This window comes from Streptomyces sp. NRRL WC-3742 (assembly GCF_000720635.1).
Lineage (GTDB): Bacteria > Actinomycetota > Actinomycetes > Streptomycetales > Streptomycetaceae > Kitasatospora.
On sequence record NZ_JOCF01000004.1, the window covers coordinates 1 to 57671 of the forward strand.

Sequence of the window (57671 nt, forward strand, 5' to 3'; positions counted from 1 at the left end):
CCACCCGCCCCTGAGCCAGCCGCACCACCCCCGCCACGGCGTGCAGCACACTCGTCCGCCCCGCCCCGTTCCGCCCCACCAACACCGTCACCGCCCCCGCAGGAAACGCGAGGTCCACCCCGTGCAGCGCCTCCAACGCCCCGTACCGCACCCGCGCGGAGCGAACCTCCACCTCGACCGCCATCCCGGGCTCCACCTCCTCCCTCCCACCCTCGTGCCGCGCCTCCGGCGGTGCCACTTCGGCGGCCACGGAGCCTGCTTGGCGGACCACCGAGATCGCTGCTACCTTTCCGGAGGCCGTGCAGTAGAACGAGGAGGTGGTACCCGTGAACGCAGTATCGACATGGGTGCTCCCCTCCGGGGTCACGGTCGGGCGGTAGGTCGTCGTCCGGGAGCGCCATCCGAGCACTCCCGAAAGGCACGACCGTGCACATCACCTCTGAGCAGCGTTTCGACGACGACGTCATCGAGCGCGAGTTCACCCTCGGCGAGATCCCCGGCATCCTGTGGACGCCCGCCTCCGCCACCCCATCCGCACCGGTGCCGCTGATCCTGCTCGGCCCCCCGCCGCTCGGACTGGGCAGGGTGTACCCCCGACTGCTGGCGCGGGCCCGGCAGGCTGCGGCGGACGGCTTCGCCACGGCCACCATCGAGCTCCCCGGCAACGGCGACCGACCCCGTTGGCCCGCCGCCGAGCAGGCCCGCGCCGAGCTGCGCCGGGCGATGGAGGCCGGCGAGCCGGTCACCGACGAGATCATCGACGCCGTCACCCTCCCGCTTGTCGACAAGGCGGTCCCGGAATGGCGGGCCGCCCTGGACGCCCTCCTCGCGCTGCACGGGATCGGCGGCCCGGTCGGGTACTCGGGGGGAGTGATCTCCATCGGGGTCCGGCTGGCGGTGGTCGAACCGCGCATCGTGGCCGCCGGCCTCTTCGCCGGGAGTTTCATACCTCGCACCACGTTCGAGGAGGCCCGCCAGGTCACCATTCCGCTGCACGTCCTGCTGCAGTGGGACGACGAGGGGAACGACCGGCAGGCGGCCCTGGACCTGTTCGACGCCTTCGGCTCCAAGGAGAAGTCCCTGCACGCCAACATGGGCGGGCACACCGGCGTCCCGCAGTCCGCTGGAGACGCCGCGGCCCAGTTCTTCGCCCGGCACCTGAAGTGAGCCGGCACCTGAACTGAGGCAGGGCAGGCGGACCGGGGCCGGGCCTCCGCCACCCGGGCAGGGGCCGGTTCCTCCCGAGGTCCGGTTCCCGCCGGGGCCCGCTGCTTCGCCCGGCGCCTGAGGTGGGGTCGGGTAGGCGGGCCCGCGCGGGGCGGTAGCCGGCGTCGGTCGGGCTGCCGCTGACCGGTCCCGAGGCGGCGGGAGGTCGACCCGTTCACCCTGCTGCGCCCGCACGAGCAGTGCGGGCGCAGCAGGCGAGCAGGCCCAACCGCCCGCCGCCTCGGGGTCGGGCGGGTGCGGTACGGCCGACCGCCGGAGCCGCGTCGCGCTGCGGCCTCCGTGGGGGAGTCTCGTCCGCCCGCTGGCCCGGTGGTGGTCGCGGGTCAGGGCGGGGCGCCCCAGGACCGGGCGACGCGGGGGTCGGTGAGGACGGTGCGGGTGGTGCCGGAGGTGAGGAGGTGGCCCTGGGACATGGCGTAGACGGTGTCGGCCAGTTCGGCGACCAGGTCGGGGTCGTGTTCGACGAGGAGGAGGGCGAGGCCGCGGGCGGCGAGGTCGTGGAGGACGGTGACGAGGCGGGTGGTCTGGGCGGTGTCGAGGCCGGCGGCGGGTTCGTCGAGGAGGAGGACACGGGGGTCGCCGGCGAGGGCGCGGGCGAGTTCGACCAGGCGGAGGACGCCGGTGGGCTGGGCGTCCGCGGGTTCGGCGGCGAGGTCGGAGAGGCCGAGGAGGGCGAGGGCGCGGGCCGTCCACTCGGTGACGGTCCGGGGGTCGGCGCGGCCGTGGCGGTGTTCGGCGGCGACGCGGACGTTGTCGGCGACGGAGAGGGTGGGGAAGACGGCGATCTGCTGGAAGGTGCGGGCCAGGCCGAGCCGGACGCGGCGGTGGGTGGGGAGGCGGGTGATGTCGCGGCCGCCGAGGAGTACCCGGCCGGCGTCGGGGCGGGCGGTGCCGGCGAGGCAGTCGAAGAGGGTGCTCTTCCCAGCCCCGTTCGGCCCGATGAGCGCGGTGATCCGGCCGGGCGGCGCGACGAGGTCGATCCCGCCGACCGCCTCGATACCGCCGTAGCGCCGGACAATGCCCCGCGCGGTCAGGCGCGCGGTGCTCACGGTCGGCGCTCCTGGGCGAGTCGCCCCGCCACGGCGTCCCGCAGCCGCCGCCCCACCGGGGTGAGGTGCACGGCGGGCACGGCCGCAGCCAGGGGCGGGGGCCGCGTGCGGCGGAGGGCGGCCAGGCCGCCGGGGAGGCGGCCGATGGCCGCGGCCAGCACGCCCACCGCGACGGCGGAGACGCCCGGGACGGTCCCGGCGTCGAGGCCGATGAGGAGGGCGGCGGCGAGGACGGCGCCGAGCGCGCTGTCGGCGCCGAAGACGACCACGGCCGCGAACCAGAGCAGGCCGCGGACGGGGTCGAAGGAGGCGGAGTCGAAGGCGCGTCCGGCGAGCCCCATCAGCCCGCCGCCGAGCGCGGCGAGGGCCGCGCCGACGACGAAGGCGAAGAGCTTCAGCCCCGGCACGTCCACCCCCGCCGCGAGGGCCCCGGCCTCGTGGTCGCGCATGGCGGTCAGGGCGCGGCCGAGCCGGCCGCGGTGCAGGCCGCGCACGGCGAGGAGTCCGAGGCCCAGGAGCAGCAGTTCGGCGAGGTAGAAGGCGCGGTCGCCGTCGAGGAAGGAGGGACGTTCGAGGGTGAGCCCGGTGGTGGCGTACGGCTGCTCGAAGACGAAGCGGCTCATGGCCGTGCCGACGGCGAAGGTGACCAGGGCCAGGGCGAGTCCGCGCCGGCGGATGGCGGGCCGTCCGGTGAGCAGTCCGAGCGGGGCGGTGGCGAGCACGGAGAGGAGCAGCGCGGGCGCGGCCGGCAGCGCGGGGACGCCGGGGATGCGGCCGGACATCAGCAGCGCGGTGCCGAGCGCGCCGAGGCCCGCGTACCCGGCCTGCCCGAGGGAGATCTGCCCGCCGTAGCCGGTCACCACGACGATGGAGAGCAGCACGAGCGCCAGCGCGGGCACCAGCAGCGCGCTGCGCAGGTCGTTGCCCCGGAACCCCAAGGGGAGGAGGAGCAGCACCAGGCAGACCACACCGCCGACCTTCCCGCCGCCCCGGCCCTCACCCCGGCCGCCGCCCAGACCACCACCGCGCCGCACGGCGAGCGGCGCGCCCCGCTCCTCCCCGGTGATGCGCGGCCCGGCCAGCAGCGCGGTGGCCAGCAGCGCGACCACGAACAGGTTGGACTGCACCGCCTCGACCAGCGGCAGCAGCTGACCGGACGGGCGCAGCCGGGTGAGCTCGGCCTGGGCGACACCGAGCCCGAGGCCCGTCGCGACGGCGACCGGGATGCTGCGCAGCCGGGCCGCGACGGCCACGGCGATGGTCTCCATCACCAGCAGCGGCAGCCCGTACGGGTCGAGCAGCAGGTACGGGGCGAGGGCGACGCCGACCAGCCCGGCGGTGAAGGTGCCGAAGGCCCAGCCGGCGGCGGAGACGCGGTCCGCGTCGACCCCGGAGAGGGCGGCGAGGCGGCGGTCGTCGACGACCGCGCGCAGCCGCAGCCCGAAGGCGGTCCAGCGGGTGACGGCGGCGACGGTCAGGCCGAGGACGAGGACGGCGGCGAGCTGGGCGACGGTGTCGGGCCGCAGGGTGTGCCCGCCGGGCAGCCGGAACGGGGCGCCGCCCAGCGGCGAGGGGGCGCCCGCCAGCGGCGCCGCGCCCCACAGCAGTACGGCCACGCCGATCAGCAGCACGAACACCCCGAGCCCGGCGACCATGGTCTCGGCCGGTCCGGCGCCGCGCCGTTGCAGCGGCCGGTACACCAGCACGTCCAGCAGCACGCCCAGCGCCGGGGCGACGAGGAGCAGGCACACCGCCACCGCCGGCCAGACCGGCCAGTGCCGCACCACCACGAGGTCGCGCAGCAGGTAGGCGACGGCCATCGCCTGGGCGCCCTGGGCGATGTTGAGCACGCCGGTGGCGCGGTGGCACACCACCAGGCCGATGCCGCTGAGGGCCGCTGCGCTGCCGACGGTGAGCCCGGCGAGCGCGAGGTCGACGGTGAGGGGGAGGGTGCTCATCGGGTGTCCGTCCGTTCCACCGCTCAGCCGTCCGCCGGATCGGATTCGCCCGGGCGGCGGCCGGGCCCCTCCCCGGGTCCTTCACCGCGCCCCACCCCGGGCTCCTCGCCACGCTCCCCGGGCCCATTCCCGGGCCCATTCCCGGGCCCATTCCCGGGCCGGTCCTTGGGCCGGTCCTTGGCCCCGTCCTCGGGCCCGCACAGCGGGCAGGGCGTCAGCCCCCGCTCCTGTACGGCCCGCTCGTCCACGGGGACGGCCCGGGTCTTGCCGCCGATCAGCGGGCAGTCCGGCCGGTGGTAGCGGGTGGCCTCCGGCAGGGCGAGCCGGCCCGTTCCCACGGCGGCCGCGACGGGGTCCGGCCCGCCGGAGGCGTCCACCGGTTCGACGAGCAGGTCGTACAGCCGCTCCACCCGCCGGTCGGTCGCATCGCGACCCCCGCCCCCGTCCCCCACGCCCCCGGACGGACGCAGGGCGAGCAGCAGCGTCCCGGAGACGATCAGCGCCGCCCCCGGCACGGTGGAGGAGGCCAGGTAGGGCACCTGCTGCTCGACGAACCGCTCGCCGGAGACCCCGTACCAGCCGAGGACGCACAGCACCGCACCGACCGCGAGCAACACCCACCCGGCCCACTCCCGCCCGCCCCGAACCCCGGCCCCGAATCGGCCTCCACCCCGACCCCCGCCCCGCCCGTCGCCCCGGGAGGGGGAAGTCTTCGCCGCATTCGGGGGGATTCCTCCGCCGGATTGCGATTCATCCATGTATCCGCCTTCATGGTGTCACCTGAGACGTTTCCAGGATCGGCCCGGAACAGCATCCGGGACGCGCAGCCGAGAGGGCACAGACACCATGCACGTGACGCGAAGCGGCACCCCGAAAGGCGCCCGCGCCCTGCGGACGGCGAGCGCACTGCTCGCCCTGATGCTGGCGGGCACGGCGGCCGCGTGCAGCAGCAGCAAGTCCACCTCCTCGGCGTCCTCCTCCCCGGCGGCCCCGAGCACCACCGCGAGCACCACCGCGACCGCGAGCGCGACCGCGAGTGGCACCGCCCCCGCCGACCCGGCCGCCGCGAAGGCCGAGATCACCGCCAACTGGGAGAAGTTCTTCGACCCCGCCACCCCCATCCCCGACAAGGCCAAGCTGCTCCAGGGCGGCGACGTGCTGCTCCCCGTCCTCCAGGGCTTCTCCCAGGACCCGAGGGTCGGTCAGGTGCAGGCCAAGGTCTCGGACGTGGCGTTCACCGACGCCACCGACGCCACGGTCACCTACGCGCTCTCCCTCCAGGGCCAGGTCGTCCAGCCGAGCGCGACCGGTCAGTCCGTCCTCGAGAACGGCACCTGGAAGGTCTCCCGCTCCACCCTCTGCGGCCTGCTCACCCAGGCCGGCGGCGCCAGCGCCACCCCGATCCCCGGATGCAGCTGACCGGCTCCCGGAACCCCCGGGCCGCCGACGCCCCCGCGCGTCGGCGGCCCGCGCGGGTCCCCGTCCCGCTGGCGCTGGCGCTGGCGCTGGCGATGACACTGGCCCTCACCGGCTGCGGCACCCGGCTGCCGGACACCGCCTTCACCGCCCGCGCCCGCCCCACCGAGTCGCCGACGGCGGGCGGCAACCCCGCCTCCGACACCGGCGTCACCCCCGGCGAGATCCGCATCGGCATCGTCACCTCCCTCACCAGCCCGGTCGGCAGCGAGGTGTTCAGCGGCCCGCGCTACGGCGCGCAGGCGTTCTTCCAGGCCCTCAACGACCGCGGTGGCCTGCACGGGCGCACCGTCAGGCTCGTCACCTGCGACGACGGTGGCAGCGGCATCGGCAACCAGGACTGCGTGCACCGCCTGATCGACCAGGCGCACGTCTTCGCCTTCGCGAGCGGCAGCGTCCTCGACTACGCGGGAGCGGCGTACGTGAGCGCGAAGGCGGTGCCGGACGTCGGCGGCCAGCCGATCGGCACGGCGTACGACCGCTGGCCGCACCTCTACGGGATCTACGGCAGCGCCGCCCCGCGCGACGGACGGGCGGTCGGCTGGAACGGCACGCTGTACCAGAGCACCGAGGTGTTCCGCTTCCTCAAGCAGCGCTTGGGAGCGACCAGCGCCGCCGTGGTCGCCTACAACCAGGCCGACTCGGCCCGTTACGCCGGGCAGGTGAAGGCCGGCCTGGAGGCGGAGGGCTACCGGGTGCTGCTCCAGACGGTGGACTTCGCGCTGCCGAACTTCCAGGCGGTGGCCGCCGCCGTCCGGGCGGACGGCTCGCAGCTGCTGTTCGACGCGATGGACACCCGGGGCAACGCCGCGCTGTGCCGGGCGCTGGACGAGTCGGGGGTGCGGGTGGCGGCGAAGGTGACCAACGTGCAGAACTGGTCGGAGTCGGTGCGCACCGACTACGCCGCCTCGCCGGACTGCCGCAACGCGCTCTGGGCGACCTCCGCCAGCCTGAACTACGAGGACGAGCGGTACCCGGCCGTGCACGAGTTCCGCACCGCGATGTCCCGCTACTTCCCGGACCGCGCGGGCCGCTTGTCCGCCTGGGCGCTGGAGGGCTGGGCGGGCGCCCAGTGGCTCACCGACGCCATGGACTCCTGCGGCGCCGCGCTCACCCGCGCCTGCGTCGAGGGCTTCATGAACCGCGCCGAGCCCTACGACGCGCACGGCCTGATCCTGCCCGCCTCCTTCACCCCGCAGCCCCCGCCCACCGGCCCGACCCGCGCCTGCCTCGACGCGGCCCGCTGGCAGGACGCGGCCCAGGACGGCAGGGGCGGCTGGGTCACCCAGGTGCCGTCCATGACGACCACCTGCTTCGACGTTCCCCAGCTGCCCTACCGCCCGTGAGCGCCGGGCCCTGTCCTGCCGGGCCCTGTCTCGCCGGGCCCTGTCCTGCCGGGCACTGTCCCGGCAGAACCACTCGGACGGGGCCTACGGGCACCGGTCCACCACGACCATCGCCGCGTCGTCGTCCAGGTGCCCGCCGACGTGGTTCAGCAGGTCGACGCGCAGGTGCTGGAGGAGGGCGGCGGGCTGTTCGCCGTACCAGGCGGCGATGCGCTCGCTGAGGGGGTAGAAGCGGCGCTGGGCGTCCCGGGCCTCGATGACGCCGTCCGTGTAGATCAGCAGCCGGTCGCCGGGGCCGAACGGGTAAGCCTCCACCTCGTAGCGCGCCGGGGCGAGTTCGCCCAGGCCCAGGGGCGGGGCCGGGCGGCGGGCGGTCAGTGCCACGGGCCCGCCGGGGCACAATCGCAGTGGGGGAGGGTGGCCGCAGTCGATCAGGCGGACCTCGGTGCCGTCGTCGGGGATGTCGAGCAGGACGGCGGTGATGAACGACTCGCCGGCCTCCTCGCCGCCGCCCCCCGAGGAGATACGTTTCTGCTCCGCGAGCTGGGCGAGGTCCCAGCTGACGCTGCCGTCCAGATAGGCGGCCAGGTCGGGCAGCTCGGCGTGCAGGTGCGCGGCGGCACGGAAGGCGCCCAGCAGCAGCGCCGCGTCACCGAGGGAGGACAGGCCCTTGCCGCGCACGTCGCCGACCAGCAGCCGGGTGCCGGTGGCCGTACGGGCGGCCGCGTAGAGGTCGCCGCCGACCTGCGCCTCCGCCTCGGCGGCCAGGTACACGGAGGCCAGGCGCAGCGGCCCGATCCGCTCCGGCAGCGGGCGCAGCAGGACGCGCTGCGCGGCCTCGGAGACCGTGCGGACCCGGGCCAGCTCGCGCTCGTGGCGGTCGCGCAGCACCCGCAGGCCGACGATCAGTGCCGAGACGACGGCCTGCGCGCCCAGCTGGGTCTGGTGGTTGGCGGTGGTGAGCCCGTCGCGGGCCAGGCCGATCACGGTGAGCGCGGCGATCGCCAGCAGTGCGACGGCGGCGGTGCCGCGCGCCCCGGCGAAGGAGGCGGTGAGCGCGGGGGCGACGATCAGCAGCGGGCCGAGGTGGATGTGCGGCGGGGCGAGGATGTCCACGGTGGTGATCAGCACGATCAGCATCAGGACGAGCGCCGTCAGCACATGGCGGTCGGGAAGCCAGGTGCGGCGGGGGAGGTGGGCGCCGGGGCGCTGCCGGAGGGGCACCTCTCCTCTGTACACCGTGTCCGTACGCCGTGCGAGTGGTGCCGGACCCGGAGGGCGGAGGCTCGACCGCGTCACCGACCGCGTCACCGACCGCGTCACCGACCGCGCCGACGATGCCCGGCGGCTCGGCCCTCGGGGGCGGCGGCGCTGCCCGGCGGCTCAGCCCTCGGCGCCGTACCGGGCCAGGTAGTCGGCGAAGCGGGCCACGTCCTCGTCGGACCAGTCGTTGAAGCGGGTGGTGAAGGCGTGGCGGCGCTGCTCGTTGGCGTCGCGCAGCAGGGTCAGCCCGGCCTCGGTGGCGCGCAGGATCTGGCCGCGCTGGTCGTCCGGGTCGGCCTCGCGGGCCAGCAGCCCGAGCTTCTCCAGGGCGCCGACCTGCCGGCTGACCGTCGACTTGTCGAGCATGAAGTGCGCGGCGACGTCGGCGGCCCGGCAGCCGCCGCGCTCGGTGATCAGGTCGAGGACGCTGTACGTGACCAGGGAGAGGTCGGGGTGCAGCTGGGACGCCTTGTGCCGGGCGCGACGGGCGAAGGCGGTCAGCTCGCGCTGGATGGTGTCGATGGACGACTGACGGCCGGGCACGGTGCTCCTACGTCCTCGGGATTTGTTGCACTATACAACGGAATCCCGCGCGATCCGCCACGCGCGGGCGGCGGCGATCCGGCGGGTGGCACTCGGATGAGTGGCGAACAGTAGCTCAAGCACCCTGGGCGGGTCGACATCGGCCACGTTCGCCACCGCCAGTCTGCGCTGCATCGCCACGAACTGCTCGGCGTCCCCGGTCAGTTCGAGCGCGTGCCGGTCCGCCCGCGCCTCGATCCGCCGGCTCACGGCGCACTGCGCCGGCCCGGAGAGCGCCCCCAGTGCGCTCGCGAGCGCCGCCAGCAGCGGCAGTGCGCGGGGGTCCGCCGCGTCCGCCGCCCCGGCAGCCTCCAGCAGGGGGTGCCAGGTGCCGAGCAGGCCGAGGAGCGCGACCGCCACGGCCGCGCCGAGGGCCCCGAGGGCGGTGCCCACCGGCACGTCCCGGTGCTTGACGTGCCCCAGCTCGTGCGCGACCACCAGCTCCACCTCGCGCGGGGTGGCCGTCGACAGCAGCGTGTCGTAGGCGACGATCCGGCGGGTCGCGCCGAAACCCGAGACGTACGCGTTCAGCGCCGTGGTGCGGCGGGACGCGTCGGCCACCAGGACGTCCCGGACGCGGACGCCGTCGCGCTCGGCCAGGTCCAGGAGCGCGGTGCGCAGCTCGCCCCCGGGCATGGGGGAGAAGCGGTTGAACACCGGCTCGATGAGCAGCGGGTGGAGGAAGGAGAGGGCGACCGTCAGCAGCGCGGCCGCGCCCGCCGCCGGGAGCCACCAGTAGCGAGGGGAGTGGCCTGTGAGCGCGAACAGGGCGAGGGTCAGCGGCAGGGCCAGCGCGAGGGTGAGCCCCAGGCCCCGCAGGGCGTCCACGGCCCAGCCGCCCCAGCCCTGCGTCACCAGGCCGAAGCGGGCCCGGACCGTTCGCGTCCCCGCCGCGAACGGCAGTCGCACCGCCTGGCCGAGCAGGACGAGGGCGGCGGCCCCGCCCAGCACCTCGGCGGCCCAGGTGCCGCCCAGCAAGCCGCCGACGGCGCTCACCAGTCCCGCCCCGGCGGGGGTGAGGCCGAGCACCAGCGTCAGCGCCAGACCCGCCACCCGGGCGGCGAGCACCCAGGGGACCTGCGCCCGGCGCAGCGCCCGGCCCCGGGCTCGCTCGGCGGGTGTGAAGTCGTCGGGTGCGAAGTCGTCGGCAGGCACGTCCAAGGTCGCGTCCATCGGTCCCCCGTCGTGGTCGGGTGCGTCGCGCATCGTTCGCCGCGCATCGTTCGCCGCGCATCGTTCGCCGCGCGACGGACCCCAGCATGGCGTACCGGACCCCCGCCGGCCGCCACCGTTACCGCTTGACGGAGTGCGTAATACTGTAACGCGCTCAGGAGGCCCGCCCGCGGCCCCTCTTCCAGCAGCTCGGAGCCCGCATGCACCCCTTCCTCGACCACCCCGGGCCGCTCGCCTTCGCGCACCGGGGCGGTGATCTCGGTCACCCCGAGAACTCGCTCGCCGCCTTCGAGGCCGCCGTCGCGCTCGGCTACCGCTACCTCGAGACCGACGTCCACGCCACCGCCGACGGCGTGCTCGTCGCCTTCCACGACACCCGGCTCGACCGCGTCACCGACCGCGCCGGCGCGGTGGCCGAACTGCCCTGGGAGACGGTGCGCCGGGCCCGGATCGGCGGGACCGAGCCGGTGCCGCTGCTGGAGGACCTGCTCGGGGCGTTCCCCGGGGCCCGGTTCAACATCGACGTCAAGGCCGCACCCGCGATCGGCCCCCTGGTGGAGGCGATCCGCCGCACCGACGCCTGGGACCGGGTCTGCGTCGGCGGCTTCTCCGACTCCCGCCTCGCCGCCGTCCGCGCCGCCGCCGGGCCCCGCCTGGCGACCTCGCTGGGGCCGCGCGAGGTGGCCCGCCTGCGGCTGAGCTCGCTGACGGGCGGACTGGTCGGCGGGCGGCGCGGCGCGCTGCTGGGCGGACTGCTGGGCGGCGGCGCCCCGTACGCCGGGATCTGCGCCCAGGTGCCCGAGCGGCACAAGGGCGTGCGGGTGGTCGACCGGGCCTTCGTGCGGGCCGCCCACCGGCTGGGCCTGCAGGTACACGTGTGGACTGTGGACGATCCCACACGCATCCGGGCTCTCCTCGACCTCGGTGTGGATGGCATCATGGCGGATCGCATCGACGTCCTGCGCGACGTCCTCGGCGAGCGCGGCTGCTGGGCAGCCGGCAGCGCATAGGAGCCCCATGAGCACCACGGACCACGTGCCCGACCACCTGCCGGAGGCGCGTCAGGCGATCGCCGCCGACGACGGCCGCGTCCTGCGCCGGATGCAGTTCGGGTGGTACATCAACGACTGGGCCAACGCCGCCTTCTCGGCGACGGTCCTCACCGTCTTCCTCGGGCCGTACCTGACGGAGGTCGCCAAGCGGGCGGCCGACGCCAACGGGGACGTCCACCCGCTGGGCCTGGCGATCCGTGCAGGATCGTTCTTCCCGTACACGGTCTCCTTCTCCGTGCTGATCTCGGTCGCGGCCATGCTGTTCACCGGCACGGTCGCGGACCGCACCGGGCGGCACAAGGAACTGATGTGCGGCTTCGCGTTCGTCGGCGCGCTCGCCACCATGGGGATGTTCTTCCTCGACGGCGACCGCTACCTCCTCGGCGGCGGCCTGCTGGTCGTCGCCAACATCTCGTACGCGGTCTCGGTGGCCCTGTCCTACGCCTACCTGCCGGGCCTGGCCACCCCCGACCAGCGCGACGCCGTCTCCTCCAAGGGCTGGGCGTACGGCTACGCCGGCGGCGGACTGCTGCTGATCGCCAACCTGGCGCTCTTCCAGGGCCACGAGGCCCTCGGCCTCTCCTCCGGCACCGCCGTGCGGATCTGCCTCGCCTCGGCGGGCCTGTGGTGGGCGCTGTTCACCCTCGTCCCGCTGACGCGCCTGCCCTCGCGCGCCGGCGTCGCCCCCACCCCGGACGAGTCCGCCGAGCGGCCCGCCGCCGGCAGCAGCCTGCGCGAGCTCGGCCGCACCCTGCGCAGCATGCGCAAGCACCCGCTGACGCTGCTCTACCTGGGCGCCTTCCTCTGCTACAACGACGGCATCCAGACCGTGGTCTCCCAGGCGTCGCTGTACGGCAGCGAGGAACTGGGCATGGACCAGACCTCGCTGGTCACCGCCGTGCTGCTGGTGCAGGTCGTGGCGATCGGCGGCGCGCTGCTGCTCGGCCGGATCGCCCACCGCCACGGCGCCAAGCGGACCATCCTCGGCTCGCTGGTCGGCTGGGTGGTCACCCTGGCCCTCGGGTACTTCATGCCCGCCCACCAGCCGGCCTGGTTCTACGCCCTCGCCTGCATGATCGGGCTGGTGCTCGGCGGCAGCCAGGCGCTGTCCCGCTCGCTGTTCTCGCACCTCATCCCGGCGGGCCGCGAGGCCGAGTACTTCAGCCTCTACAAGATCAGCGACCGGGGCACCAGCTGGATGGGGCCGCTGGTCTTCGGCCTGGCCTACCAGCTCACCGGCAGCTACCGCTCGGCGATCATCTCGCTGCTGGTGTTCTTCGTGATCGGCTTCGCGGTGCTGGCCCGGGTACCGGTGCGCCGCGCCATCGAGGCGGTGGGCAACCCGGTTCCCGAGCGGCTGTAGGGCCACTACTCCCGTAGTCCAACTACTCCCGTAGTGCCACTACTCGCGTAGTGCCCCACTTCTCGCGCCGGGGGACTACGGAAGTAGTGGCACTACTTCCGTAGTTCCCCCGCGCCTGGGCTACTCCTCCGCAGGACCGGTGGCGTCGTGCACGCCGGCCCTCAGGAGCTGGTGGCCGAGGTCGACCAGCGCCCGGCCGACCGCGAACTCGTCCCCGACCCGCGGGGCGGGCGTGTCGCGGGGGTTGCGGCGGGCGAGGGCGTCGCTGTGCAGCACGTCCCCGTCGGCGTCGAGGACGGCGTGCACCCGGGTGGTGTCCTCCTCCTCGACGACGTGCAGGGTGAGCCGCCAGTCCTTCGTCCGGACGGCGGCCTCCCCGCTTTCGGGGGCCGGGGTAGGCGGGGCGGCCGCAGCGGTTCCGTCCGCGCGGACGATCACCACCGGGCAGACCCCGTGCACCGCGCAGCGGGTGCTGACCGAGCCCAGCAGGGTGCGGGCGAAGGTGCCCCGGCCCCGGCTGCCGAGCACCAGCAGGTCCGCGCCCTCGGACGCCTCCAGCAGCACCTCGGCGGCGTGCCCGAGCACCAGGTCCGTACGCACGGACACCGGGCTCTCCCGGCCGATCACGGCCTCGACCTCGGCGGTCAGGGTGCGGCGGGCGGTGTCCTCGAATCCGTCGTCGACCATCGGCGCGAACCAGCCGTACAGGGACGGGTACTCCCAGGCCGCCACCGCGTGGACGGTCGCCCCGGTGAGCACGGCCTGGCCGACCGCCCAGCGCAGCGCCGCCTTCGAGGGGGCGGAGCCGTCGATGCCGACCACGATCCGGCGCGGCAGGCCGGGGGAGGGTCGTCCGGTGTCCATCGCGCACCACCTCCGGGTGGCCGTCTCCTGGGAACTCTCCCCTCCACGCTGCGCGCCCCTGCGGCTCCCGCGCCAGGGACTCCGTGGCCAGGAGGCCGGGCGGACCGGGACGATCGGTCCGGTTTCCCTCCGTGCACGTTTCCGGCACCTTGTGTCCGGACTGTTTCGGAGCCAGGCCCGGGAGGTGGCGAAACGGTGGCGTAGGCTGACCGCCTTGTATCGAATTCGGGGGGAAGCACTCATGCGCCGTGCCGCGGCCGCCGTCGCGCTGTTCGTCGGGCTGACGACCGTCGCCGCCTGCGGGCCGGACGACCCCGCCCCGGCGAACTCCAAGCAGGCCGCGCCCGAGGCGGCCGGCTCCACGGCCCCCGGCTCGGCGGACCCCTCCGGTACGGCCCCGGCCCCGATGCCCACCAAGGGCGGCGCGCCCCGGCCGGACGGCAACATCACCGTCGCCTTCGCCGGGGACGTGCACTTCGAGGGCCGCACCGAGCCGCGCCTGTCCGTCACGGCCCCCGACACGGCGCTCGGCCCGATCGCCCGCACCCTCGGCGAGGCCGATCTGTCCGTGCTCAACCTGGAGACCGCGATCACCGGGCGCGGCGCGCCGGAGCCGAAGACGTACACCTTCCGCACCACGCCCAAGGCGCTGTCGGTGCTCAAGGACTCGGGCGTGGACGTGGTCTCGATGGCCAACAACCACGCCGTGGACTTCGGCCCGGACGGCCTGACGGACACCCTCGCCGCCAAGGACTCCTCGCCGATCCCGGTGGTCGGCGTCGGCCACAACGCCAAGGAGGCGTACGCCCCCTACGTGACGACGGTGCGCGGGGTGAAGGTGGCGGTCGTCGCCGCCAGCCAGGTCGAGGACATCACCAACCAGAAGTGGCGGGCCGGCGCCGACAAGCCCGGCATCGCCTCGGCCCTGGACGTGCCCGCGCTGACCAAGGCCGTGGAGAACGCCAAGCAGCAGGCGCCGGTGGTGATCGTGTACCTGCACTGGGGCGAGGAGGGCAAAGCCTGCCCGACGGCCGCTCAGCAGGCGGTCGCCAAGAAGCTCGCGGGCGTCGGCGCCACCGCCGTGGTCGGCACCCACGCGCACACCATGGTCGGCTCGGGGATGCTCGGCAACACCTACGTCGGGTACGGCTTCGGCAACTTCCTCTGGTACGGCACCTCCAACTACGCCAACTCCAACGAGACCGGTGTCACCACACTGACCCTCACCAAGGACGGGAAGGTCACCGGCGAGACGTTCACCCCGGCGACGATCGACGACAAGGGGATACCCCAGCCGGTCAGCGGCGCCACGGCCGCCAACGCCCTCAAGCGGCGGGACGGGCTGCGCGGCTGCACCGGCCTCTCACCGGCGCCTGCTGCTCCGGGCGCTCCTGCCGCGAGGTGAGCGGGTAGCCGACGGACGGTCGATGGGCGAGGCGATCCGCCTCGCCCTTTTTTGTTGCCCTCCTCCGGCGCCCGGCCCCTCAGGCGTTCCTCGCGGGGGAGTTGACGCCCGCACAGCCCCCCCCGCACGGGCCCCGCAGTGGCGCTGTGCGGGGATCGAACGGACTAGCGGCGTAGGCGAACAGGTGTGTTAGGTTAGCCTTACCTAATCGCGCTGGTCGGAGGGGATGTCCCGTGCACAGATCCGAATTCGCCGGTGCCGTCGCGATGGTCACCGGCGCCGGACAGGGCATCGGGGCGGCCGTCGCCCGGGCACTGGCCGCCGAGGGCGCCGTGGTCGCAGCCGTCGACCGCAACGGCGGCCCGCTCGGCGCCGTCGCCGCCGAATGCGAGAATGTGCACCCGTACCTCCTGGACGTCTCCGATCCCCAAGCAGTCGACGAGGTCGTTAAGTTGATCGAGCGTCAACTCGGGCCCATCGACGTCCTGGTGAACGTCGCCGGCGTCCTGCGCACCGCCCCGGTCGTCGAACTCGCCGACGAGGACTGGGCGCAGACCTTCGCCGTCAACGCCACCGGAGTCTTCAACACCGGCCGCGCGGTCGGCCGGAGGATGGCGGCCCGGGGTCGGGGCAGCATCGTCACCGTCGGCTCCAACGCCGCCGGGGTGCCGCGCGCCGGAATGGCCGCCTACGCGGCCTCCAAGGCCGCCGCCACCATGCTCACCCGCTGCCTCGGGCTGGAGCTGGCCCGCTCCGGCGTGCGCTGCAACATCGTCTCGCCCGGCTCCACCGACACCGAGATGCAGCGCGCCCTCTGGGGCGCCGACGCCGAGGCTTCCGAACGGCGGGTCATCGACGGCGACCCGGCCGCGTGGCGGGTCGGCATCCCGCTGGGGCGCATCGCCGCGCCCGCCGACATCGCCGAGGCCGTCGTCTTCCTCGCCTCCGACCGGGCCCGGCACATCACCATGCACGACCTGTACGTCGACGGCGGCGCCACCCTGCGCGCCTGACCGGGCGACACCCCCCGTCCCGCCGCACGACCTCGGATCCAGCCGGATCCCACCGGATCCACCCAGTTCCGTCCCAGACAGTCCCAGACTGGAGAGACCACCGTGACCACGGTGCACCACGCCCCGGCGGGGACGCCCGCCCATCCTGACTCCGGCCATCCCGGCCATGCAGTGTCCGAGCCCGCCGTCATCGGCGCCGCCAGCGGACTGCTCGGCCAGTACCGGGCCGCCTCCGACGAAGCCTTCCTCGCCACCCCGACCCGCACCCTTCTCGCCTCCGGCGTGCGCACCCGGGTGCCGCAGGACGGGCGCCCGCTGCCCCGGCGGGTCACCGAGACCCTCGCCGAGGCTTCTCGCGGCGGTGCCGAACTCCCGCTGGTCATCGGCGCGGTGGCCTTCGACCACGACAGCCGGGCCGAACTCGCCGTCCCCGACCGGGTCCGCACCGCCGGCGCGCTGCGCGACGACCCGCTGATCGCCCTACCCGCCCCCGCCGCCGACCGGGTGGACTGGCAGGTGCGCCCCGTCCCCGCGCCCGAGGCGTACGGCGCCGGCGTCGCCGAGGCCGTCGAGCGGCTGCGCGCAGGGGAGTTGAGCAAGGTCGTGCTCGCCCGAACCCTGGAGCTCACCGCCGACCGCCCGCTCGACCTGCCCGCCGTCCTCCAGCGGCTGGCCCGCCGCGACCCCGGCGGCTACACCTTCGCCCTCCCCGCCGGAGAGGGCCGCACCCTGATCGGCGCCAGCCCCGAACTGCTGCTCTCCCGGCGCGGCACCGCCGTGCTCGCCAACCCGCTCGCCGGCTCGGTGCCGCGCAGCGCCGACCTCGGCGAGGACGTCCGCCGCGCCGCCGCGCTGCTCGAGTCGCCCAAGGACCTGCACGAGCACGCCGTCGTCGTCGACGCCATCCGCGCCGCGCTCGCGCCGTACTGCCGCACCCTCGACGTGCCCGCGCGGCCCACCCTGGTGCGCACCGCCGCGATGTGGCACCTGGCCACCACCATCAGCGGTGAACTGGCCGAACCAGCCGTCGGTGCCCTCGAGTTGGCCACCGCCCTGCACCCCACCCCGGCCGTCTGCGGCACGCCCACGGGCCTCGCCCGCCGGGTCATCGGCGAGGTCGAGCCCTTCGACCGGGGCCTGTACACCGGCATGGTCGGCTGGCAGGACGCGAGCGGCGACGGCGAGTGGGTGGTGACCATCCGCTGCGCCGAGGCCGAGGGCCGCACCCTGCGGGTCTACGCCGGCGCGGGCGTCGTCGACCGCTCCCGGCCGGAGGACGAACTCGCCGAGACCAGCGCCAAGTTCCGCACCTTCCTCGACGCGGCGGGAGTGCCCCGATGACGAACCCGACGCCGCCCATGCAGGCCGTTCTGGACGGATTCACCCCCTACCCCGCCGAGTTCGCCGAGCGCTACCGCGCCGCCGGGTACTGGCGCGGCGAGACCTTCGGCCGGATGCTGCGCGAGCGCGCCGCCGCACACGGCGAGCGGATCGCCGTCGTCGACCCCGGCGGCCACGGCGCCTCCCCGCAGGAGCGCCGCTGGTCCTACGCCGAACTCGACCGCCGCGCCGACCGGATGGCCGCCGGGCTGCTCGCCCGGGGCATCGGCAGCGGCGACCGCGTGGTGGTCCAACTGCCCAACGTGGCCGAGTTCTTCGAGGTCGTCTTCGCGCTGTTCCGCATCGGTGCGCTGCCCGTCTTCGCCCTGCCCGCCCACCGCCGCGCCGAGATCGGCCACTTCTGCGCCTTCACCGGCGCCGCCGCCTACATCGTGCCCGACACGGCCGGCGGCTTCGACTACCGCGAACTCGCCTCCCAGGTACGGGAGCAGAGCCCGTCGCTGCGCCTGGTGCTGGTCGCCGGAGAGGACCCGGGCGAGCACGAGCGGCTGGCCGACGTGCCCTGCGACGGCCCCGGCCCCGAGCGCGAACCCGAGCCGCAGGACGTCGCGTTCCTCCAGCTCTCCGGCGGCAGCACCGGCGTGCCCAAGCTGATCCCGCGCACCCACGACGACTACATCTACTCGCTGCGCGGCTCCGTCGAGCTGTGCGGCCTGGACGAGCACGGCGTCTACCTGTGCGTGCTGCCCGCCGCGCACAACTTCCCGCTCAGCTCGCCCGGTTCGCTGGGCACGCTGTACGCGGGCGGCCGGGTCGTGCTCTGCCCGCAGCCCGGACCGGAGACGGCCTTCCCGCTGATCGAGCGCGAGGGCGTGACGATCACCGGGCTCGTGCCGCCGCTGGCCCTGCTCTGGCTGGACGCCGCCGAGCGCGGCGCGCGCGGGTACGAGAGCCTGGACGTGCTGCTCGTCGGCGGCGCCAAGTTCAGCGAGGAGGCGGCCCGCCGGGTGGGACCGGTGCTGGGCTGCCTGCTCCAGCAGGTCTTCGGGATGGCCGAGGGGCTGGTCAACTACACCCGCCTGGACGACCCGCAGGAGCTGATCACCACCACCCAGGGCCGGCCGATCTCGCCGGACGACGAGGTGCGGGTGGTCGACGACCAGGACGCTGACCTGCCGGACGGCGTCACCGGGCACCTGCTCACCCGCGGCCCGTACACCATCCGCGGCTACTGGAACGCGCCCGAGCACAACGCGAACTCCTTCACCCCGGACGGGTTCTACCGCACCGGCGACCTCGTGCGCCGACTGCCCGGCGGCCACCTGGTCGTCGAGGGCCGGGCCAAGGACCAGATCAACCGGGGCGGTGAGAAGGTCGCAGCCGAGGAGATCGAGAACCACCTCCTGGCCCACCCCGCCGTGCACGACGCGGCCGTGGTCTCGATGCCCGACCCGTACCTGGGCGAACGCACCTGCGCCTACGTCGTGCTGCGCGGGGAGCACCGCGAACGGCCGCCGAAGGCCGTCGAGTTGAAGCGCTTCGTGCGCGGGCGCGGGCTGGCCGACTACAAGGTGCCGGACCGGGTCGAGTTCGTCGAGGAGTTCCCCGCCACCGGCATCGGCAAGGTCAGCAAGAAGGACCTGCGGGCCGCCGTCGCGGCCGCCGCCGCCGACACCACCGTCTGACGCTTCCCACCCTAAGGAATCACCGCCGTGGGCCTGCCCCGCATCCCCTCCTATCCCCTGCCCGCCGCCGAGGAGCTGCCCGAGAACCGGGTCTCCTGGACGGTGGACCCGGCGCGGGCCGTGCTGCTCGTGCACGACCTGCAGAACCACTTCCTGGACGCGTTCGCCGCCGAGGCCGCGCCCGTACCCGAACTCCTCGGCAACGTCGCCGAGTTGGCGCGGGCCGCGCGCGCCGCCGGGGTGCCCGTGGTGTACTCGGCGCAGGTGGGCGGGCAGAGCCCGGCCGAGCGCGGGCTCCAGCAGGACTTCTGGGGCCCGGGCCTCCCGGACGACCCGCGCGCCGTCGCGGTCGCCGCGGCCGTGGCCCCCGAGCCGGGCGACACCCTGCTCACCAAGTGGAAGTACAGCGCCTTCGTGCGCACCGAGTTGGCGCGGCTGCTGGAGGAGCAGGGCCGCGACCAGCTGGTGATCACCGGGGTGTACGCGCACATCGGCGTGCAGGCCACGGCCTGCGACGCCTGGATGCGGGACCTGCCGGCCTTCGTAGTGGCGGACGCCGTCGCGGACTTCGGGCCGCAGGAGCACCGGGCGGCGCTCGCCTGGGTGGCCGGGCGCTGCGGCGTGGTCACCACGACGGCGCGGGTGCTCGGGGAGCTTGCGGGGGAGGAGCGGTGAGCGGGTTCACGGTGGAGCGCATCCGGGCCGAGGTCGCCGACCTGCTCGGCGAGGACCCGGCGGACATCCCCCCGGACGAGAACCTGGTCGACTGGGGCCTGGACTCGATCCGGCTGATGACACTCGCCGAGCGGTGGCGGGCGGAGGGCGCCGAGGTGGCGTTCGTCCAGCTCGCGGAGCGGCCGGCCGTCGAAGCCTGGGCCGAGCTGCTGGGCGCGTCCTGATGACGGCCCTCGCCCCGGAGGCGGCCTTGCACCCGTCCGAGAGCGGGCGGCGACGGTACCCGCCGACCACCATGGTCGGCCCGGTCGAGGCGCAGGCGGCCCGTACGCCGTCGGCGCCCGCGCTGGTGCTCGCGGGCGGCGGGGCCGTCACCTACCGGGAGCTGAACGCCTCGGCCAACCGGCTCGCCCGGGCTCTGACGGCGCGTGGTGCCCGGCCCGGGGCGGTGGTCGGCCTCACGGGCGGACGGGCCCCGGCCGAACTGGTCACGGCGCTGCTGGCGGTCGCCAAGTCGGGCGCGGCCTACCTGCCGCTGGACCCGACGGACGCGCCCGGGCGCCTGGAGCGGCTGCTCGCGGAGCACGAGCCGGTGTTCGTGCTGGGGGAGGCGGGGGTGGACGGCCTCCCGGCGGACGGCGCGCTCGCCACCGACCCGCCCCGGGCGCTCACCCCGCAGCACCCGTTCTGCGTGGGCCTCGGCCCGGGCGGGCGCCCGCAGGCCGTCCGGCTGACCCACGCGGAGGCGGACCGGCGGGTGCGCGACCTCCAGGCCGCCCACCCGCTGGGCCCGGGAGACCGGGTGCTGCAACTGGGCCTGCCGCTGTGGGAGTTCCTGTGGCCGCTGCGGGCGGGCGCCGCGGTGGCGCTGGCCGACCCGCGGCGGCCGGGGGAGGTGGGGGCGCTGGTGCGGGAGCTGGGCGTGACGGCGATCCGGGTGGCGCCCGGGGTGCTGCTGGACGGCTGACGGCTGACGGCTGACGGCTGACGGCGAACGGCTGACGGAGTTCAACGGACGGATTTCAGCGAACAGATGTCAGCGGGCGTTCGCTGACATCTGTTCGCTGAAATCCGTCGACCGTCACGTGTCAGCTGTCATCTGTTCGCCGTCAGCCGTCAGCCGCCCACCGCCAGGTCCACCGCCGTCCACGCCATCCCCACCGCCCCGTCGAGCAGCGCCCGCTCCGCCCGAGGCCCCACCGCAGCCTCGGCGAACTCGGCCTCGTGCGGAGCGCAGGCACCGCCCGTGATGTCCAGCACCGGATGGATCGAGGGCACCAGGTGCGACACGTTCCCCATGTCCGTACAGGCGAAGGGCCCGCTCTCCACCGGCTCCGGCCGGCCGAGCGCGGCCGCGTTGGCCCGCCACAGGGCGAGGAGCCGGGCGTCGGAGCGCATGTCGAGGTAGTCCGGCTCGGGCCGGGTGAGCGTCACCTCGCAGCCGGTGGCCAGCGCCCCGGCGCGGAAGCAGTCCTCGACCCTCGCCCGCAGCTCGGCGAGGTCCTCGGCGGCCGAGGCGCGGATCTCGTACTCCGCGCCGGCGCTGTCGGGGATCACGTTCGGCGCCGTCCCGGCCGCCGTGGTGATGCCGTGCACCCGCCACTGCGGCGGGAGGTGCTGGCGCAGCAGCCCGATCGCCACCTGGGCGACGGTGAGCGCGTCGGCCGCGTTGCGTCCTTCGTGCGGGTTGAGGCTGGGGTGGGCGGCGCGCCCGGTGTAGCGCACGGACAGCGTGCCGAGCGCGAAGGACCGGAAGTCCGCGACCTCCACCGGGCAGGGGTGGACCATCATCGCCGCGTCCACCGCGTCGAAGGCCCCCGCCTCCAGCAGCAGCGCCTTGCCCGCCCCGCGCTCCTCCGCCGGCGCGCCGATCACCCGGACGGTGAGCCCGAGTTGATCGGCGTACGGGGCCAGCCCCAGCGCGGAGCCGATCCCGGCGGCGGCGATGAGGTTGTGCCCGCAGGCATGGCCGAGGCCGGGCAGCGCGTCGTACTCGCAGACCAGGGCGACGGTCAGCGGCCCGTCCCCGAGGCGGGCGTCGAAGGCCGTTTCCAGTCCGTACGCGGGCGCGGTGACGGTGAATCCGTGCCCGCGCAGGGCTTTGGTGCACCAGGCGGCCGCCCGGTGCTCCTCGAAGGCCGTCTCGGGATGGTCGTGGAGGCGGCGGCTGAGCGCGAGCAGCTCGCCCCGGTGGGCGAGGACGCGGTCGCGGACGGCCTGCTTGAGGGCATCCGCGGGCGGGGCAGCGGTCATGGGCGGCGGTCTCCGGAGTGTCAGGGCCAGGCCGTCGGCAGGCCGTTGACCAGATCAGATGAAGTTAGATTAGGCTAACCTAAGTAACCTCGGACCCCCTTGAGGAGCACCCCGAACCATGCCCGCCGTCGACACCCAGGCCGCCGACGTCCCGCTGTTGTCCGCCCAGGCCGCCATCTGGTACGCCCAGGCCCTCGACCCCGCCAGCCCGGTCTACAACACCGGCGACGCCGTCGAGATCACCGGCCCGCTCGACGAGGAGCAGTTCGAACGCGCCCTGCGCCAGGCCGTCGACGAGGCCGAGGCCCTCGGCGTCGCCGTCGTCGCCGGCCCCGACGGCACCCCCCGCCAGCGTCCCCGCCCCGGCCTGCGCTGGCCCCTGCACCACCTCGACCTGCGCAGCGCCGCCGACCCCGACGCCGAGGCCGAGACCTGGATGCGCGCCGACCTCGCCCGCCCCGCCGGCCTCGCCCGCCCCGCCGGCCTCACCCGACCCGCCGGCCTCACCGAGGCGGACGGGGGCCCGCTGTTCACCCACGCCCTCATCCGCCTCGGCGAGGACCGACGCCTCTGGTACCGGCGCATCCACCACCTCGCCGTCGACGCCTACGCCCTCAACCTGTTCGGCGAACGCGTCGCCGCCCTCTACACCGCCCACGCCACCGGCACCGAGCCCGCGCCCACCCCCTTCGCGAGCCTCGCCGAGACCGCCGCCGAGGAAGCCGCTTACCGCGCCGGCGAGGAGTACGAGGCCGACCGCGCCCACTGGTCCCGTCACGCCGACGCCGACGCCGACGCCGACGCCGCCACCCTGCCCGGCACCCCGTCGACGGAGCCCCACCCCGGCACCCCGCTGCGCCTGAACGCCGAACTGCCCGCCGGCACCCGCGAACGCCTCCAGGACGCCGCCACCGCCGCCCGCGCCACCTGGGCCGAACTCCTCCTCGCCGCCACCGCCGGCTACCTCCACCGCCTCACCGGCACCGAGGCCCCCGTCCTCGGCCTCCCGCTCGCCAACCGCCGCGGCCCCACCGCCCTGCGCACCCCCGTCGCCCTCGCCAACGTCCTGCCGCTGCGCCTGAGCGTGCGCCCCGCCGACACCGCCGAAGCCCTGCTGCGCCAGGTCGTGCGCGAACTGCGCGCCGCCCGCCGCCACCAGCGCTACCCGCTGGAGGACCTGCGCCGCGACCTCGGCCTCACCGGCGAACGCCGCGCCCTGTTCGGCCCGATGGTCAACATCAAGGCGTTCGAGACCGACCTCGACCTGGCGGGCCTGCCCGGCGTCGTGCGCAACCTCGCCGCCGGCCCCGTCGACGACCTCGCCCTCAACGTCTCACCCGGCCCGGACGGCACCCTGCGCCTGACCCTCGACGCCGATCCCGCCCGCCACGGCGCCGACTCCCTCGCCGCCCACCGTGACGGCCTGCTGCGCTACCTCGACGCCCTCGCCGAGCTGCTGCTCACCGCCCCCGACACCCCGATCGGCCGGATCGACCTGCTCGACGCCGACGCCCTGCACCGCGCCGTCCGTGGCCGCGAGGAGCCGCCCGTCACCCGCACCCTGCCCGAGCTGTTCGCCGACCGGGCCGCCCGCACCCCGCAGGCCGTCGCCGTCCGCAGCGGCGACACCGCCCTCACCTTCGCCGAACTCGACGCCGCCGCCGACCGCCTGGCCGTCGTCCTCGTGGGCCACGGCGTGCGCGCCGGCGCGCCCGTCGCCATCGCCCTGCCGCGCGGCACCGACACCCTCGTCGCCATGCTCGCCGTCCTCAAGGCCGGCGGCGCCTGCGTCAGCCTCGACCTCGCCCACCCGCCGCAGCGCCTGGCCGCCGTCCTCGCCGACGCCCGCCCGGCCTGCGTCATCGGCACCGACGAGGCCCTCGCCGCCCTCCACCTGCCCGAGGGCGCCGTCACCGTACGGCCCGGCGACGCCGACGGACGTACGGCCGTCGAGCTCCCCGCCCCCCGGCTCCCCACCCCCCGGCTCCCCGCCCCGCGCCCGGGCGACGCCGCGTACATCCTGCACACCTCCGGCTCTACCGGCCGCCCCAAGGGCGTCGTCGTCACCCACGCCTCCCTCGCCAACCTGCACGCCGGCCACGGCGAGGACCACATCGCCCCCGCCGTCGCCCGCGTAGGCCGCGAACGCCTGCGCGTCGCCCACAGCGCCTCCTTCGCCTTCGACGCCTCCTGGGACCCGGTGCTGTGGATGGTCCACGGCCACGAGCTGCACCTCCTCGACGACGCCACCTACCGCGACCCGGCCGCCCTCGCCGAGCACCTGCACCGCGAACGCGTCGACTACCTCGACCTCACCCCCTCCTACCTCGAAGTCCTCCTCGCCGAGGGCCTGTTGGACGAGGGCCGCCACCACCCCCGCGTCATCGCGGTCGGCGGCGAAGCCACCCCGCCCGCCCTGTGGCGCCGCCTCGCCGCCACCCCCGGCCTGCACCCGATCGACCTGTACGGCCCCACCGAGACCACCGTCGACGCCTACGCCTGGACCCCGGGGGCCGACGGCGCCCCCCGGGGACGCGTCGTGCGCGGCTCGCGCGCCTACGTCCTCGACACCTCCCTTCGCCCCGCCCCCGAGGGCGTCGCCGGCGAACTGTACGTCGCCGGCGCCTGCCTGGCCCTCGGCTACCTGGGCCGCCCCGACCTCACCGCCGAACGCTTCCTCGCCGACCCGTACGGCCCGCCCGGAAGCCGGATGTACCGCACCGGCGACCTCGCCCGCCGCGCGGCCGACGGCACCCTCGAGTTCCTCGGCCGCGCCGACGACCAGGTCAAGATCCGCGGTTTCCGCGTCGAACCCGCCGAGGTCACCGCAGCTCTGGCCCAACTGCCCGGCGTCGCCCAGGCCGTGGTGATCGCCCGCCCCGGCCCGCACGGCAAGCGGCTGCTCGGCTACGCCGTCCCCGCCCCCGGCGCCACGCCCGACGCCGACGCCCTGCGCGCCGCCCTCGCCGCGCGGCTGCCCGCCCACCTCGTGCCCGCCGCCGTCACACTGCTCGACGAACTCCCGCGCACCGCCCACGACAAGCTCGACCACCGCGCCCTGCCCGAGCCCGCCGCCGAACCCCGGGGCGAGGCGGCCGCCACCGAGCAGGAGCAGGCGGTCTGCGCCCTGTACGCCGAACTCCTCGCCCTGCCCGAACCCCCCGGCCGTGACGCCTCGTTCTTCGACCTCGGCGGCCACTCCCTGCTCGCCGGCCGCCTCGCCGCCCGCCTGCGCGACGCCTTCGCCACGCCCGTCGGCTTCGCCGACGTCTTCCGCCACCCCACCCCGGCCGCGCTCGCCGCCCACCTGGGCGCCGCGGCCCCCACGGCCGCCGAGGCCCGCCCCGCGCTGGTCCCCGTGCCCCGCACCGAACGCATGCCACTGTCACCCGCCCAGCGGGGCCTGTGGTTCCTGCACCGCCTCGAAGGCCCCAGCCCCACCTACAACATCCCCCTCGCCCTCACCCTCGCCGGCCCGCTCGACCGCCGGGCGCTCACCCTCGCCCTCGGCGACCTCGCCGCACGGCACGAGATCCTGCGCACCGTCTACGGCGAGCAGCCGGACGGCACGCCGTACCAGCGGATCCTCCACCCCGCGCCCTTCGAACTCCACGTCAGCAGCGGCGAGTTGGACGAAGCCGTCCGCCACGCCTTCGATCTGGCGGCCGAACCGCCGCTGCGCGCCACCCTGTTCGCGCACGGGCCCGAGCGCCACACCCTGCTCCTGCTGCTGCACCACATCGCGGGCGACGGCGCCTCCACCACGCCGCTCAGCCAGGACCTCGCCGCCGCCTACACCGCCCGCCTCGACGGACACGCCCCCGAACTTCCCCGACCGGACGTCCAGTTCGCCGACCACGCCGCCCGCCAGCACGCCCTGCTCGGCACCACCGAACGGCCCACCCCGCTCGCCGCCCGGCAGATCGCCCACTGGCGCGAAACCCTCGCGGGCCTGCCCGACCAGCTCGAACTGCCCGCCGACCGCCCCCGCCCGGCCGTCGCCGCCCACCACGGCGCCACCGTGCCCTTCACCCTCGACGTCCCCGCCCACGCGGCCCTCGCCCAACTCGCCCGCGCCACCGGCACCACCGTCTTCACGGCCGTCCAGGCGGGCCTCGCCGCCCTGCTCACCCGGCACGGCTGCGGCACCGACATCCCCGTCGGCACCCCCGTCGCCGGCCGCGAGGACGAACGAACGGCCGCCCTCGTGGGCTACTTCGTCAACTCCGTCGTCCTGCGCACCGACACTTCCGGTGATCCGGCCTTCCGCGAACTCCTCGCCCGGGCGCGCACCACCGTGCTCGCCGCCCACGACCACGCCGACCTGCCCTTCGACCGCCTCGTCGAGGAACTCAACCCGGCCCGCTCCCTCGCCCGCCACCCCCTCTTCCAGGTGATGCTGGCCTGGCAGAGCCGCCCCGACGAGCCCCTCGACCTCGGCGGCGGACTCACCGCCGAGATCACCGCCGTCCCCAGCGGCACCGCCAAGTTCGACCTCACCCTCAACGCCGGCGAACTGCCCGGCGGGGGCCTCGGCGGCTTCCTCGAGTACCGCACCGACCTCTTCGACGCCGAGAGCGCCGCCGCCCTGTCGGACCGCCTCACCCGGCTGCTCACCGCCGCAGCCGCCGCCCCCGACACCGCCATCGGCCGCCTCCCGATCATCGGCGAGGAGGAACGCCACTGCGCCCTGGTCGAGTTCAACGGCTCTCCCGTGCAGCCCGGCACCCACGCCGGCACGCACGTACACGACGGCGCCACCCTGCCCGAGCTCTTCGAGGCCGCAGCCACCGCCAACCCGGCCTCCGTCGCCGTCAGTTGTGGGGACGACCGGCTCACCTACGCCGAACTCTCCGCCCGCGCCGACCGGTTGGCCCGCCGGCTCGCGGCCGACGGCATCGGCCCCGGGACGATCGTCGCCCTCGCCCTGCCGCGCTCCGTCCAACTCGTCGTCGCCCTCCTCGCAGTGGCCAAGTCCGGCGCCGCCTACCTGCCGCTCGACCCCGACTACCCGGCCGAGCGCCTCGCCTACATGCTGGCCGACGCCGCCCCCGCCGCCCTGCTCACCGACGCCGCCACCGCACCCCGGCTGCCCGCGCACGAGGACCTCCTCACCCTCCTCGTCGACCGACCGGACACCGCCCGTGAGTCGCAAACCCCCTTCGCCGCCCACGAGCGCACCCGCGAACTGCGCGCCGAGGACACCGCGTACGTCATCTACACCTCCGGCTCCACCGGCCGCCCCAAGGGCGTGCCCGTCACCCACCGCAACGTCGTGCGTCTGTTCGGCGCCACCGACCACTGGTTCCGCTTCGGCGCCCACGACGTCTGGACGCTCTTCCACTCCTACGCCTTCGACTTCTCCGTCTGGGAACTCTGGGGCGCCCTCCTCCACGGCGGCCGACTCGTCGTCGTCCCCCACCTGATCAGCCGCGACCCGGCCGCCTTCCTCGACCTGCTCGCCCGCGAACGCGTCACCGTCCTCAACCAGACCCCGTCCGCCTTCTACCAGCTCGCCGCCGCCGACCGCGACCGGCCCGGCACCGAACTCGCCCTGCGCTACGTCGTGTTCGGCGGCGAGGCCCTCGAACTCGCCCGCCTCGACGACTGGTACAGCCGCCACGACGAGCACGCGCCCACCCTCGTCAACATGTACGGCATCACCGAGACCACCGTGCACGTCACCCACCTCGCCCTCGACCGGGCGAGCGCCGCCGCCACCGGCAGCAGCACCATCGGCGTCAACATCCCCGACCTGCGCGTCTACGTCCTCGACGAGCACCTCCAGCCCCTCCCGCCCGGCGTCACCGGCGAGATGTACGTGGCCGGCGCGGGCCTGGCCCGCGGCTACCTCGGCCGCCCCGAACTCACCGCCACCCGCTTCGTCGCCGACCCCCACGCCCACCTCTTCGGCGAGAGCGGCACCCGGATGTACCGCTCCGGCGACCTCGCCCGCCGCCGCCGCGACGGCGTCCTGGAGTACTTCGGCCGCGCCGACCAGCAGGTCAAACTGCGCGGCTTCCGCATCGAACTCGGCGAGATCGAGGCCGTCCTGGCCGCCCACCCGGCCGTCGCCGACGCCGCCGTCGTCGTCCGCGAGGACACCCCGGGGGACAGGCGCCTCATCGGCTACGCCGTCACCACCGCCACGACCGCCACAACCGCCACACCCGACGACCTGCGCGCCCACGCCGCCGCCGAACTGCCCGCCCACATGGTGCCCTCCACCGTCGTCCCCCTGGAACGCCTGCCGCTCACCGCCAACGGCAAGCTCGACCGCCGCGCCCTGCCCGCCCCCACCACGCCCGCCCCCACCGGCGCGGGCCGCCCGCCGCGCAGCCCCCGCGAACAGCAACTCTGCGAACTCTTCGCCGAAGCCCTCGGCCGGCGAGCCGTCGGCGTCGACGACGACTTCTTCGCCCTCGGCGGCCACTCCCTGCTCGCCGTACGCCTCGCCGGGCGCATCCGCGAGGTCCTCGGCCTCGAGATCGGCATCGGCACCCTCTTCCAGGCCCCCACCCCCGCCGGACTCGAGACCGCCCTGAGCGGCGCCGCCGACGCCGTCGACGCCCTCGACGTGCTGCTACCGCTGCGCCCCGCCGCCCCCGGCCGGCAGCGCCCGCTGTTCGCCGTCCACCCGGCCGGCGGCCTGAGCTGGTGCTACACGGGCCTCATCCGCCACCTGGGCGCCGACATACCGATCTACGGCCTCCAGGCCCGGGGCGTCGGCGCCGCCACCGCCGAACTCCCGCTGCCCGCAACGCTGGACGAGCTCGCCGCGCACTACGCCGACCGGCTGCGCGAGGTCCAGCCCGAGGGCCCGTACCGGCTGCTCGGCTGGTCCACCGGCGGGATCATCGCCCACGCGCTCGCCGTCCGGCTCCAGGACCTGGGCGAGCAGGTCGAGTTGCTCGCCGTCCTCGACGCCTACCCCGCCGAGGGCTTCCGCGAGCTGCCCGTCCCCGACCAGGCCGAAGCCCTCGAGGCGCTGCTCACCATGGGCGGCTTCGGCCCCGAGGACCTCGACGGCCGAGCGCTCGAACTCCCCGCCGTCAGCGAGCTGTTGCGCGGCGCGGGCAGCCCCCTCGCCGGGCTCGACGAGGCCACCGTCGAGGCGCTCAACCGCATCTACCTGCACACCGACCACCTCGTGCGCGGCCACGACCACCGGCCCTTCGACGGCGACGTGCAGTTCTTCCGCGCCACCGTCGACACCATCGACGACACCCTGGTACCCGAACTCTGGGCGCCCTACGTCACCGGGCGGATCGACAACACCGACGTCGCCTGCTCGCACAAGGACATGACCCTGCCCGAACCGATCGCGCACATCGCGAGCGTGATCGCCGACCGCCTGGAGCGCACCCCGTGAGCGACGCCCCGATCAACCCCTTCGACGCGGACGGCGAGTTCCTCGCCCTCGTCAACTCCCAGGGCCAGCACTCCCTCTGGCCCGTCTTCGCCGCCGTCCCCGCCGGCTGGGGCGTCGCCCACGGCCCCTGCGCCCGCGCCGACGCCCTCGACTGGATCACCGCGCACTGGACCGACCTGTGACCCAGCCCGCCGCGGACACCGCGGCGCGCCCCCTGCTCGCGGGGCGCGCCGCGGTGGTCGTCGTCTACACCGCCGCGATGTGCATGAACGGCCTGGACTCGACGATCGTCAACCCCGCCCTGTTCAGCATCGCCGAGGACTTCGGCCGCCCCCTGTCCGCCGCCAACGCCGTCGAGACCGCCTTCCTGGTCGGCCTCGCCCTGGGCCTGCCGGTGGCGGGCTGGCTCGGCGACCGGTACGGCGTCAAACGCGTCTTCCTCTCCGCCCTCGCCGGTTTCACCCTCGCCTCCGCCCTCAGCGCCGCCGCACCCGGCCTCGGCTGGCTGGCCGCCGCCCGCGCCCTCCAGGGCGTGGCCGGGGGCCTGCTCACCCCGGTCGGCATGACGCTGCTGTTCCGCGCCTTCGCCCCGCACGAACGCGCCGGGCTGGGCCGCGTCCTCATCGTGCCGACCGCCCTGATGCCCGCCCTCGGGCCGCCGCTCGGCGGCTTCCTCACCGAACACCTCAGCTGGCACTGGCTGTTCCTCGTGAACGTGCCGATCGGCGTCGCGGCCGTCCTGCTCGGCGCGGCCGCACTGCGGTCCGAGGAGGAGCCGCCCGCCGGGCGCTTCGACACCACCGGCTTCCTGCTCGCCACCCCTGGCCTGGGCCTGCTCACCTACGCCCTGGGCTTCGGCCCGGCCCACGGCTGGTCCTCCCCGGGTGTGGTCCTCTCCGGGCTGCTCGGCCCGGCGTTGCTGGCCCTCGCCGTACGGCACCAACTGCGCGCCCCCGAACCGCTGCTGGGCCTCCGACTGCTCGCCGACCGGACCTTCGGCGCCGCCACCTGGCTCGCCCTGCTCACCTCCGCCGGTCTGATGGGCGCGCTGTTCGTGATCCCGCTGCTGCACCAGGCCGCCTTCGGAGCCACCGCGCTCGACGCCGGGCTGAGCGTCTTCCCGGAGGCGATCGGCCTGATGGGCGCCTCCCAGGTCGTCGACCGGCTGCTGCCCCGCCTCGGCCCGCGCCGCCTCGCCCTGCCCGCGCTGCTGCTGGCCGCCGGGGTGCTCGGCGGGCTCGCCTTCGCCGAAAACCCCTGGGCCGTACGGGCGTTGATGTTCGCGGTCGGTCTGGTGCTGGGCACCGCCGTGCTGACCGTCCAGATCGCCGGTTTCGCGGACGTGCCGCCGCCCGGGATGAGCCGGGCCATGGGCCTGTTCACCGTCGTGCGCACCCTCGGCGGGGCGCTCGGCATCGCCGGCGCGGCCGCGCTGATCGGGGCGGCCGGGGAGGGCGCGAGCGCCGGGCCGTACCGGGCGGCGCTGGGGCTGACGGCCGCGCTCGTCGCGGCGGGCGCGCTGCTCGCGGCGCGGATGCCGGCCGAGGCGCCCGGTCCTCCTCCGGCTCCGCCGGGGGACTGACCTCAGGACGTCAGGTCGGTCAGGTGGTCGTCTTGGTCAGGCGGTCGTCTTGGCCAGGTTGTCGTCCTGGTCAGGTGGTCGTCCGCCCGGTTCGCGGCGCCGTCCCGGGACGGACGACCACCACGCCCGCGATGATCATCCGACGAATCTGGGGTGACCTGCCGCTTCGTGCAGCAACTCGGCCGCCCCGTAGTACGGCTGATAACCCAGCACGGCGCTCGCCCGCTCGGAGACGTACACCCGGTCGATCACCGGCGGAAGCTCCCACCCGCACCGCTCGAACCCGGCCGCCACCTCCGGCAGCCGCTCCGCCACCAGCGCCTCCGGCTCCCGCCACAGCCGCTCCCGGTCCTCCTCCGTCCACGGGTACGGGCCGGCGACGTTCATCACCCCGTCGGCCTCCGTGGTCTCCACCGCCAGCTCGTGCGCCCGCGCCACGTCCGCCACGTCCACCCCCCGGTGCAGCCGGTGCCGGGCCAGGTTCTCCGCGGGCTCGCTCACGCACCGGCCGACGCGCAGGCACACCGTGCCCATCTGCCCCGCGGCGTCCAGGACCTGCCGTTCGGTGGCCAGCTTCGCCTCGTCGTACACCAGGCGCGGGCGGCAGGCCGTCTCCTCGGTCACCCACACCGCCGCCTCGTCCTGCGGCACCAGTGCATGCCCGTAGACGGAGGTCGAGGAGGTGTAGACGAACCGCTGCACCCCGGCCTCCTCGGCCGCCTCCAGCAGTACCCGCGTCGCCTCCACGTTCTCCCCGACCGGCCGCGCCTCCACGTGCGCCGCGTGTACCACCGCCACCGCCCCGACCAGCGGCCGCCGCCACTCCCGCTCGTCCCGCAGCGTCGCCACCACCCCCACGTCCGGCCCCGGCTCCCGGTCCACCCCCACCACCCCCCACCCGGCCACCTTCAACCGCCGCACCACCGCACCCCCGACCAGCCCCGCCGCCCCGGTCACCACCACATGCCCCACCATGAAGAACCCTCCCCGTCCGCACCAGCGCCCCGCCGAGCCTACGGCGCCTCCCGTTGTACCGTGTGGCAAGCGACAGAGGAGACCCGATGAACCCTGAGCACTACCGCCTCCTGGAGGAGGCCAGGCACAGCCTTCCGGATGGCTACAAGGTCGAGTTGTCCGGTGATGTAATTGTCATGCAAGCGTCACCATCCTCGATCCATCAGCTGAATCTGTCGATCGTGCAGCGGCAGTTCGACGTCCACTGCCCGCCCGGCTACTTCCCCAGCGGCAACAGCGACCTGGCCTCGCCCGAGGCGGGCGCCGTCCGCAACCCCGACCTGACCTACATCCCCGAGGACGTCATCGACCTGGCGGGACACAACATCCCCGCCGAACTGGCGCTGATCGCCGTCGAGATCGTCTCACCGTCCAACCCGGAGAACGACTGGACCGGCAAGGTCCGCGACTACCCGCGCATGGGCTTCCCGCTCTACCTGATCGTCGACCCCCGGCAGAAGACCGTCACCCTCTTCTCCGACCCCAACCGTGACCGCTACCACACTCGCACGGAACGGGAGTTCGGCGAGACGATCCGCCTCCCGGCGCCGTTCGACTTCGACCTGGACCTGTCCCGCCTGGTCCCGTACCGGGACTGAGCGGCGGCTACGGGTTGGGGTGGAGGATCAGGTCGTCCAGCGGGAAGTGCCGCGGCCGGTCGCCGAGTTCGGTGACGGCGGCGCGGATGCGGTGGAGGTGGGCGACGCTGAGCTGGAGCGGGGGCTCGTCGGGCTGGTAGGTGGTGCGGATCGGGTAGTCCACGCCCGGGGTGCGGGTCATCTCAATGTGGCAGCCGAGGACGTACGTGACCGGGTGGCTCTCGGTGAAGGCGATCAGCCGGTCGATCGTGCGGCCGAAGGCGGGCCAGTCGTCGATGTACAGCCGCCCGGGGTAGACCGTGTCGCCGGTGAGCAGGAACCCCGTCCACGGGTCGTAGTACGTCACCGCCGCCTCGTGGTGCCCGGGCGTGGCCAGGCACTCCAGCACCCGTCCGCCCCCCAGGTCCACCCGGGCCACCGCCTCCGCGTCACGGTCGAACCCGAAGTACGGCCAGGCGCTGCCCAGTTCGGCCCCCACCACCGTCGTCCCGGCCCGCCCGGCGAACTGCCCGTCCCCCGCGACATGGTCCCCGTGCGGATGGGTGTGCAGCACCAGCAGCCCGTAATCCCCCTTCGGCACCCGGGGGTTGCGCCCCAGCCACCGCTTCACCAGCGCGTCCACCGTCCCGCGCAGCGGGAAGTACGCGGCCTCCGCCGTCGCCCCGGTGTCGATCAGCACCGCCCGCTCCGCCCCGAACAACAGGAACAGGAACGGCGCCTCGTAGTTGACCGCCTTGTTCTGCCGGAGGATGACGGTGTTCTCGTCGTACTCGTGGATCTGGATCTCCGGATCCCCGTTGTGCTTCGCGGACGGCGACCCGTGGATCCACCTCACACCCAACGGACGAGCCACCGGTGCACCAGCCATGACGCCTCCACGTGCGTCGTCCTGGCAGGCCGGGTACGGCGCACATCTCGTCCGGGGCGAACACCAGTGCGGCGCCGCCACCGGGACGCTAGCACGCCCGGCGCGCCGTGCCAGGACTCGGAGCCGCGTGATGGCGGATGCCGAAGAGGCAGCCGAAGGCGACCGCATCTCCTACCTGCGCGAGTACCGGACGGCGGCCACGACGAAGGCGATCGCGATGGACGCCAGGAAGATCGTGACCGCTGGCACCAGCGGGTCGCCGTCGGTGATCGCCCTGGCGAGTACGCGGACGCCGGCGCCGATGAGTCTCATGCGCGTACGGTAGCGTCCTCGCAGGTCAGACCGTGGATCGGGGGGGCGACGCCGCCGGACGCGGCGCGTGCGCACCATCGGGAAGGACCGCCTCCGCGAGGTCGGCTAGGCCGACGGGCCCAGGAGGTGGGCGAGGCCGTCGGCGAGGCCGCCGCGCCAGCAGGCGTAGTCGTGGCCGCCGTTGAACTCGCGGTACTCGACGGCGTATTCGCGGGCGAGCAGGACGTCGCGCAGGTGGCGGTTCTGGGGGAGCAGCATCCACTCCTGGAGGCCGACCTCCAGGTAGAAGCGGGCCGGGCGCCGGTCGCCGGCCGCGAACCGGCGGGTGAGCCACTCGGAGCCCGTGTCGAACTCGGTGCCGTCCGGCCACCAGAAGGAGCCGGACTGGCTGAGCGCGTTGCCGAAGCGGTCGGGGCGGTGGAACGCGGCGAAGGCGGCGGTGAGGCCGCCCGCGCTCTGGCCGGCGATGACCGTCCGCGAGGGGTCGAGGGGGGCGCCGAACTCGCGCTGGGCCCAGGGGAGGAGGCGGTCGGCGAGGAGGTCGACGAAGGCGAGGTTGCAGCTCAGGTCCTCGGGCCGGGCGGGGCCCAGGGTGTGGACGAGCAGGGTGGCGGTGCGGGGGATCGCCCCGTCGGCCGTCAGGTTGTCGAGGGTGTCGCCGACGGACAGCACCTCGCCCCACATCTCCCCGTCGAGCAGCACGGCCACCGCCCCCAACGGGCCCTCACCGTCCGGGAGATGGACGTCGATGCGCCGCCCCGCGACCTCGTGGGCGGTCAGCCGCCCGCGCGGGACGCCCTCGCGGCGCCGTACGTACGGCTGGGCGGGCGCGTCGGGCAGGCTGAGCACCGAGGAGGGGTGGCGGCCGTCGCGGGCGGGGAGGCGGTCGGTGTCGGTGTCGGTGTCGGGGACGGCATGGTCGAGGACGTGCAGCCAGTCGGCGCGGGTGGTGCCGGGTACCGGGCCCCGGAAGGGGTGGAGCTGGTAAGAGGCCCGGTGGTCGGCGCGCAGCCGGTAGGTGATCGACCAGGAGCCGTCGTCCTGACGGTCCATCAGATGGGGTGTCAGGTCGCCGGAGTGGCGGTCCTTGTCGGTGACGGTGTGCAGCAGTGCGAGCACCCCGTCGCAGGTGTCGCCGTCGCGGCCGACGTACCCGAAGGTGACGAGCCGGTAGGCCGGGTCGTCCGGATCGGGCGCGACGATCGGGAACGTGGTCTTCAAGTCCGTTACTCCTTGCGTCAGTTGATGCTGTTGCGTCCACGCCCGAGCAGCACCCACAGCAGGAAGGGGCCGCCGAGCACCGTGGTGACGATGCCGACGGGGATCTCCACCCCGCCGATGAGCACCCGTCCGAGGGTGTCGGCGAGCACGACGAGCAGGGCGCCGGTGAGGGCCGAGCCGAGGATCGGCACCCGGGCGGGCCCGGCGAGGCGGCCGGCGATCACGGGTGCGGCGAGCGCGACGAAGCCGACCGGGCCGCAGACCCCGACGGCCAGTCCGGCCAGGGCCACGGACAGCAGCAGGCAGGCGAGGCGCACCCGCCCGGGGTCGACGCCGAGGGAGGAGGCCACGCTGTCGTCGAAGCGCAGCACCGCGAGGCGCCGGGCCGCGACGAGCGCGAGCGGCACCAGGACGGCGAGCCCGATGAGGACGGGCGTGGCGACCTCGTAGTCCCGGCCGTTGAGGCTGCCGGAGGTCCAGACGTACAGCGAGCCCGCCGAGTCGAGCGAGCGCCGGGCCATGGCGACCTGGATGACGGCCGAGGCGAGCGCGGACATCGCGAGGCCGACGACGAGCACCCGGTAGCCGCGGGCGCCGAGCCCGCCGGAGGCGAGGGCGACGACCAGGGCGGCGGCGAGCGCGCCCAACGGCCCGGCCCACCAGGCGCCGAAGGTGCCGGCGGCGCCGACGGAGATGAGCACGGCGGCGGTGGCGCCGTCGTTGACGCCGAGGAGTTCGGGGGTGGCGAGGCGGTTGCGGGCGAGGGTCTGGGTGAGGCAGCCGGCCAGGCCCAGGGCCGCGCCCGCGGCGAGCCCGGCGACGATCCGGCCGAGGCGGAACCTCTGCACCAGCAGCACGTCGAGCCGGTCGCCGTAGCCGAACACGGCCTGGAAGGTGTGGCCGAGGTCGAGTTCGCTCTGTCCGGCATGCGCGGAGACGACGACGGCGGCGAGCAGGGCGCCCGCCAGTCCGACGGAGGCGAGCAGCGCGCGGCGGGGCAGCAGCAGCGACCAGGCGCCACCGCGCAACAACAGGTCGGCCCTGGGGGCGGCGGGTTCGGAGCGCCGGGCGGGTGGCGAGGCGTCGGCGGCGGGGTCGCTGAGGGCGAGGGCGGCGGAGCGGCGGGAGCGGACGATGGCGATGAGCGTCGGGGCGCCGATCAGCGCGACGATCACGGACACCGGCGCCTCGAACGGCCGGGCCACGACCCGGGCCAGCACGTCGGAGGCGGTGAGGACGGCGGCGCCGAACAGGGCGGCGAGCAGGGTGAGTCGGCCGACCCGGTGACCGGCGACGGTGCGGGCGAGGAAGCCGGAGAGCAGGCCGAGGAAGGCGACGGGCCCGGCGAGGGCGACGGCGGAGGCGGTCAGCAGGGTGACGGCGAAGGCGGCGGTGGCGCGGGTGGCGCCTGGCCGGTGGCCGAGGCCCCGGGCGAGGTCGTCGCCGAGGGCGAGGGCGGTGAGCGGCCGGACGGTCAGGGCGGCGAGCAGGAAGCCGGCGCCGAGGACGGGGGCGAGCTGGCGCAGCGTCGTCCAGCCCTCGACCCCGGCGAGGGAGCCGAGCACCCAGACGCGGTAGCGCTCGTACGCCTCGGGGGAGTTGACGACCAGCACGTCGGTGAGGCCGCGGAAGATCGCGGCGACGGCGGAGCCGCCGAGCACCAGGCGCATCGGCGAGCCCGCGCCGCGGCTGTTGGCGACGAGCATCACCAGGGCGCTGGCGAGCACGGCCCCGCCGAACGCGAAGGCGAGGTAGCCGTAGGAGGTCTGCACGCCGAGGACGGCGATGCCGAGGACCACGCCGAGGGAGGCGCCGGCGTTGACGCCGAGCAGGCCCGTCTCGGCGAGGGGGTTGCGGGTGACGGTCTGCAACTGGGCGCCCGCGACGCCGAGTGCGGCGCCGACGAGCAGGGCGGTGACGGTGCGCGGTAGGCGCAGGTCGCCGACGACGAGGGCGAGGCGGCTGTCGGCGCGGGCGCCGCCGCGGTCGAGCAGGTAGTCCAGGACGCGGTCGGGGCCGATCTCGCCGGCGCCGACGGACAGGGACAGCGCGGCCAGGGCCAGCAGGAGCAGCACCGCGCCGAGGGCGAGCGGCCGGCCGGTCCACCGGCGTTCGGCGGCAGGGCGCGGCGGCGTTCCGTCGGGTGCGCCGGACGGGGCGTCCGGAGGCGGTGGTACGGACGGTGCGTGGACGCCCGGTTGCGACAATGTCATAAGGTAAGGCTAACCTAACGTTCGAAGCGTCCCTGGTGGGGCGCTCTCCCCGTGCCGCGGCCCGGACCGTCCCGGCGCGCCGCTCAACACCCGTACCACCGTTGCCCGGAGGCACCCATGCCGTTCGCCCGTCGCCCGCTCAGCCCCGCCCGCCGTCGCGCGGCCCAGGCGCTGGCCGCCACCGGGGCGGTCGCCCTGCTGCTCACGGGCTGCGGCTCCTCGGGCTCCTCCTCGTCCTCGGGCTCCTCCTCGGGCTCCTCAGTCTCCGGCTCCCCGGCGGCCGAGGCGGCCGGCGGCGGCAAGCGGACCGTCAAGGACGCCACCGGCAAGGCCGTCGAGATCCCCGCCGAGCCCAAGCGCATCGTCACCCTCACCCAGGAGGACCTCGACGCGGTGCTCGCCCTCGGCCTCAAGCCGGTCGGCATCACCAACGGCCAGGGCCTGGCCGAGCCGCCCGCGTACCTCAAGGACAAGGTCAAGGGCGTCCCGGTGGTCGGCAACCTGCTGCAGCCGGTGATGGACAAGGTCATCGCCGCCAAGCCCGACCTGATCCTGGCCGGCGACATGCAGGACGAGCAGATGCTCAAGCAACTGCGCGAGATCACCCCCGCCACGCTCGTCACCATGGCGCCCACCGACGACTGGAAGCTCGCCTTCCGGGGCATCGGCAACGCCGTCAACAAGCTCGACCAGGCCAACAAGGTCATCACCGAGTACGAGGGCAAGGCCACCAAGGCCGGCGGCGAGCTCGGCAGGAACAAGGGCGCGGCCGTCTCCATCGTCCGCTGGAACCCGACCGGCCCGAGCTGGATGGAGAAGAAGCAGTTCGCCAGCGGCGTCGCCCTCGACATGGGACTGGCCCGCCCGGCCGCCCAGGACAAGGACGGCAACGCGCACAGCCCGGCGCTCAGCCTGGAGAAGCTCAACGAGATCGACGGGGACTGGCTGTTCCTGTCCACCCTCACCGACGACGGCAGGTCCGCGCTGAAGGACGTCCAGTCCAAGCCCGCCTACCAGGAACTGGGCGCCGTGAAGAACAACCACGCCGTCACGGTCGACGGCTCCGTGTGGTCCACCCGCGGTGGCCCGCTCGCGGCGGAGGCCGTGATCGGCGACATCGGCAAGGCGCTCGGCTCGGCCTCCTGATCCGTCGGAACTACTTCCGTAGTGCCACTACTTCCGTAGTCGCACTACGGAAGTAGTGGCACTACGGCCACCTTTCCACCTTTCCACCGCACGACGACGATCCCCGGGGGACGGCATGGAGTTGACGATCGAAGGGCTCACCGCCGGCTACGGCCCGGGGCGCCCGGTGCTCGCCGGGGTGGACCTCGCCGTCCCCGCCGGGCAGGTGGTGGCCGTGGTCGGCCCCAACGGCTGCGGCAAGTCCACCCTGCTGCGGGCCGTCGCCCGGCTGCACAGGCCCGAGGGCGGGCGGGTCCTGGTCGGCGGCGAGGACGTGTGGCGGCTGCGCCCGCGCCAGGCCGCGCACCGCATCGCGCTGCTGCCGCAGAGCCCGCAGGCGCCCGAGGCCGTCACCGTCGCCGCCCTGGTCCGCTACGGCCGTCACCCTCACCAGGGGCTGTTCCGGCAGTGGTCGCCCGAGGACGAGCGGCTCACCGCCGAGGCCCTGCGCGCCACCGGCGTCGAGGATCTGGCGGACCGGCGCCTGGACCGGCTCTCCGGCGGCCAGCGCCAGCGCTGCTGGCTGGCCATGGTGCTCGCCCAGGACACGCCCGTCGTCCTGCTCGACGAGCCGACCAGCGCGCTGGACCTCGGGCACGCCGTCGAGGTGCTGGAGCTGGTGCGGCAGGTCGCGGCGGGCGGGCGCACCGTCGTCATGGTGCTGCACGACCTCGCGGCGGCGGCCCGGTACGCGGACCTGGTCGTCGCGCTGCGCGACGGCGCGGTGGTGGCCTGTGGTCCGCCGCGCGAGGTCGTGGACGCGGCGCTGGTGCGGGCGCTGTACGACATCGACAGCCAGGTGCTCTCCGCGCCGGACGACGGGGCGCCGGTGATCGTGCCCCGGGCCCCCGCGGCCTGACACCCCGCGCCCTGACGCCCTGCAGCATGACACTCCTGCCTGACACCCCGGCCGTCTGACGTCCCCTGCCGTCCGACGCCCCCTGCCAACCGCCGGGCCCCGTCGGATCCTTGGCCCTCGTTCACTCGTGCGAGCGGTTTGAACTCCGCAGGTCAAGGAGTAGGGGGGACCCGCCCGTCGAGTTGTCAGTGGGCCTCGCTACGTTCCTCGCATCGCCGATCACCTTCGGATCAAAGGCGACCAGAACCCCGTTTTCCGGGTGGGAGGAGTACGGCTGTGGCATGGGTGGAGACGGGCGCGGGGGGCTACCGCGTCACGCTCGACGAGGAGGGAAGGGTGCTGTGCCGCAACGCGGCCGGGCGTGACCTGAAGTCCCTCCCGTCGAAGCTCAACGACGACCCGGTGGTCACCCAGCTCAAGCAGCTCGCCGAGTGGCTCTCGGGCCACGAGCGGCGCTGCCTGGACGACGCCGAGCGCTGGATGGTCCGCTCGCTGCCGGTGCCCGCGGCCGTGCTCACCGCCGTCTGGGCCGACGAAGCCTGGCAGGCCGTCCTGCGCGACCTGGTGGTCACCGGCGCGGACGGCTCCGTCAGCGGCTTCCTGCGCGGGGCCGACGCCGAGCGGGGCCTCGGCCTGGTCGACCTCGACGGGGACACCGTGCGGCTCACCGACGCCGAGGTCCTCATACCCCACCCCGTCCTGCTGCCCGACCTGGAGGAGCTGCGCGAGTTCGCCGTCGAACTCGGCGTCTCCCAGCGCGTCCAGCAGCTCTACCGCGAGGTCTGGCACAAGCCCGCCGACCTGCCCGCGGACACCTTCGTCGACGACTACGCCGGCGGCCGCTACCGGGAGCTGCGCGAGCTGGTCGGCCGCTGCAACCGGCTGGGCTGCCGGGTGCGCGGCGGCTACGCCGTGCAGTCCGTCACCGAGGGCGGCCGCACCGTCGAGGCCCGCGTCTGGGTCGGCGACTACTACGAGTACGACGCCTGCGAGACCGGCACGCTCAGCTGGGCGGGCCCGGACGGCCGCCCCTTGCCCCTGTCCGAGGTCGGCCCCGTCGCCTGGTCCGAGGGCATGCGCATGGCCGCCGCACTGTACGCGGGCCGCACGATCACCGGGGAGGAAGCCGAATGACCGCCACCGTCCTGACCACCACCGTCCTGAACGCCACCACCGACCGGAGCGCCGTCACCGCGGCCGCCCTGCTCGACGCCGGAGCCGTGCTGCCCTCCGGCACCCTGCCCGACGCCGGCCGCCCCGACTCCGCCGCCGACGTGCTCACCGCCCGCACCTACGCCCACCCCGCGCTGGACGGCCGCCGCATCGTCCGGCTCGTCCCCGGCGCGCTCGGCCAGGCCGAGGACGCCGCCCTCGACTTCCTCGGCCTCACCCCCGAGCAGGCGCCCGCCGAGGTCGGCCAGGTCCGCCAGGAGGCCCTCGGCTTCCCCGCCTGGGCACTCGTCAACGACCCGGCCAACGGCCACCACGCCCTCGCCCTGGTCAAGGAGATGGAGCGTCTCGCCCGCCAGGTGAAGTCCAAGCCCGGCGCCGCCAAGGACGGCTTCGGCGCGCTCGCCACCCGCCTGGGCCGCGCCGTGCCGCACTTCCTGCCCACCTACTGCGAGGAGGTCGGCCGGATCTTCCTCGCCCAGGGCAACCAGACCTACGCCGCCGCCTGGTTCGGCAAGGCCCGCGAGGCCGAGCGCACCCACGGCCTCGCCGTCGACGAGGAGCGGCTGCGCACCGTCTTCCTCGAGTTCGCCCTCGCCGGCGCCCTCACCGTCAAGGCCCTGCGCCAGTACGTCAAGGAGCTCTCCAAGCGCCTCGACCCGCTCACCGCCTGGCAGCGCTTCCGCCAGCTGTGCACCGAGCGATCCGCCGCCGGCATGGCCCCCTACGCCGGAGTCGCCGAGGACGCCCGCTCGCTCATCCGCGCCGCCGGCATCGACCGCACCGAGAACGAACAGGCCCTGCTCGCCGAACTGCTGGACTCCCCGGCCGTCAACCGGGCGCCCGCCGCGTTCTGGAGGTCCTGGCACGGCCAACTCGTCGAACTCGGCCGGCGCGAACCGGCCGTGCGCGCCCGCCTGCTGGAGCTGCTGCCCGAATCCGACGGCGGCAACGCCGCCGAGCGCGACGCCGCCTGGCTCGCCCTGCTCGCCGAGACCGGCGCCGAGGCCCACCTCACCGGCCCCCGCGCCGAAGGCGCCGAGCCCGCCGCCGTCTGGCTCGCCGGCTGGTGCCGCCACGTGCGCCGCGGCTGGCCGACGCGCACCGGCTGCCCCGCCACCCTCGCCCTCGTCGGCCGGATGACGCAGCGCCTGCTCGACGATGCCACCCCCGTCGACCTGTTCCTCGGCCTGCGCGGCGACTTCCACCACCTCGACCTGCTCGACGCCCTGCTCGCCGCCGGCGTGCCCGTCACCGACCCGCCCACCGACCTCGGCCTGGGCGTCAAGTACTGGGCCGAGAAGGGCGACGACACCGGAGCCCCCCTCACCGCCATCGCCGCCGACCCGCGCTACCGGCCGCTGCTGCGCGCCGCCGCCCCGGCCGCGTGGGAGATCGCCGTCGCGCGCAGGTCGCCCGCCGTGCCGCTGCTGCGCGAGCTGTTCGTCGAATGGGCCGAGGAGCGCGCCGACGCGCTCGAGGCCACCCGGGGCCTGGCCGCCGCCGCCGACCTCGTACGCTCCCTCGACGCCCACCGCACCACCATCAGCACCATCGCCCCGGCCGCCGGAGAGCGGATCGCCTCCCTCGACGTCGCCGGGCTGCTCGCCGGCGCCCTCACCGCGGGCATCCTCGACGAACTCGGCTGGCCCGCCCTCGAAGAGGCCCTGGCCACCCTCGCCGGCCCCGCCGAACCCGCCGCCGCGAGCGCCGCGAGCACCGGGAACGCCGCGAGCACCGGAAACACCGAGAGCACCGGCGCCGCCAAGACCCCCGGCTTCGGAAGCCTCGTCCTCACCGGCCTGACCATCGAGGACGCCTGGCCCCACCTCGTCCTCAGCCGCAAGGGCCGCGCCCTGGTCGTCGGCCCCCAGGGCCTCGTCCTCGACCACACCCTCCGCGTGCCCAAGCTCGACGGGCACTGGAACCGCCCCCGCATGCGCTTCGTCGACGGCGAACTCCTCGTCACCTGGCAGCAGGACAACAAGCAGGTCGGCTACTGGTCCGGCCGCCCCGACGAGCGGATCGAGATCGGCGGCGCCGCCATCGCCGGCTACCACTACGGCGACGTGCACCCCGACAAGGCGTCCCTCCCGCTGCCCGGCGGTGGCCGCAGCTTCGGCGAACGCCCCCTGCACCCGGGAGACACCCGCCTGCCCGAGGAGTACCGCCTCCTCGGCGACGGCACCGGCCACTGGACGCTGCGCCACCACAACGGCGCCTACGGTCCGTACGAACTCGACGCGAAGACCGGCGCGGTGGGCCGCGCCGGCGAACCGCCCGTCATCGCCGCCAACGCCCAGGACGGCCGGCCCGCCTGGGAGAGCACCCGGCTGCTGCCCCTGCAGCCCGGCCTGGAAGGCACCCCGCTCGGCACCGACGGCACTGTCCTCGGCCACTGGGTCCGCATCGCCGCCCGCCGCGCCGCCACCACCGTCACCGCCGACGGGCAGCGCATCGTCCTGCCGATCACCGGCGAACGCCCCGACAACGTCGCCGTCGGCCGGCTCGCCCTGCCCGGCGAGGGCAGCCCCGTCGTCCTCGGCACCAGCGGCCTGAACACCTGCGACACCCTGGCCCTCACCCTGCCCGACCTCACCGCGCCGGGCGACCGCACCGCCGACCTCCTGCCCTGCCGGGCCGGACACCTCTTCGCCGCCGGCACGGCCCTCGTCCCGCCGCTGGAGCACTGGCACAGCCTGCGCCCCCGCGACGAAGCCGGCTCCCGCGCCCTGCGCGGCGTCGACAGGGCGCTCGCCGCCGAGCTGATCGACACCGCCTGGCCCGTGGACACCCGGCCCGTCCCCGAGGACGAGCAGCGCTGGCTCACCGTCCAGGGCGTGCGCCGCCGCGTCGCCCACCAGGGCGAGCCCAGCCGCCACACCCTGCCCGTCACCGCCGTCGGCGCCCTGCTGCCCGCGATCGGCCACCCCCTGCTGCTCGCCGGAGTCGCGGGCCTCGCCCGCCACGCCGCGAGCCTGCTCGACCGCATCGCCCGGTACGTGCCCCAGCCCGAGGCCAGCAGGCCCACCAAGGCCCAGGCCGCCGAGTACCGGCCCGACCACGGCGACGACCAGCAGCTGAGCGAGGCCGTCACCTCCGTGCTGCCCAACGTCGGCGGCTTCGGCGGCGGCCGGGGCTCCTCCGGCCGCTGGTGGACGCTCAACAACCTGCGCACCGTCACCGCCGTCCTCGCCGACCCGCCGCCCGCCCAGGGCGAGGGCTGGTCCACCCCCGCCACCCTCCACCTGCTCGGCGGCTTCCACCACCACGGCTGGCTGCACGTCCTCGGCCGCCTCCACGTCCTCGCCCAGGGCATCGCCAACCCGCTCACCACGCCCGCCCAGCGCTCCTCGCTCGTCCAACTCCTCGGCGACCTGAACAAGGGCGTGCTCGCCGACCGCGGAGCCACCCTGCGCGAGATCACCCTGCGCGAGACCGGCCCGCGCTCCACGGGCGCCGAACCGGCCACCCAGCGCCAGGGCCAGGTGCTGCGCCACGGCGACCGCACCGTCGTCATCCTCGGCTGCCGCAACCACCAGCAGCAGCACGGCACCGTCGAATGGCTCGCCGTCGACCACGACCCCAGCGGCGTCTTCGGCCCCGTCGCCCACTTCACCACCACCGCCGAGCGCGACACCCGCGAACGCGTCGGCACCGCCTGGATCGAGAAGTTCCGGCGCGTCGCCGCCCTGCACGGCAGCGTCCCCTTCGACCGGGCCCGGGCCGAAGCCTTCGCCGAACTCACCGGCATCGGCCGCGCCCGCGCCACCCTGCTGCTCTGCCCGCCGCCCGCCCTCCTCCACTGGAGCGGCCTCAACCTGCCCGACGAGCGGATCGCCGAACTCGGCCTCAAGTCCGGCGAGGCCGTGGCCGCCAAGGAATGGCTGCGCCGCCACGACCACGAGGCGATCACCGACATCTGGGCCGCCCTCCTGCCCGAGGACCCCAAGACCCTGTGGACGCAGGGTCCCGACCTCGCCGCCGCGGCCGAGGCGTGGATCGGCCGCTTCGGACGGCTCGTCACCCTCCCCGAGGAGCTCCACCCCACCGTCAAGGGCGCCTCCATCGAGCACATCGAGGCCGTCCTCAACCCCGGCCACACCCCCTGGATGACCGGCACCACCCGCTACCGGCTCACCACCGACGGCCACTCCCGCCTCGAACCCGAGGACTCCGCCGCCGTCCCCGGCCACGGCGACCTCCACCAGGCCGTCCAGGCCCTGCGCTGGCTCGCCTACCACCTGCCCGCCGACAGCCCGCTTCGCGCCCTCCTGCCCCAGGCCGCCGAGGCGCTGCGCACCCGCCTCGCCGACCCGGAGCTCCTGCTCGACCTGCACCTCATCTACACCGCCAAGGGCGGCCCGATGTCCCCCGTCCTGCGCGCCCACCACGGCCTGCCGGCCGAGGGCGGCGCCGACAAGGACGGCCTCGTGCGCTGCGGGCCCGCCATCGTCCTCAGCCCGTACAGCAGCGAGGTCGAATGGGTGTGGGTGCGCCCGTCCGGGCTCACCGGCGCGGACGACCCGCTGCTCGTCCTGATCGACGGGCTGCGCGGCTCCACCTGGTACGGCAGCGACCAGCTCGCCGTCGCCGCGGTGATCGGCGGCGAGCTCGAGCGACTGGCCACCGCCTCCTCGGGCACCGCCGCCTCGGGCACCGCCTCCTCGGGCACCGCGCCGCAGGCGGGCGCCGACAGCGCCCCCGGGGCCCTGTGGCTGCAGAACCCGCAGCACTCCGTACCCGAGCTGGTCGCCGAGGCGGCCCGCACCCACGGCCTCGGCGAGGACGCCGCCGCCCTCTACCTCCAGCTCCTCGCCCTGCCCGACCCCACCGACCGCAACGTCGCCCGCTGGACGGGCTGGAAGCCCGCCCGGCTCAAGAAGGCCCGCGCCGAACTCGCCGCCACCAGCCTGGTGCTGGAGGCCAAGCGCTCCCGGGCCGGGCGCAGCCTCTTCCTGCCCTGCGGCTGGCAGGAGGCCAAGAGCCCCGCCCTGCCCGTCGAGACCTGGAAGTCCGCCCTGTACCCCACCAGCACCCACCAGCCGGCGCTGCCGCACCGGTCCGTCCCCGAGCTGTTCGCCCTCGCCTGGCAGCGGACCCTCGACGGCGACGTCCCCGGCTACGAAGAGCTCCGGACCGGCAAGCGCAGGAAGGCCACCCGATGACCACCACCACGACACCCGTGACCGCCGAGCGGCAGATCGTCCCGCCCGAGGAGAAGTACGCCGCCGAGCTGGAGTTCCTCGCCGCCCACGACTCCGGCCCCCGCCCGCCCGGTTGGCGGCTCACCCCGCGCGCCGTCGTCACCTTCGTCATGGGCAGCGACGGCGAGAAGCTCAAGGCCGGTCGCAGGAGCCTCGCCATCGAGCAGAAGTTCGTCGGCGAGCGCGCCCTCGTCGAACGCTGCGTCGTCACCCTCGCCGGAGAGCGCGGCCTGCTGCTCGTCGGCGAGCCCGGCACCGCCAAGTCCATGCTCTCCGAACTGCTCGCCGCCGCCGTCTGCGGCACCAGCGCGCTCACCGTCCAGGGCACCGCCGGCACCACCGAGGACCAGCTCAAGTACGGCTGGAACTACGCCCTGCTGCTCGCCAAGGGCCCCAGCCGCGAGGCCCTCGTCCCCTCCCCGGTGCTCACCGCCATGACCGCCGGGGCCGTCGCCCGCGTCGAGGAGGTCACCCGCTGCCTGCCCGAGGTGCAGGACGCGCTCGTCTCCCTGCTCTCCGAACGGCGCATCGCCGTCCCCGAACTGGCCGGCACCCCGGACGGGCAGCTCCACGCCGCCGCCGGCTTCACCCTGATCGCCACCGCCAACCTGCGCGACAAGGGCGTCAGCGAGATGTCCGCCGCCCTCAAGCGGCGCTTCAACTTCGAGACGGTCGGCCCCATCGGCAGCCTCGCCGCCGAGGTCGAGCTGGTGCGCCGCCAGTCCACCACCGCCGTCGCCCGCGCCGGCGCCGCCTACGCGGTGGACGACGCCATCCTCGAAGCCCTCGTCACCGCCTTCCGCGACCTGCGCACCGGCCGTTCCACCGAAGGCTGGGACGTCGAGCGCCCCTCCACCGTGATGAGCACCGCCGAAGCCGTCTCCGTGGCCACCGCCCTCGGCGTCACCGCCGCCTACCTGCCCGACGGCGGCGACCTCCTCGGCCGCCTGCCCGGCCAACTCCTCGGCGTCGTCCGCAAGGACGACCCGGCCGACGCCGCCCGGCTCCTCGGCTACTGGGACGGCCCGGTGCGCCGCCGCGCCGAACAGGGCGCCGCCACCTGGCGCACCCTGTGGGACCTTCGCCCGGCACTGGAGGCGTGAGCAGATGACGGTCTCGAGCAGCGCGGTGACGCCCCCGCCCGCCCCGACGGGCGGGGCCGACGGCGCCGACCAGGCCGCCGTCACGGCGGCCACCGACCGGCTGGCCGCCTCCGGCTCCGGCCGGCCCGGACCCTACCTGATCGGCGTGCGCCACCACGCGCCGTCCCTCAGCGCGGTCCTGCCCGCGCTGCTCGAGGCTTCCCGGCCCGAGACGGTGCTGATCGAACTCCCCGCCGAGTTCCAGCCCTGGCTCGACCACCTCGCCGACGAAGGGACCACCGCCCCCGTCGCCCTCGCCGCCGCCCCGGCCTCCGGGGACGAGGCCGCGGGGCCCGCCTTCTACCCGTTCGCCGACTTCTCCCCGGAACTGGTCGCCCTGCGCTGGGCCCGGCGCAACGGCGTCCCCGCCGTCGCCTGCGACCTGCCCCTCGCCCACCGCGCCGCGCGCACCCCCGGGCCCGGCGCGGACCCCCGCTCCGGCCCCGGCCCCCGCCCCGGCCCCGGCCTCGGCGACGCGCTGCGCCGCCGCCTCACCGGCCGCGCCGGTGACGACGACCTGTGGGACCGCCTCGTCGAGACCGCCGCCCCCGGCTCCACCCCCGAAGCCGTGCGCCGCGCCGCCCTGCTCGTCGGCTGGGCCATGCGCCACGACGCCGAGAACGGCCCCGGCGTCGACCCGTACGACGAACAGCGCGAAGCCTGGATGCGCGCCCGCATCCAGGAGGCCACCGCGGGCGGGCGCCGCGCGGCCGTCGTCATCGGCGCCTTCCACGCCCCCGCCCTCCTCGAGGGCCCCGTCGCGAAGGAACAGGCGCCCGAGGCCGCGGGCCAGGGCGCGCCGGGGCACGTCCTGTCCCTGATCCCCTACACCTACCCGCTGCTCGACGCCCGCTCCGGCTACCCGGCCGGAATCCGCGACCCCGAATGGCAGCACACCGTCCTCGACGCCGCCGCCGACCCGCAGCGCCTCCACGACGCCCTCACCGCCACCGCCGTCCGCATCTGCGCCGCCCTGCGCGCCGACGACCACCCCAGCGGCCCCGCCGACGCCCGCGAGATCGTCCGCCTCACCGGCGACCTCGCCCGCCTGCGCGGCCACGCCGCCCCCGGACGCGGCGAACTCATCGAAGCTGTCCAGACCGTCCTCGCCCAGGGCGAACCCCTCGGCCGGGGCCGGGCCGTCGCCCGCGCCCTCGAACGCGTCCTCATCGGCACCCGCACCGGCCGTCCCACCGCCGCCGCCCCGCGCAGCGGACTCGCCCCCGCCGTCGAAGCCCACCTCGCCGAACTCGGCCTCCCCGGCCCCGACGACCCCGGCCCCCGCGAACTGCGCCTGGACTCCCGGCGCAGCCCCCTCGACCGCCGCCGCGAGATCCTCCTCCACCGCCTCACCGCCTGCGCCGTCCCCTACGCCGACCCCGTCCCCACCACCGGCGCCGGGGGCCTCGAAACCCTCGGCACCCGCTGGCGCCTCCACTGGACCCCGGCCGCCGCCGCCATGCTCACCGTCGCCTCCACCCGCGGCGTCACCCCCGCCCAGGCCGCCGAAGGCGCCCTGCGCGCCCGCCTCACCGACCAGCCCACCCCGCGCGAGATCATCGAGGGCCTCACCGCCGCCGCCTCCTGCGCCCTCCCCGCCCTCGCCGCCACCCGCCTCACCCAACTCACCACCACCCTTCCCGCCACCGCCACCCTCCCCGACCTCCTCGCCGCCCTCACCCTCCTCGACCGCCTCACCGCCTCCCACCTGCCCCTCGACCCCGCCGCCTTCGCCCCGACGGACACCGTGCCTGGCACCGTGCCTGGCACCGTGCCTGGCACCGCGCCGGACACCTCCGCACCAGGCGGGCCGCTGGCCGCCGCCGTCGAGGTGCTGACGGTGGCCGCCGTGCGGCAGGTGGAGGGGGTGGCCGGGTCGGACGAGCCCGGGGACGCCCGGGCGCTGGTGGAGCTGGCGCGGCGGGCCGACCTGCGGGGCGGGGTCCGGCTGGCGCACGTGCTGGCCGAACTCGCCGACCGGGGCAGCCCGTTGGTGCGGGGCGCGGCCGGTGCCGTACGGGTGCTGCTCGGGCAGGAGCGGGCCGAGGTGCTCGGCGGGCGGGCCGCCTCCTGGGTCGACGGCGCGACCGGGCCGCAGGCCCGCCGCGTGCTCGGACGGAGCCTGGTCGGCCTGCTCACCGCCGCCGAGGGCCTCTTCGACAGCGCGCCCGAGGCGCTGGAGCCGCTGCTGGAGCGCGTCGGCTCGCTGGCCGACGACGCCTTCCTGGCACGCCTGCCCGCCCTGCGCGGCGGCTTCGACACGCTCAGCCCCGCGGCCCGGGACCGGCTGCTGACCCTGGTCGAGGAGCAGCTGGGCACCCGCCTCACCGCCCTGCCCGAGGACGTGGACCCGGCCGTGGTCGCCGGCTGGGTCCGCGCCGACCTGGCCGCCCGCGCCGCCCTCTCCCGCCGGGGCCTGCTCCCGCAGCGGGAGCACACCTCGCCCGAGACCCGGCCCGCGCAGCCCCCGAGGCCGAACGCCCCGACCACGCCCCCCGCTCCCACCAACGCCCCCGCTCCCACCAATGCCCTCGCCAACGCCCCCGCCCATGCCAACACCCTGGCCCCCGCCGAACGCTGGCGCCTGCTGCTCGGCCGACCCGGCAGCGCCGCCCCGCAGGGCCGGGGCGCCCGACTCGCCGCCGCGCTCGACGAGTTGTACGGCTCCGGCCACGGTGAGGGCTCCGGCCCGGGCCTGGACAGCCGCGGGGGCAACCGCGGAGGCCGCGAGGCGCCCTTCCCCGGAGTCCGCGAGTGGGCCGAGGAGTTGGAGTCGCTGTTCGGCCCGGGCGTGCGGGAGGAGGTGCTCGCCGCCGCCGTCGCCCGGGGCCGCACCGACGTCATCGAGGCGATCGACCCGGCCGCCGTACAGCCGTCCGTCGACCTGCTGCGCACGGTGCTCGACCACGCCGGGGGCCTGCCGGAGGCGCGCCTGGCCAAGCTGCGCCCGCTGGTGCGCCGCCTGGTGGACGAGCTGAGCCGCGAACTGGCGACCAGGCTGCGCCCGGCCCTGACCGGGATCGCGGTGCCGCGCCCGTCCCGCAGGCCGGGCGGCGGGCTGGACCTCGACCGCACCATCCGCGCCAACCTCGCCACCGCCCGTCCCGGCCCGGACGGCGGCACCCTGATCGTGCCCGAGCGCCCGGTCTTCCGGACCAGGGCGCGGCAGGCCAACGACTGGCGGCTGGTCCTCGTCGTCGACGTCTCGGGCTCGATGGAGGCGTCGACGGTCTGGGCGGCGCTGACGGCCGCCATCCTGGCCGGGGTGCCCTCGCTGAGCACCCACTTCGTGGCGTTCTCCACCGAGGTCGTCGACCTGACCGAGCGCGTGGCCGACCCGCTCAGCCTGCTCCTCGAGGTGCGGGTCGGCGGTGGCACCAGCATCGCGACCGGCCTGCGCTACGCCCGCGAGCTGGTGACGGTGCCCTCGCGCACGCTGGTCGCCGTGATCAGCGACTTCGAGGAGGGCGGCCCGCTGGGCCCCCTGCTGGCCCAGACCCGGGCGCTGGTGGACTCCGGGGTGCAGCTGCTCGGCTGCGCCTCGCTGGACGACACCGGCACGGCCCGCTATTCGAAGGCGGTCGCGGGCCAACTGGTCGCGGCCGGCATGCCCGTGGCGGCGCTGAGCCCGCTGGAACTGGCCCGCTGGGTGGGGGAGAAGGTGCGATGAGCGAGACGACGAACGCCGCCGGCTGGCCGGCGGTGCGGCCCGAGGTGGTCGCCGAGGTGGTGTCCGGGCTGAGCGCCCGGCTGCAGAAGCGGCTGGACGGCGCGGCGGCGAAACTGGCGCAGTGCCCGGTGGCGAAGGCCGACGAGCAGTGGCGGGTCGAGGTCGACGAGGAGACGCTCCTCGTCCTGCACGCCCCCGGCGGGGTGGTCGCCACCTCGGACGACGTGCGCTGCGGCTGCCTGCTCGCCCCGGCCTGCGTGCACCGCGCCGCGGCCGTCACCCTCTGCCCCCTCGCCGACGAGCCCCCCGAGCCGCTCGAGCCCCTCGAGCCCCTCGAGCCGTCACCGGACACCGCGACCCCGGCCCCGGCTGCGGCTGCGGACTCGGCCGAGGACCCCCAGCCGGAGGCGCCCACCCTCACCCCGGCCGAACTCGCCGCCGCCCGCCACCTCCACCGCGCCGCCGGCGCCGTGCTGGCCGCCGGGGTCAGCGCGGCCGGGGCCGTCGCCCAGGCCGAGCTGCTGCGCGCCGCCCACGGCGCCCGGCTGGCGGGCCTGCACCGCCCGGGCGCGGCGGCGGTCGCCGTGGTCGGCCGGCTGCGCGCCGCCCGCTCCGGCGCGCCGGAGCACCGGCTCGCCGATCTCGTCACCGCCCTACGGGAGTTGCTCGGCCTCACCAAGGCCCTGACCTCCGACGCCCCCCACGCCCCGCTCGCCGACCTGCGCGGCACCGCCCGCCAGACGTACGAGCCGGAGGGCGGGCTGCGCCTCCACGGCCTGTTCGTCGAGCCGGTGCTGACCGCCACCCACGCCGGAGCCGTCAGCTGGGCGGTGGACGCGGACGGCCGACTGAGCACCATCGCCGAGGTCATGCCGCACACCGACGCGGCCGCCGCCCCCGGCCAGGCGGTCGGCGCGGGCAACCGGCCGGTGCGCCTCGGCGACGCCTCGCTCAGCCACCGCGAGTTCAGCCGCGCGGGCCTGTCCGTACAGGGGGCGACCAGGTCCGCCGCCGGCCGCCTCGGCGCGGGCGCCTCCGTACGGGCCGTGCGCGCCTCGGGCGCGGCGTGGACGGCCGAACCGGCGGCCCGGCTCTGGTCCGTACCCGTGGCCGAGCAGGTCGCCCGGGCGCTCGAGGCGCAGGAGGCGCCGTACGAGACCCGCCCGGCCGGCTCCGACCTGCTCTTCCTGGACGTCACCCTGCTCGGCGCGGCCCCCACCGGCCCGGACGGCGCCCCGCAGCTGCTCGCCCGCTGCGACGGCCCGGCCGAGCACGAACCGGCCGCGCGAGAAGCAGCCGAGCACGGCCCGACCGAGCACGTATCAGCCGAACAGGTACCGGCCGGGGACGCCCTGGTGGTCGCGCTGACCGCCGGTCACGAGCACCCGGGCCTGCCGTACCGGGAGAACCTCGCCCTGCTCGCCACCGCACCCGGCCTGCGGCTGCGGGTCATCGGCCGCCTGGAGCGCTCCGACCGACCCGAGCTGCGCCTGCTCGCCCTCGGCACACCCCCGCTCGGGGAGGGCGAAGGCCCCACCCTCCCCGCCGACCGGGCCGGACGGATGAGCCTGGGCCTCGAACGCCTCCAGACCGCCGACCTGCCCGCCCCCGCGACCCCCGCAGCGCCAGAGGAGCCCCGGCCCGCCCCCGCCGCACCGTCCGCCGCACCGCCCGTGCACGTGCTCGCCCGCCGGGTCGCGCAGACGGTCACCACCGGTCGCCACGCCCTCGCCCCGGGCGAGGCCGGAGCGGCGGCAGACCGCCGCCTGCTGGGCACCGCCGGGCTGGCCACGGCCGCCGAACTGCTCGACAGCCTGCGGGCCGAGTCGGCGAACCAGCGCCGCGACGTGTTCGGCCGGGTGGTCCCCGACGACCACGACGGCTTCGCCACCGCCTGGTTGGCGGCCGCCTGCTACACCGAGGCCCTGGCCACGGCGCTGTGCGCCGCCGCCTGGGCGGGGAAGGGGTGAGGAGCGGGGAGGGCTGAGGAGCGGGACGGGGTGAGGAGCGCGGAGGGCCCGGAACCGCCGGCGGCACCCGGGCGGGTGAACCACCCGCCCCACCGGGCCCGCCCCGCCCCGGTCGTGCCCGCTGCGCCGCCCGCCGGTGGTAGGCATGGGCCGCATGGACTGGTCCGCCTGGTTCGCCGCACCCGACTACTGGCTGAGCCGCCTGCTCGTCCAACGTCTGCTCGCCGTCCTCTACCTGATCGGATTCCTCGCCGCCGCCGCCCAGTTCCGCGCCCTCATCGGCGCGGACGGCATGCTCCCCGTGCCGCGCTTCACCGCCCGCGTCCCCTTCCGGCAGTCGCCGAGCCTCTTCCACGCCCACTACAGCGACCGCTTCTTCGCCGCCGTCTCCTGGAGCGGCGCCGCACTCTCCGCCGCCGTGGCCGCCGGACTCGGCGACGCCGTCCCCCTCGGGGCGTCGATCGCCCTGTGGGCCGTGCTGTGGGCGCTCTACCTCTCCATCGTCAACGTCGGACAGACCTGGTACTCCTTCGGCTGGGAGTCCCTGCTCCTCGAGGCCGGATTCCTCGCCGCCTTCCTCGGCAACGCCGACACCGCCCCGCCCGCCCTCGTGCTGTGGCTGATGCGCTGGCTGGTCTTCCGCGTCGAGTTCGGCGCCGGACTGATCAAACTGCGCGGCGACCGCTGCTGGCGCGACCTGACCTGCCTGCGCTACCACCACGAGACCCAGCCCATGCCCGGCCCGCTGAGCTGGTTCTTCCACCACCTGCCCGCCCCGCTGCACCGCGTCGAGGCCGCCGCCAACCACCTCGTCCAACTCCTCGTCCCGATCGGCCTGTTCCTGCCCCAGCCGGTCGCGAGCTGGGCCGCCTGCGCGATCCTCGCCACCCAGCTGTGGCTCATCGCCTCCGGCAACTTCGCCTGGCTCAACTGGCTGACCGTCGCCCTCGCGCTCGCCGCCGTCGACCCCGCCCGCCTCGGCCTGCCCGTACACCCCCGCACCTACCCGGCCGCCCCGCCCTGGTACGAGGTGCTGGTGGTGGCCCTCACCGCCGCCGTCGCCGTGCTCAGCTACCAGCCCGCCCGCAACCTCCTCTCCCGCCGCCAGGTCATGAACCGCTCCTTCAACCGCCTCCACCTCGTCAACACCTACGGCGCCTTCGGCAGCGTCAACCGCCTGCGCCAGGAGATCCTCGTCGAGGGCACCGACGAGGCCGTGCTCACCCCGCACACCGTCTGGCGCGCCTACGAGTTCAAGGGCAAGCCCGGCGACGTGCGCCGCCTGCCCCGTCAGTACGCCCCCTACCACCTGCGGCTGGACTGGCTCATGTGGTTCGCGGGCATCTCGCCCGCCTACGCCCGCCCCTGGTTCCTGCCCTTCGTCGCCCGCCTGCTCGCCGGGGACCGGGACACCCTGCGGCTGCTGCGCCACAACCCCTTCCCCGACACCCCGCCGACCCACGTCCGGGCGACCCTCCACCTCTACCGGTTCACCACATGGCGCGAACTGCGCGAAACCGGCGCCTGGTGGCACCGCACGGCGCTGCACGAGTACCTCACGCCCGTCGACCTGCACGCCCTCGGCCGCGCCGGATACCGCCCACCCCTCGGCCGCCCCGCACGGCCCGTACCGCCGGTGCCGCCGGTGTCGTCCGTGCGCAAGGTGCCCCTGGACGGACTGCGGCGGCGGCCCGGACACCCACCCCACCCGGGGCGGCGCCACCCGGACGGACCCACCGACCACCCGCACGGACCAACGCCCCACCACCCGGACGGACCTCCCGGGTAGCGGCCAGGCGGGCGGTACGGCACGCCACACCGGCCCCATGGCGGGTGGGTGCGTGCAAGGCTCGAACGGGCACCCGTATTCTGGGCGTCCACACCCGGCGGCCCGACCGCGCACCCCCCGGCCCCGCCCAGGGGCAGCCCGCGCGAACGGTCCGCCGCCCCCTCGCCGCCAGCCCCGCCGTCGTCGCCCAGAACCGGACCTCACATGACAGTGCTTCACTCGCGCAACGCCGACGCCGCCGACCCGGCGGACGTCGCCGCCGCCGACGCCGCCGCAGACGTCAAGGACTCCCAGGACGCCGCCGAGCCCGACCTCCGCGAGGACCTCGGTCGCTACGCCGAACTCGGAGCCTTCACGCTCAGCGCCGACACCCACGCCTGGTACGCGGCCGTCGACACCGTCGCCACCCCCGAGGACGCCCGCGCCGCCTCCACCGTCCTCGCCGAACTGCGCGGCCGTGACCTCCAGCAGCTCTGGGAGACCGTCACCGCCCTCGTCGCCGAGGTCAAGATCGACGAGCCGGCCACCGTCGCCACGACCGCGGCCCTCGTCGAGACCCTCCAGCGGGTGCGCACCACCTCCGCCACCCTCACCCCCGCCGCGTACGACACCGACCTGGGCCCCCTCGTCGCCGCCACCGCCGACAGCGCCTGGCGCAAGGAGCGGGACGTCAAGCTCTCCTGGCTGCGCGGCCGTTCGCTGCGCAAGCAGGCCGCCGCCCTCGCCCACGACCGCCGCATCCGCCGCGAGGACCTGCACGAGGCCCTCGCCTCCGCGCTCGTCGAGCGCCGCGCCTGGGCCCTCCTCGCCCCCGCAGGCACCCTCCCCGCGGTGCCCGCGGACGGCGCCCTGGTCGACACCACGGCCCAGGCGTTCGAGGCCCTCGGCGCGGGCATCGCCGAACTCGCCCGCCTCCTGCCCGGCCACGACCTCGACGGGATCGCCTTCGCCGACCTCATCGAGCTCGTCGAGCGCCTGGCCGCCGACGAGGGCACCCTCTACCGCCTGCCCACCATCCGGGGCCTGCGCGCCACCCTGGAGGAGGCGGGCCTCGGCGACCTCCTCGCCGAACTCACCGCCGCCCGCGCCGACCGCCGCGCCGCCGAAGCCGCGTACGCGGCGCGGCAGGCGCTCGCGGGTGGGCAGCGCGACGGGCTGGCGGAGGCTGAGCCGGTGGTCGAGGCGGAGGTCGAGGCCGAGGTCGAGGCCGCGGCTGACGCGGAGGCCGCCGCGCGGCAGGCGCTCGCGGGTGGGCAGCGGGACGGGCAGGCTGAGGCTGAGACGGTGGTCGAGGCCGAGGCCGAGGCCGATGTCGCCGCCGCCGACGTTGACGTCGAGGCGGAGGCTGACGCCGAGCTGACGGAGAAGACTCCGGCGGAGCCCGAGGCTGAGGCCGTCGACACCGTCGAGGCTGAGCGTGAGCCTGAGGCGACCGCGACCGAGGAGACGGACGCCGTCGACGACGAGCCGCTCGCGGAGATCGAGACCGAGACCGAGATCGAGATCGAGGAGACCCCGGCCGCTTCGGTCTCCCTCCCGGCGCCGTCCCCGGCAGCCGACGACCTGGTGGCCGCCGCCGTCACCGCCGCCACGGCGGAGACCGTTGTGGTGGACGAGGAGCCCGCCGCTCCGGTCGAGATCGAGCCCGAGGCTGAGGTCGAGACCGAGCCCGAGGCCGTCGAGGTCGAGGCCGTTGCCGAGGTCGTGACGGAGGAGCCGGAGGCGCCCGCCGCCGTCGAGACCGAGCTGGAGGCCGCCGGGACCGAGGTGGAGCCGGAGGCCGTCGAGGAGCCGACTGCCCAGCCCGAGGCCGCTGTTGAGGTCGAGGAGCCGACTGCCGCGCCGGAGCCGGTGGTTGAGGCCGAGCCGGTGGCCGAGGAGGTCGAGGCCCCCGTCGAGGAGGCTGCTGAGGTCGAGGCCGAGGCCGTCGAGGAAGCCCCCGCCACCGAGGCGACGCCCGCCGAGGATGCCGGTGCCCGGTCCGCGAAGCCGGACTTCACCCCCGGTCGCCCCGTGACCGCCTACTCCGCCGAGGAACTGCTCGCCATCGTCCGCTGGATCGACGGCGACGGCGTCGAGCGCACCGACGAGGAGCTTCTGCGCGCCGGCATGAAGGAGCTGGGCTTCGCCCGCCTGGGCCCGCGCATCAAGGAGGCGCTGGGCGCCGCCGTCACCGCCGCGCGCGGCTGACGGCAGTCCGGGCGGCAGCGACGCCGAGGGGCCCGGGACGCGATCATCGCGTCCCGGGCCCCGTCGCATTCGAGCGTGGTGGCTGCCTCAGCCGGCCTTGTTCCAGGGCTGGCTGGACATCAGCGCCTTCACGTTGGCCACGTACGACGGGTTCGGGATGACCAGGCTGCCGACGACCTGGCCCGAGGTCGGGTCGGTCACCGTGTTGTAGTGCACGTTCCCCGCGCCCGCGTTGTACGCGGAGATGACCAGGTCGAGCAGCGGCGTCTTGCCGGACGCGTCGGCGGAGAGGTCGTACGTGCCGCCGAAGGAGGAGTCGCCGTAGTAGGCGACCAGCCAGTCCAGCAGTTGGCTGCCGAGCTGGACGTTCCCGGAGAGCGTCTTCGGGTCGGACTTCGTCGCGAACTTGGTGTTCATCCAGTCGACGGTGTTCGGCATGATCTGCATCGTGCCGATCCCGCCGTCGCAGGCGAGGATGCCGGACTGCCAGCCGCTCTCCTGCCAGGCGATGGCCTTGACGAGGTTGGTGGGCAGCGGCGGGAGCTTGTCGGTGCCGCCGTTGCTGAGGTTGAGCGTGCGGGACTGTCCGGCGGCCGAGGTGAGTGCCGCCCCCACGGCCTCCTTCGGCTCGTCGGGCTGCGGGTGGCTGGGCTTGCAGCTGCTCTGCAGCGGCGGCACGTGCGGGGTGGCCGGTGCGGGCGGCGGCGGGGGCGCGACCGGGCCGGGCTTGGCGACCGGGACGGGCGCCGCGATGGCGGGCTTGGCGACGGGCGGCTGGGTGGCCGGGCCGCCCGGCTTGGCGTTGCCGGGCTGGGCGCTCGCGCCGGCCTTCGCGGAGGTGCTGGTGCTCGCGCTCGGGGTGGGCGTGGCGCTCGGCGTGGCCGAGGCGGTGGCGCTCGCCGTCGCGCTCGGGCTGGCGGTCGGCGAGGGCGTCCCGGCGGCGGTGGTGGTGCTGGCCGCGGCGTCCTGGTGGGTGTCCGAACCCTTGCTGCCACAGCCGGTCAGGACGGCCGTCGACACGGCCACGGCCGACACCAGGACGAGAGCTCGTCTGGCGGTGGTGCTCGTGTTCACGTTCAACTGCGCGTTCCCCCCACTCGTCCACCGGCGGGCCCGGTGAATGGCGGTCATCCTACGATGTGCCCGAACCGTCCCGTGCGAACGGGTGGCCGGTCGCCCTCGCGATCGCCCGGGCCAGCACCTCGGGAGCGGACACCAGGGACGGCCCGTACCAGGTCAGGTGCCGCCCGCTGACCAGCGCGACCGGCGTCCCGGGGAACGCCTCCGGCCCGTCCTCGGCGGTGAAGCGGTACGGCTCGTCCGGCAGCACCACCAACTCCGGCCCGTCCAGCTTCAGTTGCGGCAGCGCAATGGTCGGGTAGCGCTCGGCGTGGTCCGCGTGGACCAGGTGCAGGCCCAGGCGGCGCAGCAGGTCACCGGCGAAGGTGTCGCGGCCGATCACCATCCACGGGCGGCGCCAGATCGGCACGACGGTCCGCAGGGCCCGCGGCACGGGGACGATCCGCCGCCACGACGCCTCGGCCTCGTCGAGCCAGGACGGGCGCGGCTGGGCGCAGGCGAGG

At 75.4% G+C, this 57671-nt stretch carries 41 protein-coding genes and 1 riboswitch (1 of these 42 running past the window's edge); of the genes, 25 read left to right on the forward strand and 16 right to left on the reverse strand.

What is annotated here, in order from left to right:
* Window positions 1–184 (reverse strand): ATP-binding cassette domain-containing protein (locus IH61_RS44145; protein WP_158844638.1); only part of this gene is annotated, 184 nt, incomplete at its 3' end.
* A gap of 242 nt (window positions 185–426) precedes the next feature.
* Between IH61_RS44145 and IH61_RS0103665 the strand changes: the two genes are divergently transcribed.
* On the forward strand, window positions 427–1167 hold the full coding sequence (locus IH61_RS0103665) for a hypothetical protein (RefSeq protein ID WP_031064780.1): 741 nt from the start codon (window positions 427–429) through the stop codon (window positions 1165–1167).
* A gap of 383 nt (window positions 1168–1550) precedes the next feature.
* On the opposite strand, the gene IH61_RS50155 is transcribed toward IH61_RS0103665, so the two are convergent.
* The 3 genes from IH61_RS50155 to IH61_RS0103675 are packed head-to-tail and all read right to left on the reverse strand — an operon-like array spanning window position 1551 to window position 4851.
* Window positions 1551–2276 carry an ABC transporter ATP-binding protein gene (locus IH61_RS50155; RefSeq protein WP_420713824.1) on the reverse strand — a complete coding sequence of 242 codons (726 nt, stop codon included), beginning with the start codon at window positions 2274–2276 and terminating at the stop codon, window positions 1551–1553.
* Window positions 2273–4234 (reverse strand): ABC transporter permease subunit, encoded by a 1962-nt coding sequence (locus IH61_RS40340; RefSeq protein WP_420713825.1) that lies wholly within the window; start codon window positions 4232–4234, stop codon window positions 2273–2275. Before IH61_RS40340 ends, IH61_RS50155 begins: the two co-directional genes overlap by 4 nt.
* Before the next feature lie 23 nt (window positions 4235–4257).
* Window positions 4258–4851 (reverse strand): hypothetical protein, encoded by a 594-nt coding sequence (locus IH61_RS0103675; RefSeq protein ID WP_063763126.1) that lies wholly within the window; start codon window positions 4849–4851, stop codon window positions 4258–4260.
* Between the two features lie 229 nt (window positions 4852–5080).
* Between IH61_RS0103675 and IH61_RS0103680 the strand changes: the two genes are divergently transcribed.
* Entirely contained in the window at window positions 5081–5653 is a 573-nt protein-coding gene (locus IH61_RS0103680; RefSeq protein ID WP_051836191.1) for a hypothetical protein, read from the forward strand.
* Window positions 5644–7056 carry an ABC transporter substrate-binding protein gene (locus IH61_RS0103685; RefSeq protein WP_078910802.1) on the forward strand — a complete coding sequence of 471 codons (1413 nt, stop codon included), beginning with the start codon at window positions 5644–5646 and terminating at the stop codon, window positions 7054–7056. The genes IH61_RS0103680 and IH61_RS0103685 overlap by 10 nt, the downstream gene beginning before the upstream one ends.
* A gap of 84 nt (window positions 7057–7140) precedes the next feature.
* On the opposite strand, the gene IH61_RS0103690 is transcribed toward IH61_RS0103685, so the two are convergent.
* From IH61_RS0103690 to IH61_RS0103700, 3 genes are all read right to left on the reverse strand, one after another.
* Complete coding sequence (locus tag IH61_RS0103690; protein WP_078910824.1) at window positions 7141–8196, reverse strand: PP2C family protein-serine/threonine phosphatase; 1056 nt, start codon at window positions 8194–8196, stop codon at window positions 7141–7143.
* Window positions 8197–8439: 243 nt separating this feature from the next.
* Entirely contained in the window at window positions 8440–8862 is a 423-nt protein-coding gene (locus IH61_RS0103695) for a MarR family winged helix-turn-helix transcriptional regulator (RefSeq protein WP_031064795.1), read from the reverse strand.
* Window positions 8863–8892: 30 nt separating this feature from the next.
* Complete coding sequence (locus IH61_RS0103700) at window positions 8893–10074, reverse strand: M48 family metalloprotease (RefSeq protein WP_051836222.1); 1182 nt, start codon at window positions 10072–10074, stop codon at window positions 8893–8895.
* A gap of 200 nt (window positions 10075–10274) precedes the next feature.
* Between IH61_RS0103700 and IH61_RS0103705 the strand changes: the two genes are divergently transcribed.
* Together IH61_RS0103705 and IH61_RS0103710 are read left to right on the forward strand one after the other, a co-directional pair.
* The gene (locus IH61_RS0103705) at window positions 10275–11084 is read left to right on the forward strand and encodes a glycerophosphodiester phosphodiesterase (RefSeq protein ID WP_031064802.1); all 810 of its coding nucleotides are present in this window, start codon (window positions 10275–10277) and stop codon (window positions 11082–11084) included.
* A gap of 7 nt (window positions 11085–11091) precedes the next feature.
* Window positions 11092–12489, forward strand: a complete 1398-nt coding sequence (locus IH61_RS0103710; protein ID WP_078910803.1) for an MFS transporter — start codon at window positions 11092–11094, stop codon at window positions 12487–12489.
* A 120-nt stretch (window positions 12490–12609) separates the two neighbouring features.
* On the opposite strand, the gene IH61_RS49875 is transcribed toward IH61_RS0103710, so the two are convergent.
* Window positions 12610–13353 carry a universal stress protein gene (locus IH61_RS49875; RefSeq protein ID WP_063763127.1) on the reverse strand — a complete coding sequence of 248 codons (744 nt, stop codon included), beginning with the start codon at window positions 13351–13353 and terminating at the stop codon, window positions 12610–12612.
* 241 nt (window positions 13354–13594) lie between these two features.
* Between IH61_RS49875 and IH61_RS0103720 the strand changes: the two genes are divergently transcribed.
* The 7 genes from IH61_RS0103720 (at window position 13595) to IH61_RS0103750 (ending at window position 20439) form a co-directional block, all read left to right on the forward strand.
* Window positions 13595–14758, forward strand: a complete 1164-nt coding sequence (locus IH61_RS0103720; RefSeq protein WP_037971567.1) for a CapA family protein — start codon at window positions 13595–13597, stop codon at window positions 14756–14758.
* 233 nt (window positions 14759–14991) lie between these two features.
* Window positions 14992–15771 (forward strand): 2,3-dihydro-2,3-dihydroxybenzoate dehydrogenase, encoded by a 780-nt coding sequence (locus IH61_RS0103725; protein WP_031064811.1) that lies wholly within the window; start codon window positions 14992–14994, stop codon window positions 15769–15771.
* A gap of 102 nt (window positions 15772–15873) precedes the next feature.
* Complete coding sequence (dhbC, locus tag IH61_RS0103730) at window positions 15874–17112, forward strand: isochorismate synthase DhbC (protein ID WP_420713826.1); 1239 nt, start codon at window positions 15874–15876, stop codon at window positions 17110–17112.
* Window positions 17109–18797 carry a (2,3-dihydroxybenzoyl)adenylate synthase gene (locus IH61_RS0103735; RefSeq protein WP_199823262.1) on the forward strand — a complete coding sequence of 563 codons (1689 nt, stop codon included), beginning with the start codon at window positions 17109–17111 and terminating at the stop codon, window positions 18795–18797. The genes dhbC and IH61_RS0103735 overlap by 4 nt, the downstream gene beginning before the upstream one ends.
* A gap of 27 nt (window positions 18798–18824) precedes the next feature.
* Window positions 18825–19472, forward strand: coding sequence for an isochorismatase family protein (locus IH61_RS0103740; protein ID WP_031064816.1), 648 nt, complete (start codon window positions 18825–18827; stop codon window positions 19470–19472).
* Window positions 19469–19696: a phosphopantetheine-binding protein gene (locus IH61_RS0103745; protein ID WP_031064818.1), complete on the forward strand. Its 228-nt coding sequence runs from the start codon at window positions 19469–19471 to the stop codon at window positions 19694–19696. Before IH61_RS0103740 ends, IH61_RS0103745 begins: the two co-directional genes overlap by 4 nt.
* Window positions 19696–20439, forward strand: a complete 744-nt coding sequence (locus IH61_RS0103750) for an AMP-binding protein (protein WP_031064821.1) — start codon at window positions 19696–19698, stop codon at window positions 20437–20439. The genes IH61_RS0103745 and IH61_RS0103750 overlap by 1 nt, the downstream gene beginning before the upstream one ends.
* A 149-nt stretch (window positions 20440–20588) precedes the next feature.
* Here IH61_RS0103750 and IH61_RS0103755 read toward each other — a convergent pair whose 3' ends face one another.
* Entirely contained in the window at window positions 20589–21725 is a 1137-nt protein-coding gene (locus IH61_RS0103755; RefSeq protein ID WP_037971568.1) for a M20 family metallopeptidase, read from the reverse strand.
* A gap of 118 nt (window positions 21726–21843) precedes the next feature.
* On the opposite strand from IH61_RS0103755, the gene IH61_RS0103760 reads away from it, so the two are divergent.
* The 3 genes from IH61_RS0103760 to IH61_RS0103770 are packed head-to-tail and all read left to right on the forward strand — an operon-like array spanning window position 21844 to window position 30679.
* A complete protein-coding gene (locus IH61_RS0103760; protein ID WP_031064826.1) occupies window positions 21844–29097 on the forward strand; it encodes an amino acid adenylation domain-containing protein in 7254 nt (2417 codons plus the stop codon).
* Window positions 29094–29279, forward strand: a complete 186-nt coding sequence (locus IH61_RS0103765; RefSeq protein ID WP_031064829.1) for an MbtH family protein — start codon at window positions 29094–29096, stop codon at window positions 29277–29279. Before IH61_RS0103760 ends, IH61_RS0103765 begins: the two co-directional genes overlap by 4 nt.
* On the forward strand, window positions 29276–30679 hold the full coding sequence (locus tag IH61_RS0103770) for a DHA2 family efflux MFS transporter permease subunit (protein WP_031064832.1): 1404 nt from the start codon (window positions 29276–29278) through the stop codon (window positions 30677–30679). The genes IH61_RS0103765 and IH61_RS0103770 overlap by 4 nt, the downstream gene beginning before the upstream one ends.
* Before the next feature lie 135 nt (window positions 30680–30814).
* On the opposite strand, the gene IH61_RS0103775 is transcribed toward IH61_RS0103770, so the two are convergent.
* A complete protein-coding gene (locus tag IH61_RS0103775; protein ID WP_031064835.1) occupies window positions 30815–31654 on the reverse strand; it encodes an NAD-dependent epimerase/dehydratase family protein in 840 nt (279 codons plus the stop codon).
* An 86-nt stretch (window positions 31655–31740) separates the two neighbouring features.
* Here IH61_RS0103775 and IH61_RS0103780 point away from each other — a divergent pair, with 86 nt between their 5' ends.
* Window positions 31741–32292 carry a Uma2 family endonuclease gene (locus IH61_RS0103780; RefSeq protein ID WP_031064837.1) on the forward strand — a complete coding sequence of 184 codons (552 nt, stop codon included), beginning with the start codon at window positions 31741–31743 and terminating at the stop codon, window positions 32290–32292.
* Between the two features lie 7 nt (window positions 32293–32299).
* On the opposite strand, the gene IH61_RS0103785 is transcribed toward IH61_RS0103780, so the two are convergent.
* The 4 genes from IH61_RS0103785 to fhuB all read right to left on the reverse strand — a co-directional run bounded on the left by IH61_RS0103785 (window position 32300) and on the right by fhuB (window position 36906).
* Window positions 32300–33160 carry an MBL fold metallo-hydrolase gene (locus IH61_RS0103785; protein ID WP_037971570.1) on the reverse strand — a complete coding sequence of 287 codons (861 nt, stop codon included), beginning with the start codon at window positions 33158–33160 and terminating at the stop codon, window positions 32300–32302.
* 10 nt (window positions 33161–33170) lie between these two features.
* Window positions 33171–33236, reverse strand: a riboswitch (guanidine-III (ykkC-III) riboswitch).
* A 95-nt stretch (window positions 33237–33331) separates the two neighbouring features.
* Window positions 33332–33472, reverse strand: coding sequence for a hypothetical protein (locus IH61_RS46735; RefSeq protein WP_158844625.1), 141 nt, complete (start codon window positions 33470–33472; stop codon window positions 33332–33334).
* 105 nt (window positions 33473–33577) lie between these two features.
* Window positions 33578–34693, reverse strand: coding sequence for an alpha/beta hydrolase-fold protein (locus IH61_RS0103795; RefSeq protein ID WP_051836192.1), 1116 nt, complete (start codon window positions 34691–34693; stop codon window positions 33578–33580).
* Window positions 34694–34710: 17 nt separating this feature from the next.
* The gene (gene fhuB / locus IH61_RS0103800; RefSeq protein WP_031064845.1) at window positions 34711–36906 is read right to left on the reverse strand and encodes a Fe(3+)-hydroxamate ABC transporter permease FhuB; all 2196 of its coding nucleotides are present in this window, start codon (window positions 36904–36906) and stop codon (window positions 34711–34713) included.
* 117 nt (window positions 36907–37023) lie between these two features.
* On the opposite strand from fhuB, the gene IH61_RS0103805 reads away from it, so the two are divergent.
* The 9 genes from IH61_RS0103805 to IH61_RS49450 all read left to right on the forward strand — a co-directional run bounded on the left by IH61_RS0103805 (window position 37024) and on the right by IH61_RS49450 (window position 56088).
* Window positions 37024–38052, forward strand: coding sequence for an ABC transporter substrate-binding protein (locus IH61_RS0103805; RefSeq protein WP_031064848.1), 1029 nt, complete (start codon window positions 37024–37026; stop codon window positions 38050–38052).
* Between the two features lie 115 nt (window positions 38053–38167).
* Window positions 38168–38950, forward strand: coding sequence for an ABC transporter ATP-binding protein (locus IH61_RS0103810; protein WP_031064853.1), 783 nt, complete (start codon window positions 38168–38170; stop codon window positions 38948–38950).
* Between the two features lie 276 nt (window positions 38951–39226).
* Window positions 39227–40084: a DUF4132 domain-containing protein gene (locus IH61_RS0103815; protein WP_031064855.1), complete on the forward strand. Its 858-nt coding sequence runs from the start codon at window positions 39227–39229 to the stop codon at window positions 40082–40084.
* Entirely contained in the window at window positions 40081–45288 is a 5208-nt protein-coding gene (locus IH61_RS0103820; protein WP_051836193.1) for a hypothetical protein, read from the forward strand. The genes IH61_RS0103815 and IH61_RS0103820 overlap by 4 nt, the downstream gene beginning before the upstream one ends.
* Window positions 45285–46430, forward strand: coding sequence for an ATP-binding protein (locus tag IH61_RS0103825; protein WP_031064860.1), 1146 nt, complete (start codon window positions 45285–45287; stop codon window positions 46428–46430). The genes IH61_RS0103820 and IH61_RS0103825 overlap by 4 nt, the downstream gene beginning before the upstream one ends.
* Before the next feature lie 4 nt (window positions 46431–46434).
* Entirely contained in the window at window positions 46435–50139 is a 3705-nt protein-coding gene (locus tag IH61_RS0103830; protein WP_078910805.1) for a vWA domain-containing protein, read from the forward strand.
* On the forward strand, window positions 50136–52109 hold the full coding sequence (locus IH61_RS0103835; protein ID WP_031064866.1) for a hypothetical protein: 1974 nt from the start codon (window positions 50136–50138) through the stop codon (window positions 52107–52109). The genes IH61_RS0103830 and IH61_RS0103835 overlap by 4 nt, the downstream gene beginning before the upstream one ends.
* 154 nt (window positions 52110–52263) lie before the next feature.
* Entirely contained in the window at window positions 52264–53898 is a 1635-nt protein-coding gene (locus IH61_RS0103840) for a lipase maturation factor family protein (protein ID WP_078910826.1), read from the forward strand.
* Window positions 53899–54102: 204 nt separating this feature from the next.
* Window positions 54103–56088, forward strand: a complete 1986-nt coding sequence (locus IH61_RS49450; RefSeq protein WP_031064869.1) for a hypothetical protein — start codon at window positions 54103–54105, stop codon at window positions 56086–56088.
* Between the two features lie 87 nt (window positions 56089–56175).
* Here IH61_RS49450 and IH61_RS44150 read toward each other — a convergent pair whose 3' ends face one another.
* Both IH61_RS44150 and IH61_RS0103860 read right to left on the reverse strand, forming a co-directional pair.
* A complete protein-coding gene (locus tag IH61_RS44150) occupies window positions 56176–57162 on the reverse strand; it encodes a lytic transglycosylase domain-containing protein (protein ID WP_234327022.1) in 987 nt (328 codons plus the stop codon).
* A 58-nt stretch (window positions 57163–57220) separates the two neighbouring features.
* Window positions 57221–57671, reverse strand: partial view of a helical backbone metal receptor gene (locus IH61_RS0103860; protein WP_234327012.1) — the 3' portion only. 368 nt of this gene lie beyond the right edge of the window; 451 of the gene's 819 nt are visible here — the last part of the coding sequence; its start codon lies off the right edge, out of view; its stop codon occupies window positions 57221–57223.

Bases quoted from the DNA above. Each gene is read 5' to 3' on its own strand.
- IH61_RS40340 (WP_420713825.1), bottom strand. From the start codon at position 4,234: ATGAGCACCCTCCCCCTCACCGTCGACCTCGCGCTCGCCGGGCTCACC.
- IH61_RS0103680 (WP_051836191.1), top strand. From the start codon at position 5,081: ATGCACGTGACGCGAAGCGGCACCCCGAAAGGCGCCCGCGCCCTGCGG.
- IH61_RS0103685 (WP_078910802.1), top strand. From the start codon at position 5,644: ATGCAGCTGACCGGCTCCCGGAACCCCCGGGCCGCCGACGCCCCCGCG.
- IH61_RS0103690 (WP_078910824.1), bottom strand. From the start codon at position 8,196: ATGCTGATCGTGCTGATCACCACCGTGGACATCCTCGCCCCGCCGCAC.
- IH61_RS0103700 (WP_051836222.1), bottom strand. From the start codon at position 10,074: ATGGACGCGACCTTGGACGTGCCTGCCGACGACTTCGCACCCGACGAC.
- IH61_RS0103705 (WP_031064802.1), top strand. From the start codon at position 10,275: ATGCACCCCTTCCTCGACCACCCCGGGCCGCTCGCCTTCGCGCACCGG.
- IH61_RS0103710 (WP_078910803.1), top strand. From the start codon at position 11,092: ATGAGCACCACGGACCACGTGCCCGACCACCTGCCGGAGGCGCGTCAG.
- IH61_RS49875 (WP_063763127.1), bottom strand. From the start codon at position 13,353: ATGGACACCGGACGACCCTCCCCCGGCCTGCCGCGCCGGATCGTGGTC.
- IH61_RS0103720 (WP_037971567.1), top strand. From the start codon at position 13,595: ATGCGCCGTGCCGCGGCCGCCGTCGCGCTGTTCGTCGGGCTGACGACC.
- IH61_RS0103735 (WP_199823262.1), top strand. From the start codon at position 17,109: ATGACGAACCCGACGCCGCCCATGCAGGCCGTTCTGGACGGATTCACC.
- IH61_RS0103750 (WP_031064821.1), top strand. From the start codon at position 19,696: ATGACGGCCCTCGCCCCGGAGGCGGCCTTGCACCCGTCCGAGAGCGGG.
- IH61_RS0103755 (WP_037971568.1), bottom strand. From the start codon at position 21,725: ATGACCGCTGCCCCGCCCGCGGATGCCCTCAAGCAGGCCGTCCGCGAC.
- IH61_RS0103760 (WP_031064826.1), top strand. From the start codon at position 21,844: ATGCCCGCCGTCGACACCCAGGCCGCCGACGTCCCGCTGTTGTCCGCC.
- IH61_RS0103775 (WP_031064835.1), bottom strand. From the start codon at position 31,654: ATGGTGGGGCATGTGGTGGTGACCGGGGCGGCGGGGCTGGTCGGGGGT.
- IH61_RS0103780 (WP_031064837.1), top strand. From the start codon at position 31,741: ATGAACCCTGAGCACTACCGCCTCCTGGAGGAGGCCAGGCACAGCCTT.
- IH61_RS0103785 (WP_037971570.1), bottom strand. From the start codon at position 33,160: ATGGCTGGTGCACCGGTGGCTCGTCCGTTGGGTGTGAGGTGGATCCAC.
- IH61_RS46735 (WP_158844625.1), bottom strand. From the start codon at position 33,472: ATGAGACTCATCGGCGCCGGCGTCCGCGTACTCGCCAGGGCGATCACC.
- fhuB (WP_031064845.1), bottom strand. From the start codon at position 36,906: ATGACATTGTCGCAACCGGGCGTCCACGCACCGTCCGTACCACCGCCT.
- IH61_RS0103805 (WP_031064848.1), top strand. From the start codon at position 37,024: ATGCCGTTCGCCCGTCGCCCGCTCAGCCCCGCCCGCCGTCGCGCGGCC.
- IH61_RS0103810 (WP_031064853.1), top strand. From the start codon at position 38,168: ATGGAGTTGACGATCGAAGGGCTCACCGCCGGCTACGGCCCGGGGCGC.
- IH61_RS0103820 (WP_051836193.1), top strand. From the start codon at position 40,081: ATGACCGCCACCGTCCTGACCACCACCGTCCTGAACGCCACCACCGAC.
- IH61_RS0103825 (WP_031064860.1), top strand. From the start codon at position 45,285: ATGACCACCACCACGACACCCGTGACCGCCGAGCGGCAGATCGTCCCG.
- IH61_RS0103830 (WP_078910805.1), top strand. From the start codon at position 46,435: ATGACGGTCTCGAGCAGCGCGGTGACGCCCCCGCCCGCCCCGACGGGC.
- IH61_RS0103835 (WP_031064866.1), top strand. From the start codon at position 50,136: ATGAGCGAGACGACGAACGCCGCCGGCTGGCCGGCGGTGCGGCCCGAG.
- IH61_RS0103840 (WP_078910826.1), top strand. From the start codon at position 52,264: ATGGACTGGTCCGCCTGGTTCGCCGCACCCGACTACTGGCTGAGCCGC.
- IH61_RS49450 (WP_031064869.1), top strand. From the start codon at position 54,103: ATGACAGTGCTTCACTCGCGCAACGCCGACGCCGCCGACCCGGCGGAC.